The 57,003-nt window shown below is 60.1% G+C and carries 53 protein-coding genes and 7 pseudogenes (2 of these 60 only partly in view); 43 read left to right on the forward strand and 17 right to left on the reverse strand.

The genetic code is table 11. From position 1 onward, the window contains the following. The 3 genes in view from G9X68_RS16700 to G9X68_RS16710 are tightly spaced (at most 10 nt apart) and all read left to right on the forward strand, a layout consistent with a single transcriptional unit that may run on beyond the window. On the forward strand, positions 1-382 hold the 3' portion of the coding sequence (locus tag G9X68_RS16700) for a TRAP transporter small permease (protein ID WP_171603345.1). Its footprint begins 191 nt before the window's first position; 382 of the gene's 573 nt are visible here — the last part of the coding sequence; its start codon lies off the left edge, out of view; it ends in the stop codon at positions 380-382. 4 nt (positions 383-386) lie between these two features. After that, entirely contained in the window at positions 387-1,793 is a 1,407-nt protein-coding gene (locus G9X68_RS16705) for a TRAP transporter large permease (RefSeq protein WP_029874539.1), read from the forward strand. Between the two features lie 10 nt (positions 1,794-1,803). Continuing rightward, a complete protein-coding gene (locus tag G9X68_RS16710; protein WP_171603346.1) occupies positions 1,804-2,838 on the forward strand; it encodes an L-idonate 5-dehydrogenase in 1,035 nt (344 codons plus the stop codon). An 84-nt stretch (positions 2,839-2,922) separates the two neighbouring features. Here the strand turns inward: G9X68_RS16710 and G9X68_RS16715 are convergent, their stop codons facing one another. After that, positions 2,923-3,387 (reverse strand): Lrp/AsnC family transcriptional regulator, encoded by a 465-nt coding sequence (locus G9X68_RS16715; protein WP_020047400.1) that lies wholly within the window; start codon positions 3,385-3,387, stop codon positions 2,923-2,925. 127 nt (positions 3,388-3,514) lie between these two features. Here G9X68_RS16715 and alr point away from each other — a divergent pair, with 127 nt between their 5' ends. The 3 genes from alr (at position 3,515) to G9X68_RS16730 (ending at position 7,058) form a co-directional block, all read left to right on the forward strand. After that, positions 3,515-4,648, forward strand: coding sequence for an alanine racemase (alr, locus tag G9X68_RS16720; protein WP_171603347.1), 1,134 nt, complete (start codon positions 3,515-3,517; stop codon positions 4,646-4,648). Positions 4,649-4,677: 29 nt separating this feature from the next. Continuing rightward, positions 4,678-5,946 carry a D-amino acid dehydrogenase gene (locus G9X68_RS16725; protein ID WP_171603348.1) on the forward strand — a complete coding sequence of 423 codons (1,269 nt, stop codon included), beginning with the start codon at positions 4,678-4,680 and terminating at the stop codon, positions 5,944-5,946. 89 nt (positions 5,947-6,035) lie between these two features. Next, positions 6,036-7,058: a helix-turn-helix transcriptional regulator gene (locus G9X68_RS16730; RefSeq protein ID WP_171603899.1), complete on the forward strand. Its 1,023-nt coding sequence runs from the start codon at positions 6,036-6,038 to the stop codon at positions 7,056-7,058. Between the two features lie 84 nt (positions 7,059-7,142). On the opposite strand, the gene aptA is transcribed toward G9X68_RS16730, so the two are convergent. Beyond that, on the reverse strand, positions 7,143-8,477 hold the full coding sequence (gene aptA / locus G9X68_RS16735) for an omega-aminotransferase AptA (protein WP_171603349.1): 1,335 nt from the start codon (positions 8,475-8,477) through the stop codon (positions 7,143-7,145). 141 nt (positions 8,478-8,618) lie between these two features. Between aptA and G9X68_RS16740 the strand changes: the two genes are divergently transcribed. Continuing rightward, the gene (locus G9X68_RS16740) at positions 8,619-9,167 is read left to right on the forward strand and encodes a cupin domain-containing protein (protein ID WP_171376813.1); all 549 of its coding nucleotides are present in this window, start codon (positions 8,619-8,621) and stop codon (positions 9,165-9,167) included. Here G9X68_RS16740 and G9X68_RS16745 read toward each other — a convergent pair. Beyond that, positions 9,164-9,946, reverse strand: coding sequence for a pyrroline-5-carboxylate reductase (locus G9X68_RS16745; RefSeq protein ID WP_171603350.1), 783 nt, complete (start codon positions 9,944-9,946; stop codon positions 9,164-9,166). The two genes, G9X68_RS16740 and G9X68_RS16745, sit on opposite strands and share 4 nt — an antisense overlap. Positions 9,947-9,950: 4 nt before the next feature. Beyond that, positions 9,951-10,670: a GntR family transcriptional regulator gene (locus tag G9X68_RS16750; RefSeq protein ID WP_138330836.1), complete on the reverse strand. Its 720-nt coding sequence runs from the start codon at positions 10,668-10,670 to the stop codon at positions 9,951-9,953. Between the two features lie 199 nt (positions 10,671-10,869). Here G9X68_RS16750 and G9X68_RS16755 point away from each other — a divergent pair, with 199 nt between their 5' ends. From G9X68_RS16755 to G9X68_RS16805, 11 genes are all read left to right on the forward strand, one after another. Further along, positions 10,870-11,703, forward strand: a complete 834-nt coding sequence (locus tag G9X68_RS16755) for a substrate-binding periplasmic protein (protein ID WP_171603351.1) — start codon at positions 10,870-10,872, stop codon at positions 11,701-11,703. A 60-nt stretch (positions 11,704-11,763) separates the two neighbouring features. Beyond that, on the forward strand, positions 11,764-12,546 hold the full coding sequence (locus tag G9X68_RS16760; RefSeq protein WP_171603352.1) for an amino acid ABC transporter ATP-binding protein: 783 nt from the start codon (positions 11,764-11,766) through the stop codon (positions 12,544-12,546). A gap of 12 nt (positions 12,547-12,558) precedes the next feature. Next, complete coding sequence (locus G9X68_RS16765; RefSeq protein WP_171603353.1) at positions 12,559-13,221, forward strand: amino acid ABC transporter permease; 663 nt, start codon at positions 12,559-12,561, stop codon at positions 13,219-13,221. 9 nt (positions 13,222-13,230) lie between these two features. Continuing rightward, on the forward strand, positions 13,231-13,896 hold the full coding sequence (locus G9X68_RS16770) for an amino acid ABC transporter permease (RefSeq protein ID WP_171603354.1): 666 nt from the start codon (positions 13,231-13,233) through the stop codon (positions 13,894-13,896). A gap of 29 nt (positions 13,897-13,925) precedes the next feature. After that, the gene (locus G9X68_RS16775; protein ID WP_171603355.1) at positions 13,926-14,804 is read left to right on the forward strand and encodes a dihydrodipicolinate synthase family protein; all 879 of its coding nucleotides are present in this window, start codon (positions 13,926-13,928) and stop codon (positions 14,802-14,804) included. Positions 14,805-14,858: 54 nt separating this feature from the next. Then, positions 14,859-16,097, forward strand: coding sequence for an FAD-dependent oxidoreductase (locus G9X68_RS16780; protein WP_171603356.1), 1,239 nt, complete (start codon positions 14,859-14,861; stop codon positions 16,095-16,097). A gap of 35 nt (positions 16,098-16,132) precedes the next feature. Further along, the gene (locus G9X68_RS16785; protein WP_171603900.1) at positions 16,133-17,623 is read left to right on the forward strand and encodes an aldehyde dehydrogenase family protein; all 1,491 of its coding nucleotides are present in this window, start codon (positions 16,133-16,135) and stop codon (positions 17,621-17,623) included. Beyond that, on the forward strand, positions 17,620-18,654 hold the full coding sequence (locus G9X68_RS16790) for a proline racemase family protein (RefSeq protein ID WP_171603357.1): 1,035 nt from the start codon (positions 17,620-17,622) through the stop codon (positions 18,652-18,654). The genes G9X68_RS16785 and G9X68_RS16790 overlap by 4 nt, the downstream gene beginning before the upstream one ends. Before the next feature lie 8 nt (positions 18,655-18,662). Further along, positions 18,663-19,427, forward strand: coding sequence for an SDR family NAD(P)-dependent oxidoreductase (locus G9X68_RS16795; RefSeq protein ID WP_171603358.1), 765 nt, complete (start codon positions 18,663-18,665; stop codon positions 19,425-19,427). A 71-nt stretch (positions 19,428-19,498) separates the two neighbouring features. Further along, entirely contained in the window at positions 19,499-20,254 is a 756-nt protein-coding gene (locus tag G9X68_RS16800) for an SDR family NAD(P)-dependent oxidoreductase (RefSeq protein WP_171603359.1), read from the forward strand. 110 nt (positions 20,255-20,364) lie between these two features. After that, complete coding sequence (locus tag G9X68_RS16805) at positions 20,365-21,222, forward strand: hypothetical protein (RefSeq protein ID WP_171603360.1); 858 nt, start codon at positions 20,365-20,367, stop codon at positions 21,220-21,222. A 28-nt stretch (positions 21,223-21,250) separates the two neighbouring features. Here G9X68_RS16805 and G9X68_RS16810 read toward each other — a convergent pair whose 3' ends face one another. From G9X68_RS16810 to G9X68_RS16830, 5 genes are all read right to left on the reverse strand, one after another. After that, positions 21,251-22,372, reverse strand: a complete 1,122-nt coding sequence (locus G9X68_RS16810; RefSeq protein ID WP_171603361.1) for a hypothetical protein — start codon at positions 22,370-22,372, stop codon at positions 21,251-21,253. Positions 22,373-22,374: 2 nt separating this feature from the next. Beyond that, a complete protein-coding gene (locus G9X68_RS16815) occupies positions 22,375-22,944 on the reverse strand; it encodes a hypothetical protein (RefSeq protein WP_244956175.1) in 570 nt (189 codons plus the stop codon). 62 nt (positions 22,945-23,006) lie between these two features. Beyond that, entirely contained in the window at positions 23,007-23,591 is a 585-nt protein-coding gene (locus tag G9X68_RS16820; RefSeq protein ID WP_171603362.1) for a TadE/TadG family type IV pilus assembly protein, read from the reverse strand. A gap of 1 nt (position 23,592) precedes the next feature. After that, complete coding sequence (locus tag G9X68_RS16825; RefSeq protein ID WP_171603363.1) at positions 23,593-24,123, reverse strand: TadE/TadG family type IV pilus assembly protein; 531 nt, start codon at positions 24,121-24,123, stop codon at positions 23,593-23,595. Continuing rightward, on the reverse strand, positions 24,120-25,481 hold the full coding sequence (locus G9X68_RS16830; protein ID WP_171603364.1) for a TadE/TadG family type IV pilus assembly protein: 1,362 nt from the start codon (positions 25,479-25,481) through the stop codon (positions 24,120-24,122). Before G9X68_RS16830 ends, G9X68_RS16825 begins: the two co-directional genes overlap by 4 nt. A gap of 844 nt (positions 25,482-26,325) precedes the next feature. Here G9X68_RS16830 and G9X68_RS16835 point away from each other — a divergent pair. Further along, a complete protein-coding gene (locus G9X68_RS16835) occupies positions 26,326-26,565 on the forward strand; it encodes a hypothetical protein (protein WP_171603365.1) in 240 nt (79 codons plus the stop codon). Positions 26,566-27,168: 603 nt separating this feature from the next. On the opposite strand, the gene G9X68_RS16840 is transcribed toward G9X68_RS16835, so the two are convergent. Beyond that, positions 27,169-27,522, reverse strand: coding sequence for a MarR family transcriptional regulator (locus tag G9X68_RS16840; protein ID WP_171603366.1), 354 nt, complete (start codon positions 27,520-27,522; stop codon positions 27,169-27,171). Positions 27,523-27,613: 91 nt separating this feature from the next. Between G9X68_RS16840 and G9X68_RS16845 the strand changes: the two genes are divergently transcribed. From G9X68_RS16845 to virB11, 13 genes and pseudogenes are all read left to right on the forward strand, one after another. Then, complete coding sequence (locus G9X68_RS16845) at positions 27,614-28,150, forward strand: hypothetical protein (RefSeq protein ID WP_171603367.1); 537 nt, start codon at positions 27,614-27,616, stop codon at positions 28,148-28,150. A gap of 3 nt (positions 28,151-28,153) precedes the next feature. Beyond that, entirely contained in the window at positions 28,154-28,810 is a 657-nt protein-coding gene (locus G9X68_RS16850) for a lysozyme family protein (protein WP_171603368.1), read from the forward strand. Further along, entirely contained in the window at positions 28,807-29,106 is a 300-nt protein-coding gene (locus G9X68_RS16855) for a TrbC/VirB2 family protein (protein WP_171603369.1), read from the forward strand. Before G9X68_RS16850 ends, G9X68_RS16855 begins: the two co-directional genes overlap by 4 nt. Before the next feature lie 5 nt (positions 29,107-29,111). Continuing rightward, positions 29,112-29,450 (forward strand): VirB3 family type IV secretion system protein, encoded by a 339-nt coding sequence (locus tag G9X68_RS16860; protein WP_171603370.1) that lies wholly within the window; start codon positions 29,112-29,114, stop codon positions 29,448-29,450. Further along, the gene (locus G9X68_RS16865; RefSeq protein ID WP_171603371.1) at positions 29,443-31,809 is read left to right on the forward strand and encodes a VirB4 family type IV secretion/conjugal transfer ATPase; all 2,367 of its coding nucleotides are present in this window, start codon (positions 29,443-29,445) and stop codon (positions 31,807-31,809) included. The genes G9X68_RS16860 and G9X68_RS16865 overlap by 8 nt, the downstream gene beginning before the upstream one ends. Next, positions 31,809-32,507 carry a P-type DNA transfer protein VirB5 gene (virB5, locus tag G9X68_RS16870; protein WP_171603372.1) on the forward strand — a complete coding sequence of 233 codons (699 nt, stop codon included), beginning with the start codon at positions 31,809-31,811 and terminating at the stop codon, positions 32,505-32,507. The genes G9X68_RS16865 and virB5 overlap by 1 nt, the downstream gene beginning before the upstream one ends. Then, positions 32,504-32,737 (forward strand): EexN family lipoprotein, encoded by a 234-nt coding sequence (locus G9X68_RS16875; protein ID WP_171603373.1) that lies wholly within the window; start codon positions 32,504-32,506, stop codon positions 32,735-32,737. The genes virB5 and G9X68_RS16875 overlap by 4 nt, the downstream gene beginning before the upstream one ends. Before the next feature lie 3 nt (positions 32,738-32,740). Next, positions 32,741-33,661: a TrbL/VirB6 family protein gene (locus G9X68_RS16880; RefSeq protein WP_171603374.1), complete on the forward strand. Its 921-nt coding sequence runs from the start codon at positions 32,741-32,743 to the stop codon at positions 33,659-33,661. A gap of 52 nt (positions 33,662-33,713) precedes the next feature. Then, positions 33,714-33,999 (forward strand): annotated as a pseudogene (locus tag G9X68_RS16885) (hypothetical protein). Position 34,000: 1 nt separating this feature from the next. Continuing rightward, positions 34,001-34,672, forward strand: a complete 672-nt coding sequence (locus G9X68_RS16890; protein ID WP_171603375.1) for a VirB8 family type IV secretion system protein — start codon at positions 34,001-34,003, stop codon at positions 34,670-34,672. Continuing rightward, positions 34,669-35,526 (forward strand): P-type conjugative transfer protein VirB9, encoded by an 858-nt coding sequence (gene virB9 / locus G9X68_RS16895; RefSeq protein ID WP_171603376.1) that lies wholly within the window; start codon positions 34,669-34,671, stop codon positions 35,524-35,526. The genes G9X68_RS16890 and virB9 overlap by 4 nt, the downstream gene beginning before the upstream one ends. Before the next feature lie 9 nt (positions 35,527-35,535). Continuing rightward, positions 35,536-36,708: pseudogene (virB10, locus tag G9X68_RS16900) on the forward strand (type IV secretion system protein VirB10). 7 nt (positions 36,709-36,715) lie between these two features. Continuing rightward, positions 36,716-37,756 carry a P-type DNA transfer ATPase VirB11 gene (gene virB11, locus G9X68_RS16905; RefSeq protein WP_171603377.1) on the forward strand — a complete coding sequence of 347 codons (1,041 nt, stop codon included), beginning with the start codon at positions 36,716-36,718 and terminating at the stop codon, positions 37,754-37,756. Between the two features lie 53 nt (positions 37,757-37,809). Here virB11 and G9X68_RS16910 read toward each other — a convergent pair whose 3' ends face one another. After that, on the reverse strand, positions 37,810-39,555 hold the full coding sequence (locus G9X68_RS16910) for a sensor domain-containing protein (protein ID WP_244956176.1): 1,746 nt from the start codon (positions 39,553-39,555) through the stop codon (positions 37,810-37,812). A gap of 452 nt (positions 39,556-40,007) precedes the next feature. Between G9X68_RS16910 and G9X68_RS32410 the strand changes: the two are divergent. The 5 genes and pseudogenes from G9X68_RS32410 to G9X68_RS16930 all read left to right on the forward strand — a co-directional run. Next, positions 40,008-40,196 (forward strand): annotated as a pseudogene (locus G9X68_RS32410) (hypothetical protein); the annotation flags it as partial. 179 nt (positions 40,197-40,375) lie between these two features. Further along, a complete protein-coding gene (locus tag G9X68_RS16915) occupies positions 40,376-40,567 on the forward strand; it encodes a CsbD family protein (protein WP_171603902.1) in 192 nt (63 codons plus the stop codon). 70 nt (positions 40,568-40,637) lie between these two features. Next, positions 40,638-40,976 (forward strand): hypothetical protein, encoded by a 339-nt coding sequence (locus G9X68_RS16920; protein WP_171603379.1) that lies wholly within the window; start codon positions 40,638-40,640, stop codon positions 40,974-40,976. A 233-nt stretch (positions 40,977-41,209) separates the two neighbouring features. Further along, entirely contained in the window at positions 41,210-41,614 is a 405-nt protein-coding gene (locus tag G9X68_RS16925) for a host attachment family protein (protein WP_112908184.1), read from the forward strand. Between the two features lie 78 nt (positions 41,615-41,692). Beyond that, complete coding sequence (locus G9X68_RS16930; RefSeq protein ID WP_171603380.1) at positions 41,693-42,958, forward strand: cation:proton antiporter; 1,266 nt, start codon at positions 41,693-41,695, stop codon at positions 42,956-42,958. 63 nt (positions 42,959-43,021) lie between these two features. Here G9X68_RS16930 and G9X68_RS31920 read toward each other — a convergent pair. The 3 genes and pseudogenes from G9X68_RS31920 to G9X68_RS16940 form a co-directional block, all read right to left on the reverse strand. After that, positions 43,022-43,494, reverse strand: a pseudogene (locus G9X68_RS31920) (hypothetical protein). A gap of 470 nt (positions 43,495-43,964) precedes the next feature. Then, positions 43,965-44,828, reverse strand: a complete 864-nt coding sequence (locus G9X68_RS16935) for a transglutaminase family protein (RefSeq protein ID WP_171603381.1) — start codon at positions 44,826-44,828, stop codon at positions 43,965-43,967. A gap of 125 nt (positions 44,829-44,953) precedes the next feature. Continuing rightward, the gene (locus G9X68_RS16940) at positions 44,954-45,988 is read right to left on the reverse strand and encodes an AI-2E family transporter (protein ID WP_425328644.1); all 1,035 of its coding nucleotides are present in this window, start codon (positions 45,986-45,988) and stop codon (positions 44,954-44,956) included. Positions 45,989-46,067: 79 nt separating this feature from the next. On the opposite strand from G9X68_RS16940, the gene G9X68_RS16945 reads away from it, so the two are divergent. After that, positions 46,068-46,664 carry an extracellular catalytic domain type 1 short-chain-length polyhydroxyalkanoate depolymerase gene (locus G9X68_RS16945; RefSeq protein WP_171603383.1) on the forward strand — a complete coding sequence of 199 codons (597 nt, stop codon included), beginning with the start codon at positions 46,068-46,070 and terminating at the stop codon, positions 46,662-46,664. 335 nt (positions 46,665-46,999) lie between these two features. Continuing rightward, positions 47,000-47,449, forward strand: a pseudogene (locus G9X68_RS16950) (type IV toxin-antitoxin system AbiEi family antitoxin domain-containing protein); the annotation flags it as partial. A 216-nt stretch (positions 47,450-47,665) separates the two neighbouring features. Here the strand turns inward: G9X68_RS16950 and G9X68_RS16955 are convergent. Together G9X68_RS16955 and G9X68_RS32415 are read right to left on the reverse strand one after the other, a co-directional pair. Beyond that, positions 47,666-48,574, reverse strand: a complete 909-nt coding sequence (locus G9X68_RS16955) for a nucleotidyltransferase and HEPN domain-containing protein (protein WP_171603385.1) — start codon at positions 48,572-48,574, stop codon at positions 47,666-47,668. An 802-nt stretch (positions 48,575-49,376) separates the two neighbouring features. Next, positions 49,377-51,040, reverse strand: a pseudogene (locus tag G9X68_RS32415) (IS66 family transposase). A gap of 271 nt (positions 51,041-51,311) precedes the next feature. On the opposite strand from G9X68_RS32415, the gene G9X68_RS16970 reads away from it, so the two are divergent. The 3 genes from G9X68_RS16970 to G9X68_RS16980 are packed head-to-tail and all read left to right on the forward strand — an operon-like array spanning position 51,312 to position 55,073. Next, positions 51,312-52,865 (forward strand): nucleotidyl cyclase domain-containing protein, encoded by a 1,554-nt coding sequence (locus tag G9X68_RS16970; protein WP_171603387.1) that lies wholly within the window; start codon positions 51,312-51,314, stop codon positions 52,863-52,865. Next, positions 52,862-54,571, forward strand: coding sequence for a ThiF family adenylyltransferase (locus G9X68_RS16975; RefSeq protein WP_171603388.1), 1,710 nt, complete (start codon positions 52,862-52,864; stop codon positions 54,569-54,571). Before G9X68_RS16970 ends, G9X68_RS16975 begins: the two co-directional genes overlap by 4 nt. Further along, a complete protein-coding gene (locus G9X68_RS16980) occupies positions 54,552-55,073 on the forward strand; it encodes a M67 family metallopeptidase (protein WP_342355357.1) in 522 nt (173 codons plus the stop codon). Before G9X68_RS16975 ends, G9X68_RS16980 begins: the two co-directional genes overlap by 20 nt. On the opposite strand, the gene G9X68_RS16985 is transcribed toward G9X68_RS16980, so the two are convergent. Next, complete coding sequence (locus G9X68_RS16985) at positions 55,054-55,971, reverse strand: TIR domain-containing protein (protein WP_171603390.1); 918 nt, start codon at positions 55,969-55,971, stop codon at positions 55,054-55,056. The genes G9X68_RS16980 and G9X68_RS16985 overlap by 20 nt on opposite strands. 237 nt (positions 55,972-56,208) lie before the next feature. Here G9X68_RS16985 and G9X68_RS16990 point away from each other — a divergent pair. Beyond that, a pseudogene (locus G9X68_RS16990) lies at positions 56,209-57,003 on the forward strand (IS256 family transposase) (it continues 73 nt past the right edge of the window).

The raw sequence follows: 57,003 nt of genomic DNA on the forward strand, positions 1-57,003 counted from the left end.
GACCGAGGAGATTGCGATCAACTGCCTGATCGGGGTCGTCTTTCTGGGTTCCGTCATGTGCGTGCGCACCTCGCGGCATATCCAGGTCGATGTGTTCTATCACTATATGCCTGCAGGCCTGGCGCGCGTGCTCGCCACCTTCGTCGATATCGTCCGCATCGGCTTCTTCGCCTATGGCTGCCACCTGATGTGGCGCTATGTCGACATCGTGGCGGATGAGCAGATGGTCACCATCGACCTGCCGCGCAACATCGTCTTCTACGCCGTTCTCATCGCTTTCGTGCTGATGCTGATCCGCGCGGTCATCGTCTTCATCACCAACATGCGCCGCGGCTACTCCGTTCTGGAGCGCCCCGAAGAATTCCAGACCGTCGAGGGTTGATCCGATGCTGCTGCTTCTTGGTTCGTTTCTGGTGCTGATGCTGATCGGGGTGCCCGTCGCCATCTCGATGGCTGTCGCATCCGTGCTTTACATCGTCCTTTACGGCGTCGCCCCCGACATCATCGTCGCCCAGCGCATGATCGCCGGCGTCGAAAGCTTCCCGCTGCTCGCCGTGCCGTTCTTTATCCTCGCGGGCAACCTGATGAACTCAGCTGGTGTCACCGGCCGCATCTATTCCTTTGCCGTCGCTCTCGTCGGCTGGATGAAGGGCGGTCTTGCGCAGGTCAATATCATCGGTTCGGTGATCTTCTCCGGAATGTCGGGCACTGCGCTCGCCGATGCAGCGGGTATTGGCACGATCGAGATCAAGGCAATGAAGGATCACGGCTATCCGGTCGAGGCCGCGGTCGGAGTGACGGCAGCGTCTGCCACGCTCGGCCCGATCTTCCCGCCATCGCTGCCTTTCGTGATCTACGGCATGATGGCGAACGTCTCGATCGGCGCTCTTTTCATGGCAGGCATCCTGCCAGGCATTGTGATGACGCTGCTGATGATGATCACTGTCGCCGCCTTCGCCTATAAGAAGCGCTGGGGCTCGGACGCACCGTTCGATGTCAGGCAGTTGCTGTCGGCCGGGATGGAAATCGTCGTCGTCCTGGCGGTGCCGCTGGCCATCTATCTGATGATGCGTGCCGGGGTATCGATGAATGCCGCAGCCGGCATCGCCCTTGCCCTGCTTCTTGCCCTCGACTGGTATTTCCGCTTCTCCGCCGTCATGGCGCTGATGACGCCAGTGATCCTGATCGGCGGCATGACGATGGGCTGGTTCACGCCGACGGAGGCTGCCGTCGCCGCCGTCCTCTGGTCTCTGTTCCTCGGCCTGGTGCGCTACCGCACGATGACGCCCTCGACGCTCGCCAAGGCAAGTTTCGATACGATCGAGACGACGGCATCGGTTCTCTTCATCGTCACCGCGGCATCGGTCTTTGCCTGGCTGTTGACGGTGAGCCAGGCGGCACAGCTGCTGTCCGATGCTATCCTGTCGATCACCGACAATAAATGGGTTTTCCTTATCCTGGTGAACCTCTTGATGCTCTTCGTCGGCTGCTTCCTGGATACGATCGCGGCCATTACCATCCTCGTGCCGATCCTTCTGCCGATAGTCCTGAAGTTCGGGATCGATCCGGTCCAGTTCGGTCTCATCATGACGCTGAACCTGATGATCGGCCTGTTGCACCCGCCGCTCGGCATGGTGCTTTTCGTGTTGTCGCGGGTCGCGAAACTCTCCGTCGAACGGACGACCATGGCGATCCTGCCCTGGCTGGTACCGCTCTTTCTGGCGCTGATCCTGATCACCTTCGTCCCGGCCATATCGCTCTGGCTGCCGCAGCAGCTTGGACTGTTGAGATAGGATGGACACGATGCGGACAAGTGTGGCACGGCTTTACCAAAAGGGCGATCTCAGGATCGAGACCGCTGCGGTTGCGGCCCCTGGTCCCGGCGAGGTGCTGCTCAAAATGGCGGCCGCAGGAATTTGCGGCTCCGACCTGCATTATTATCAGGATGGCGGCTTCGGCCCGGTCCGGGTTCGCGAGCCGATCATACCCGGCCACGAGGCCTCAGGGACCGTGAGCCAAGCGGGCGAGGGAGTCGACCTGAAGGCCGGGACGCTGGTGGCGGTCAATCCCAGCCAGCCCTGCGGGCATTGCGAATATTGTGAGAAAAACATGCCGATCCACTGCCTGGAAATGCGCTTCATGGGCAGTGCAATGCGCCTGCCGCATGAGCAGGGCATGTTCCGGGAATGGCTGGTGGTGCCGGCCAAGCAGTGCTTTGCGGTCGGAGTTGCGACACCTGCGGCGGAAGCCGCCTGCAGCGAGCCGCTCTCCGTCTGCCTGCACGCGGCATCGCGCGCGGGAGAGATCACAGGCAAACGCGTGCTGGTCACCGGAGCCGGCCCGATCGGCGCGCTGATGGTTGCCGTCGCCTCCTATCATGGCGCCGGCGAGATCGTGGTGACCGATCTTGCGGATGCGGCGCTGGATCGGGCCAAAGCGATGGGCGCCAGCCGCACGATCAATGTTTCCAAAAATGCCCAGGCGCTTGCGGAATTCGAGGCGGGAAAGGGTTATTTCGATCTCGTCTTCGAATGCTCGGCCGCCGCCCCGGCCATCCGCGGCGCGATTGCCGCCATCAGGCCGCGCGGAACGATCGTGCAGGTCGGCGTCACAGGAGACGTCCCGATCCCTCTCAACGCCATCGTCGGCAAGGAGCTTCAACTCCACGGAACCCAGCGTTTCCACGAGGAATTTGCGACCGCCGTCGATCTGATCTCCAGCCGCAAGATCGATGTCCGGCCGATTATCAGCCACAGCCTGCCGCTCGAACAAGCCGCCGCAGCTTTCATCCTCGCCGGCGACCGCTCGGCCGCCTGTAAGGTGCAACTGACTTTTTAGAGCGCGGCGCGGCTCCCGGTCCGTCGGCGGAGGGGAGGAATAGGGACTCTCATTGGCAGGCGATTAGGCTGCCTCGTAACGCGTTTAGCGCCTGCCTCGCGTGCGCGTCGCCAGAACATTGCGGATCGAGAAGCTGGAATGAATCCTGAGGACGCCGGGCAAGGTCGACAAGATCTCTTTATGGATTCGCTCGAACTCGCCGGCATTGGCAACCTCGACGCGCAACAGATAGTCCGAACCGCCGGTCATCAGAAAACATTCCCGGATCTCGGGATGCCGGCGAACCGCCGCTTCGAGGCGGTCGAGATAATCCTCCGTTTGTCGTTCCAGGGTGATGTTGATGATCACGGCAATCATCTCATCCGCATTTCCAGTGTCGACCAGCGCCGTATAACCGCGGATCACGCCTGATTTTTCCATGATTTTGATGCGCCTGAGACAGGCCGATGGAGAGAGACCGATCTCGGCGGCGAGCTTGGCATTGCTCATGCGGGCATCGAGGCGCAGCAGTCTCAGGATATTGCGATCGATCGCGTCGAGAGCGGGCATGAGAGATCGTTCCAAGTTTTCGTTGACTATGCGAATAATGGGCAAATTGTGCAATAATCGATTGCTGAATGATAGGCAATTTCGCTCGTTATTTCATACATTCCACGAGATCGAAAAAGGGGTGGACATGGATAGCGATATTTTGGTTTCCCGCACACGAACTGCCACGACCGCGCAGGGAGCCACGGGCTATCTGACGATCGATCTTGCCGCCCTCGGCCGCAACTATCGCAAGCTGCTATCGATGCTGGCGCCGGTCCGCGCAGGCGCCGTCGTCAAGGCCGATGCCTATGGTCTCGGCGCCGAGCGGGTGGCGAGAGCGCTTTACAGTGAAGGTTGCAGGCATTTCTTCGTCGCCCAATTTGTCGAGGCCGTGAGGCTCAGGCCGGCCCTTGCACAGGACGCTCAGATTTTGGTGCTGAACGGCTTGCAGCCCGGTAACGAAATTGCCTGCGCCGAGATGGGCATCGTCCCGGTTCTCAATTCACTGGCGCAGTGGCGGCAATGGTCGGCCGCCGCGCGCATTCTGAAGCGCTGCCTGCCCGCCGTCCTGCAGTTCGACACCGGCATGTCGCGGCTCGGCTTTCCCAGGGAAGAGCGAGCAGAGCTGGCGGCGGCTCTTCGCGATGGCACCAATGTCGAAATCCTGTTCATCATGAGCCATCTGGCGTCGGCCGATGACATGGACAGCGAGCAGAACGGCGAGCAGTTTGCCGAGATGTTTCGCATCGCCGACGAATTTCCGGGCTTCGACATATCCTTTGCCAATTCCGGCGGCGTTTTCCTGGGCGACGCCTATCACGGCGTGCTTGCCCGCCCCGGCATCGCGCTTTATGGCGGCGCTCCGAACGCCGGCGAGAAGAACCCGATGGAACCGGTCGTCAGCCTCGATGTCGCCATCGTGCAGACGCGCACCGTGCCGGCGGGGGCGAAGGTCGGCTATGGCGGCGCGCATGTGACGCAACGGGAAACGCGTCTCGCCACCATTGCCGCCGGCTATGCCGATGGCCTGCCCCGGTCGCTGGGCGACCGTGGCGCCGTCTATTTCAACGGCATCCGCCTGCCGATCGTCGGCCGCGTGTCGATGGACAGCGCGACCGTCGATATCACAGCACTGCCCGAAGGCGCGCTGACCTTCGGCAGTCTCGTCGAAGTGCTTGGCCGTCATCAGACGCTCGAGGACATCGCCCGTGACGCCGGCACCATTTCTTACGAAATCCTAACCGGCCTGGGCGATCGTTACGACAGGCAATATCGCTAAGAGCCGGCGGCTCCATCATTGGGAACATCATGAAGGTCATCGTTCTAGGAGCCGGCATCGTCGGCGTCACATCCGCTTATCAGCTGGCCAAATCTGGCCATGAGGTCACGGTCGTCGACCGGCAGCCTGGTCCGGCGCTGGAGACGAGCTTTGCCAATGCCGGCGAAGTCTCCTTCGGCTATTGCTCGCCATGGGCAGCGCCCGGCATCCCCATGAAGGCCATGAAATGGCTGTTCATGAAACACGCGCCGCTAATCCTGCGCCCGAAACTCGACATGGCCATGCTTGCCTGGATGACCAGGATGCTGTCCAACTGTACCTCCGAGCGCTACGCGATCAACAAGAGCCGCATGCTGCGCCTTGCCGATTACAGCCGCATCGCGCTTGCCGAACTTCGCGCCGAGACCGGCATCGCCTATGATGAACGCATGCAGGGAACCCTGCAGCTGTTCCGCACTGAGCAGCAGCTCGAGGCTTCGGCAAAGGATGTCAAGGCGCTGGCTGCCGACGGCATTCCCTATGAGGTGCTGGACCGGGACGGCTGTATCCGCTTCGAACCGGCGCTGAAGCATGTGCGCGACAAGATTGTCGGCGGCCTGCTGACGCCGAAGGACGAGACCGGTGACTGCTTCAAGTTCACCAATGCTCTGGCCGCCAAAGCAGAGGCGCTCGGCGTCCGCTTCGCTTACGGGACGACGATCAGGGCGCTGGATATCGAGGCCGGCCGGGTGCGCGGGATCATCACCGAACGCGATCCCGATCGCGATCGTGAGCGGATGAGTGCCGAGGCGGTGGTGGTCGCGCTTGGCAGCTATTCGCCGCTGCTGCTGAAGCCACTCGGCATCCGGCTGCCGGTCTATCCCGTCAAGGGCTATTCGCTCACTATCCCGATCACCGATGCGTCACGGGCACCGGAATCGACCGTCATGGACGAAACCTACAAGATCGCCATCACCCGGCTCGGCGACCGCATCCGCGTCGGCGGCATGGCCGAAATATCGGGCTATACCAACGATCTCGGCCTGGCCCGTCGCAGCACGCTGGAACATTCGGTCACCGATCTCTTCCCCGGCGGCGATATTTCCCAGGCCTCCTTCTGGTCCGGCCTGCGCCCGATGACGCCCGATGGCACGCCGGTCATCGGCCCGACAAAGATCGCCGGCCTCTTTCTCAATACCGGCCACGGCACGCTCGGCTGGACGATGAGCACAGGTTCGGCCCGGCTCATCGGCGATCTCGTCGGCGGCCGCCAGCCGGAAATCGACGTGACGGATCTCGCCATCAGCCGCTACGGCTGAATCTGTCCTGGGGGCAACACAAATAGGAGGGATGAACATGATTGCGCAAATCCATTATCACTTGTGTACATCGTCTTTCGAGGTCACGAATGTCCGTTAATTCTCATATACATAACGATGGCAGCCTCGCCCAACAGCTGGCGGTGCAGAGCATGTTGTTTCGGGAAACGGCGCACAGCGGAACGGACCCGGATGAACTCTCGGAAATATTGTCGACACCAACCTCCCCGATCAAGGTTGCGGCCGAAGGCAATATGCCGATTGCATACCACTGCAATTTCGTCTCCGTGGGAGAAGAGGTAACGGTTGCCGATTGTACCTACGAAGGCACAATCCTGATCAGGCGGGAGGCGCCCAGCGATAGGATGATCGTTTTTCTTCCGATGGCAGGGAACGCATCCTTCGAAGGCATGCGGGAGCAAATCTATTCCGTTCCCGCGCGTGGCACGATCCTTGAGGCAGGTCGTGCCGCGGGTGCTCGCCTGTTTGGCCCCCGCCGTCATTTTGGCCTCTTCGTCGATCAGGCGAAGATCATCAGCCACCTGACGCATATGTTCGAGAGAACGATCAGCGGCGACGTCGATTTTCATCCTCACATCGATCTGACGACCGGTCCTGGGCTTGTACTCCAGCAACTTGTCTCGAGCCTCCATCGCGGCCTGAGCGGCAACGGACCGCTGCAACGGTCGCCGCTGGCCGCCGGCTCGCTCTGCGACGCGGCGATCTATCTGCTTCTGGAGACCTGCCCCAATCGTTATTCGAACGAGCTAGCCCTCCCTGCTCCGGCGCCGGCCCCACGCCATGTGAAATGGGCCATCGACTTCATGCAGGAACACATCGCCGAGCCGATTTCGCTCAACGATATCGCGATGGCAGCCAAGGTAAGCGTTCGGACTTTGCAACAGGGCTTCCGGCAGTTCAGGGATACGACCCCGATGGCCTACCTGCATGAACTTCGGATGGCCGCCGCCCATCGCGATTTGCTCGAATCCGACGCGAAGCAGGGCATCGCCGACGTGGCGCTGAGATGGGGCTTTACGCATCTGGGGCGATTTGCAGCCGAATACAGGAAGCGCTTCGGCGAGCTGCCGTCACAGACCTTGAAGCGCTGAGCTTTATCTCGGTGTGCCGGATGGTTCCGTCGACGATGGACCGGACGTCCGATCGCCGACGGGAGCGGCACGCGGGATGCAGAATTATGCCGCGCGCTTCAGCGCATCCCCGAGTGTCGAGACGATCGTGTCGATCTGGCTTTTCTCGATGATGAGCGGCGGCGAGAGGGCGATGATGTCGCCGGTTACGCGGATCAGCAGACCCTTGTTGAAGCAGTCGACGAAGACGTCGTAAGCGCGGGTTCCCGGCGCTGCGGCTCTCGGCACCAGCTCCACCGCGCCGACCAGGCCGAGATTGCGGATGTCCACCACGTTGGGCGAGCCTCGCAGCGAATGGAGAGCCTCCTGCCAGTATTCGGCGAGCACGGATGCGCGGGTCAGCAGGCCTTCCTCCTCGTAGATCTCGAGCGTCGCGAGCCCGGCCGCGCAGGCGACCGGATGGCCTGAATAGGTATAGCCATGAAAGAGTTCGATCGCATTTTCCGGTCCGACCATCAGTCCGTCATAGATCTTGCGGCTGGCAAAGACCGCGCCCATGGGAATGGCGCCGTTGGTGATGCCTTTTGCCGTGGTGATCAGGTCGGGCACGACGCCGAAATAGTCGGTTGCGAAGGGAGCGCCGAGACGCCCGAAGCCGGTGATGACCTCATCGAAGATCAGCAGGATACCGTGCTTGTCGGCGGTCGCGCGCAGTTTCTCCAGATAGCCCTTCGGTGGCAGAACCACGCCTGCTGATCCCGACATCGGCTCGACGATAACAGCCGCGATGGTTTCGGCGCCGTGCAACTGCACGAGGCGCTCGAGATCGTCCGCCAATTCGATGCCATGAGCGGGAAGACCTTTCGAAAACGCATTGCGCTCGACGTCGAGCGTGTGGCGCATATGGTCGGCCGGTATTTGCGGGTAGACCCGGCGATTGTTGACAAGGCCGCCGACGGAAATGCCGCCGAAACCGACGCCATGATAGCCCTTTTCGCGCCCGATGATCCGCGTGCGGGTGCCCTGGCCGATGGCGCGCTGGTAGGCGATGGCGATCTTCAGCGCCGTATCCACCGATTCCGAACCCGAGCCGGTGAAGAACACCCTGTCGAGCTTGGCTTCCGAACCGCCCGGCGCATTCGCGGCCAATTTCGCGGCGAAGTCGAAGGCGATCGGATGCCCCATCTGAAAGGTCGGCGCATAGTCCAGCGTTGCAAGCTGCCGCTCGACGGCCTGGGCAATCTTCTTGCGGCCATGGCCGGCGTTGCAGCACCAGAGGCCGGCCGTGCCGTCAAGCACCTGATGTCCATCGATGTCAGTGTAGTACATGCCCTCTGCTGCCGCGAGAAGCCGCGGCGTCGCCTTGAACTGCCGGTTTGCGGTGAACGGCATCCAGAAATTTTCGAGTACGGGCGCGTTCGTCTTGTTGAGCTGGTCCATCCTGGCCTCCTTGGAATGCGCCGAGAATGACAATTTCTCCTTTTCAAACAAGTCCTTTTCTTTGTCGGTGCAAGCTGTTGAAATTACACAATTTCAGCGTTATGATTTTGGATATTCTGGACAACACAAACGAACCGCACCATGTCCGTCGATATCGGCAGCCGTCTTCGCCATCTCCGCATCGCCCATAAGCTTTCCCAGCGTGAGCTTGCCAAGCGCACCGGAGTGCCCAATTCGACGATCTCGCTGATCGAATCGAACGCCTCCAATCCCTCGGTCGGGGCCTTGAAGCGAATTCTGGACGGCATCCCCATCGGCCTGGCGGAATTCTTCGCCTTCGAGCCCGAGCGTCCAAGGAAGGCCTTCTATGCGGCCGAGGAGCTGGTGGAGATCGGCAAGGGCGCCATCTCCTACAGGCAGGTTGGAGAAAACCTGTTCGGGCGAAGCCTGCAAATACTCAAGGAATGTTACCAGCCGGGCGCCGACACCGGAAAGGTTCCGCTTGTTCACGAGGGCGAAGAAGGCGGGATCGTGCTGTCGGGAAGGCTCGAGGTGACGGTCGATGACGAGCGGCGGATCCTTGGGCCGGGTGACGCCTACTATTTCGAAAGCAGGCGCCCTCACCGCTTCCGCTGCGTCGGACCGGTGCCCTGCGAAGTCATCAGCGCCTGCACGCCGCCGACGTTCTAGGTCCTGCCCTCGATCCGGGCAAGTACGCCGTCGAGTGCAGCGGTCAATGCGGCAAGGCCGCCCTTCTTCTCGAAGTCTGAGAAAACCTGCTCGTTCAGTCCGCCCTTGGTCGCGAATTCGCGGCTCAGCGCGCTGAAAGGTTCGTTGCCGGGGCTGTTCGCTTTCTGCGCAAGGCTTGCAAAGAGCGGGGCAATGTAGGCCTGTCCCTTCGCCTTTTCGAGGCCGCTTTTCTCCAGCCAGACGGCAATCTGCTCCATGATGCCGAAATAGGTCGACATCATTGCGCTCGCTGCCGCGAGAAGATCATATTCCTTCCTCGACTGGCATTGGACAGCCGTTCCGAGCGCATCAAAAAGCGCTGCGACGGCGGTATCGGGCGGATAGATGGCGGTGACGCCTTGCCGGCCTGCGACGAAGGGCAGGGGGATCGCCTGCACCAGATGCACGTCGGCGCCGATCCATTCGGACAGGGCCTGGCGCTCCGTCGCCGCAACGAGGCTGACGACCATTTGGCTATCCCTGAACGATAGCGCGCGCACGACCTCCTCGGCAACCTGCGGCCGTATTGCCAGGAACACCATGTCGCTGCGCTCGACGACGTCCTGGTTGTCCTTGGCAATTCTGACGGCGGCGAATTCGTCGGCCAGCGTCGCGGCGATGTGAGCGCTTCGTGGAGACACGTGAATCTCGGAGGCATAGGCCGGCTCAGTGAGAAGGCCGCGAACCATTGCCTCGGTAATAGCGCCGGTTCCGACGAAGCCGATACTGTCGATTTTCATTTGATTACTCCGCAGCCCGCAGCGGGCCTAACGCGACATCCGTCGTATAGTTCTCGCGCATGAAGTTGATGAAATTGTCCTGGAACTGGCGCGTATGGGCGTGGGCGAGTTCGTCGGCGAGTTCCACGTTCTTATCCCTGACCGCATTGAGCATGAGCGCGTGTTCGTCGGTCAGCAGATAGCCCTCGTGGGTTCGCTCCAGATATTCGAAATGCAGGTGGAGCATGCGCTGCCCCTGCGACAGCAGCTTCTCGTAGAACGAGGCGAGATACTGGTTTTTTCCGGCATGGGCGATTGCCATGTGGAATTCCTTGTTGGCTTCCGACATGGCGAGGTGATTGCCTGTTTTGACCGCCGCCTCGAACGACTTCAGCCGCTTGGCGATGATCTTCAGGTCAGCCTCGGTTCTGAGCGCGGCAGCAAGCCGCGTATTCATCCGCTGCGCGATGTCGAGCGCCTCCACATATTTGGGAAACGTCGCCACTTCGATCGGCGCTACGATCGTGCTCCGGTTCGAGAGTGTGACGACCAGCTCGTCGGCGCCGAGCCGGATCAGGGCTTCGCGCACCGGCGAGCGCGACATGTCGAAGCGTTCGGCGAGCGTCATCTCATCGAGAAGCTGACCGGGCGGTAGAGCGAGCGACAGGATCTCGTTACGGAGCGTCTCGTAGACGCTTTTCCAGCCGGTCCCGCGGATTCGTTTCACTTCCGATTCATCAGACACTTAAGTCCCTTTCTCTCGACGCGGGTCCCATTGGGCCAGAAAAGCCGCGTGGCGGCAATGTAATTTTTCCGCTTGACTTTGTCGACACGCTGTTGACATATCTTTCTCAGTCGACACGCAGCCGACACGAAAATAACAGAAACGGCTACAGCCGACGAGTGGAACCGCGCGCTTCGCGCACAGCAAAAGAGGAATGCCGATGCTTTCGAAGTTGATAACGTCCGCCTTGCGGGCGCTGCCCGCGCTCGCCCTGATGGGAGGTCTTTCCGCAACCGCCGCACACGCCCAGACCACTGAGGGATATTGGCAGGGCGTGCAGAAGGCGGGCACCTTGCGTTGCGGCGCGGCCGTCGCGCCGCCCTATGTCATGCGCGACCCGGCGACGGGTGAATATTCCGGCTTCTTCGCCGATCTCTGCAAGGAATTCGCCGATGTCCTGAAGGTGAAGCCCGAATTCGTCGATACGACCTGGGACAATATCGTCGCCGGCCTGCAAGCCGGCAAATGGGATCTATCGCTGGCGCTGAACCGGACGCCGACGCGCGCCATGGCCGTGCAGTTCTCGATCCCGGCGATGGAGTACCAGATCTCGCTCGCCTATAACAAAAACAATCCGAAGATTGCGGCCGGCGCCGCTTCGGTCGCCGATATCGACAAGGCTGGCGTGACGCTCGCCGTCATGTCCGGCACGGCGCAGGACAAGGCCATTTCCGCAGCGGTGAAGAACGCCACGGTCATGCGTCTTCCCGGCAATGACGAGACCCGCCTGGCGGTTACCTCGAAGCGTGCCGACATCCTGGTCGACGCCTCCGACACCAACCAGCTCTTCACCCAGTCGAACCCGGAATGGGCAGTGGCGCTCAACCCGACGCCGGCCCTCGCCAAGCAGGGCGTCGCTTTCGGTCTGCCGCACAATCTTTCGGCTGCCGACGTCGAGGTGGTCGATATCTTCCTCGAAGAGAAGGTCGCGACCGGTCACGTCGACGAGCTGATCAAGAAGGCGGTCGACGACGTGCTCAAGGGCGCAAAGTAATCTCACCGGCCGGTGCGACATTCGCGCCGGCCCTTCCAGCTTCGATCATCGGAGATTGGCATGACCACGTCCTTCAGCCTTCCCCTCGTGAAAATGCAGGCGCTCCACAAAAGCTATGGCAACGGAGCAATCCAGGTGCTGAAAGGCATCGACATCGAAATGAAGCCCGGCGAACGCGTCGTCGTCATCGGCCCCAGCGGCGGCGGCAAGAGCACGCTGCTGAGAGTGATGATGGGGCTGGAGCAGATCGACAGCGGGTCGATCAATTTCGATGGAAAGCCGTATATTTCTTCCGAAGCGGTGAGCAGGAAGACCCAGATCGACACCAATGTCCGCCGTTCGATCGGCATGGTCTTTCAGCACTATACGCTGTTTCCGCATCTGAACGTCACCCAGAACCTGATCCTCGCTCCCTGCAAGGTGCGCGGGGAAGCCAAGGCGAAGGCCGCGGCCCGCGCCCAAGCGCTGCTCGAGCGCTTCGGGCTCGGCGCCAAGGCCAATGCCTATCCGGCCCAGCTTTCCGGCGGACAGAAGCAGCGCGTCGCGATTGCCCGCGCGCTCATGCTCGACCCGAAGCTGATGCTTTTCGACGAAGTCACCTCGGCTCTGGATCCGGAGCTCGTCAGCGAAGTGGAGCAGGTCATCCTGCAGCTCGCCGCCCAGGACATGCCGATGATGATCGTCACCCACGACATGTGGTTCGCCAAAAACATCGCCTCCCGCGTGATCTTCTGCGCCGGTGGCGTGGTCGTCGAGGATGGCCCTCCCGAGCAGGTGCTCGGCGCGCCGCGCGAGGAGCGCACCAAGGAATTCATCGACCGCGTCTTCCATATCAAGCAGTAGGGAGGGGCAACCATGAACTACACGTTCGACTTCAACGCGGTCTCGCTGGCTCCGCTTCTGCAGGGGCTGTGGGTTTCGCTGGAACTGACCGCTGCGGCGAATGTCATCGGCATCGTCTTCGGCTTTGCGCTCGCACTTCTGATCATGAGCCCCTACCGGGTTCTGCGGCTGCCCTTCATGCTGTTCGTCGAATTCTTCCGCTGCACGCCCGCCATCGTCCAGATCGTCTGGATATTCTACTGCGTGCCGATGCTGTTCGACGTCTTCCTCGACCCGGTGACGATGGGCATCATGGCGCTCGGGCTCAATCTGATGGCGTTCAACGCCGAGGCCTACCGGGCGTCCATCCAGGCGGTGCCGCGCGAGCAGTTCGACGCCGGCATCGCGCTCGGTCTCAATCCGTTGCAGCGGGTGCTCTACATCGTCTTCCCGACGGCCTTCCGCGCGTCGATCCCGGTGCTGCTGACCAACGGCATCGTCATCTTCCAGCAGAGCGCGCTGGTCGCGATCGTGGCGGTCCAGGACCTGATGTACCAGGGCAAGACGCTGGCCACCGAGACCTATCGGCCGATTGAGACTTTCACCGTCGTCGCTCTCATCTATTTCGCCGTGTCCTTCCCGATAACCCAGATCGTCGGCCTGCTCGAACGCCGCCGTCAGATCCTCGTCAGCTAGGAGGCCAGAATGACGCTCGACTTCTCGATCCTGCTGCGTTTCGAAAACGCACTTCTGCTCGGCCTGTGGATGACGATCAAGCTGACGGTCATCTGCATCGTGCTCGGATGCACCCTCGGCTTTCTCGTCGGCCTGATGAGGACGTCACGCAACCTCGCGCTTCGAGCGGCCTCGGGCGCCTATGTCGAGTTCTTCCGCGGAACGCCGGTCCTTATCCAGCTCTTCTGGATCTTCTTCTGCCTGCCGCTGCTCCTCGGCGTCGAACTCTCGAACATGGTGTCCGGCGTCATCGCGCTGACTCTCTATATGGGGGCGATCACCAGCGAGACCTTTCGGGCGAGCCTCAAGTCGATCGGCCGGGAGCAACTGGACGCTTGCGTCGCCCTCGGCCTGCCGCGCAGGAGCCAGGTGATAAACGTCGTGCTGCCGCAGGCGGTGCTGCGCGCAATCCCAACGCTGCTGTCGAACTGCGTCAGCCTCTTCAAGGAAAGCGCCCTGGTCTCGGCCGTCGGCATGGCGGACCTGATGTTCGTCGGCCAGAACATCTCGAACAACACGGCCCGTCCCGTCGAAGTGCTGACGGTTGTCGCCCTCATCTACTTCGTCATCGCCTTCCCACTCACGCGGGCCGTCTCCCTCATCGAGGGGCGCATTCTCAAGAAGCTCGCAATCTAATCAGTCTTTCCCAGGACAGGAGAAATTCCATGAAACTTTCCGGCGTCATGCCCGCGCTCATCACTCCCTTCGACGCAAACAATAGGATCGACTTCAAGGCGTTCGAAAGGCTTCTGACGCATCTTCGCGAGGCAGGGGTCACCGGCTGGGTTCCAAACGGGTCGACGGGAGAGTATTTCAGCCAGTCCAGGGAAGAGCGCCGCGACGTGCTGCAGTTCGTCAAGGATTCTGCCAGGCCGGGCGAAATTCTGATCGCCGGCACCAATGCGCCCGCCACCCGCGAGGTGATCGAGCAGACGGCGATGGCCAGGGATATCGGCTATGACATGGTCCTGCTGGCGCCGCCATTTTATACCCGTCCGACACAAGCGGAGCTCATCAAGCACTACGAGGCCGTCCTCGGCGCCGTCGATGTGAGCCTCGTGCTTTATTCCTATCCGGCCAAGGATGGTTCGGACATCAGTTTCGAGCTGATGGATCATTTTGCCGATAATCCGCGCGTGATCGGGATCAAGGAAAGCTCGGGCGTGCTGCAGCGCGCGATCGACATCGCCAGCCGCTATGAAGGCAAGATCCAGCTTGTCAGCGGCTCTGACGATATCGCGCTCGACTTCATGTTCTGGGGCGCGGAAAGCTGGATCTGCGGACCGTCGAACTGCATGGCCAAGGCCTGCTGTGACCTCGACCGCACGTTCCGATCTGGCGATCTGGGTAAAGCGCGCGAGCAGATGAAAACGCTCTACCGGGCGATGAACATCCTCGAAAGCGGCAAGTTCGTGCAGAAGATCAAGTATGGCTGCGAGCTTCAGGGCTTGCCCGTGGGTGTATGCCGCGCCCCACTCGGTGAACTGACACCGGAGGAAAAGGCCGAATTCAAGGCCGCGATGCAGCCGATCCTCAATCGGTAACAGATCTGGAGCGGCCAAGCCGCGCCAGGGACCACTGAAATTGTGAGGTTTGCCGTGTCATCCATCGTGGTCGTCGGCGCCGGCATTATCGGCGTCACCATCGCCTATGAACTCCAGCGCCGCGGCCTTTCCGTGACGCTTGTCGATCGCGACGCGCCGGGCCGCGGCGCTTCCTACGGCAACATGGCAAGTATCGCCGTCACCGAGTTCATGCCGGCCTCGCGGCCCGGCATCTGGGCGCAGATGCCGAAATGGCTGCTCGATCCGGAGGGGCCGGTGCGCATCCGGCCCGGTTACATGCCGAAACTGATCCCGTGGTTCCTCAGGTTCCTCGCCGCCAGCCGTCCCTCGAAGCTGCGGGCGCTGGAGGCGGCCGGCGCCGCGCTTTGCCGACGCGTCTACGAAGACCTGGACGCGCTGCTGAAGGAGACCGGCCTGACGCACATGCTGACGGCCGAGGGGTGCCTCAGCCTCTATGCCGACGAGGCCGAATTCAAGGCCGATCGGGAGCATATGGAAATCCTGGAGCGCTTGGGCTTCAGGCACGAAATTCTCGGCGGCAACGCCATCCGCGATCTCGAGCCTTTTTTGACGACGAAGATCGGCAAGGCGGTGCTCTTTCCCGACAACCGGTCGATCACCGACCCCTACAGGCTGGTCATCACTCTGTCTGAAAGATTTCAGGCGCTTGGCGGCAAGATCGTTCAGGGTGACGTCGTCGATTTCGATCAGGGCGAGGCCGGCGTCTCCGCTCTGCGGCTGGCGGATGGGCGCAGTGTTGCGGCGGATGAGGTGGTGCTTGCGGCCGGCGCCTTCACCGCAAGGCTTTCTGCGCTGCTGCGCGAACATATCCCGCTCGAAACCGAGCGCGGCTATCACACACAGATCATGGAGCCCGGTATCTCGATGCGCCATTCGATCATCTGGCCGGCGCGCGCCTTCATGGTCACGCCGACGGCGGGCGGCATCCGCGTCGGCGGCACGGTCGAGATGGCCGGCCTCGACGCGTCCCCGGATTATCGGCGCGCGAAGATCCTGGTGAAGCGGGCTCAGGAGGCATTGCCGGATCTACAGGTCCGGCAGGCGACGGAGTGGATGGGGCATCGCCCGGCGCTGCCTGACACCGTTCCGGTCATGGGGCCTTCCGCCAAGCGCCGCAACGTCTGGTACGCAACCGGCCACGGACATCTCGGCCTTACCTATGCGGCCACGACCGGCCGTCTGATGGCCGACCTCATCACAGGCGTTCAGCCGCCCGTGGATATGAAACCCTATCGCGTCCATCGCTTCTGAGAGCGGTGCCTGGCGCAAGGAGAATGGGAGTGAACATGCGAAGCGAACTCTATATCGACGGAAAATGGGTGAAGCCGGTTAAGGGCGGCGCCTGCGAGGTGACCAACCCCGCGACGGAGGAGGTGATCCAGACGATCGGAGCCGCAACAGCCGAAGATGTCGATCTCGCCGTCAAAGCGGCTCGCCGGGCCTTCGACAAGGACGGCTGGCCGAAGCTGACGGGCGCCCAGCGTGCCAGATATCTCCGCGCGATTGCGAACGGAATCCGTGCCCGCCAGGCCGAGATCGCCCGCCTCGAAGTTCTCGACAACGGTAAGCCGTTGCCCGAGGCCGACTGGGATGTCGCCGACGCGGCGGGCTGCTTCGATTTCTATGCGGGTCTGGCCGAACAGCTCGACAACAATCCCGAGGAGGCGATCGCGCTTCCCGATCAGCGCTTCACCTCCAAGGCGGTGCGCGAGCCGATTGGCGTGGCCGGCGCGATCATTCCCTGGAACTATCCGCTGCTGATGGCGGCATGGAAGGTTGCTCCCGCGCTTGCCGCCGGCTGCACCGTGGTGCTGAAACCGGCCGAACTGACATCGCTGACGGCGCTCGAACTGGCGGCAGTCGCCGACGAAGCTGGGCTGCCTGCGGGTGTCCTCAACATCGTAACCGGCGCTGGCTCGATCGCCGGCCAGGCGATTATCGATCACAAGCAAGTGGATAAACTCGCCTTTACCGGCTCCGGCCCGGTCGGCTCGAAAATCATGGCGGCCGCCGCCCGCGATATGAAGCGCGTCAGCCTGGAGCTCGGCGGCAAGTCGCCCTTCGTCGTCTTCGAGGACGCCGATATCGACGAGGCCGTCGAGTGGATCATGTTCGGCATCTTCTGGAACCAGGGCCAGGTCTGCTCGGCGACATCAAGAGTCCTTGTGCAGGACACCATCTACGAGCGTTTGCTCGCGCGTCTGGTCGAGGAAACGAACAAGATCAAAATCGGCAATGGTCTGGACGAGGGTGTGCTGCTTGGGCCGCTGGTTTCCAAGCGTCAGCACGAGCAGGTCGTCGCGACGATCGAGGAGGCGCGGCAGGCCGGCGCGACCGTCGCCTGCGGCGGCGCCCGCCCTGAAGGGTTCGACAAGGGTTACTACCTCCAGCCGACCGTTCTGACCGACGTTCCGCTCGACAGCGCCGCCTGGGTGGAAGAGATCTTCGGACCCGTCGTCTGCATCCGGCCGTTCAAATCAGAAGCGGAGGCGGTCGAACTCGCCAATGATTCCCGCTTCGGCCTCGCCGCCGCCGTCATGTCGAAGGACGACATCAGGGCCGAGCGCGTCGCCGCCGCTTTCCGCGCCGGCATCGTCTGGATCAACTGCTCGCAGCCGACCTTCACCGAAGCCCCCTGGGGCGGCTACAAAGAATCCGGCATCGGCCGCGAACTCGGCCGCTGGGGTCTCGACAACTATCTCGAGACCAAGCAGATCACCCGCTTCGTCAGCGAGGATCCCTGGGGCTGGTACATCAAGCCGGAGGCGGCCGAATGAACTGGAACCGAAGCCTCGATCTGCTGCAGGTTCACTGCCAGGGTGAGATCGGCAAGGTCATCGTCTCAGGCGCGCCTGAGATACCGGGCGCGACGATGCTCGACAAGATGAACCACATCAACACGGTCGACGACAGCCTGCGTCGCTTCGTGACCTTCGAGCCGCGCGCCAATGTCGCCATGTCGGTGAACCTGCTCATCGCGCCGACATGCGCCGATGCGGATGCCGGCTTCATCGTCCTCCAGGCCGACCGCGCCCATCCGATGTCCGGCAGCAACTGCATCTGCGTGGTCACCGCGCTCCTCGAAAGTGGAACGGTGCCGATGTCGGAGCCGGAGACGGTGGTTCGCCTGGATACGCCGGCCGGCCTCATCGTTGCGCGCGCTATCTGCCGTGAAGGCCGCTGCCTGTCGGTAAGTCTCGACAACGTGCCGAGCTTTGCCGAGGCGCTGGACCGGGAGGTGGAGACGCCGAAATGGGGCCGCATCAAGATCGACGTCGCTTTCGGCGGCGTCTATTATGCGCTTGTCGATGTCGATCAGCTCGGCCTCGATATTACGCCTCCCAATGCCCGGCTGCTGGCGGAAGCCGGGATCGAACTCAAGTCGTTGCTTGCAGACCAGATTTCTGTCGCCCATCCCGTGCTGCACGGCGTCGATGAGATCGCTTACGTGATGTTTCGCGGACAGGAACCAGATGGGGCAGTGCGGACCTGTACGACGCTGCAGCCCGGCCGCGTCGATCGCTCGCCCTGCGGAACCGGCAGTTCGGCCAACCTTGCCACGCTCTACGCCAGGGGCGAGGTCTCCGTCGGCGACCGCAGGACGTCGAGGTCGATCATCGGCGGCGAATTCCTGGCGGAGGCGATCGGAGAGACCGAGGTGGGCGGCCGCCGCGCCGTGTTGCCGCGAATAACTGGCCGGGCCTATGTCTACGGTCGCGAACAGCTCCGCTTGTCCGACGACGATCCCTTCACGGCGGGATTTGCGCTGTCCGACACCTGGGGACCCCAGGTCGGTTTGCTGGGTTAGGAGCCGCCATGTCTCACCTTCAACCGCTGGCCGGCCAGACGGTCCTCATCACCGGGGCGTCGGGCGGTATCGGCGCAGCCATCGCCGAGCGCCTGTCTGCCGAAGGAGCCCGACCCATCATCCATTACGGGCGCGACAGGGAAGCGGCGGAAGCCCTGCTGCGCAAGATCGGCGGAGACGGCCTGATCGTCCAGGCCGACCTCTCCAGCCCGGACGGCGCCTTCTCGCTGTGGCGCGATGCGCTCGCGGCGGCGGGGCGCATCCATGCCGTGGTCAACAATGCCGGCATCCGCACCGAGATTTCGGTCGACGCCGATCCTGCCGACTGGCGGGCCGCCTGGCAGAAGGAGTTCCAGGTGAATTTCTTTGCGGCGGCCGACCTCTGCAAGGAGGCGCTCGTGCATTTCCGGCAGAATGGCGGCGGCCGGATCGTCAATATGGCAAGCCGCGCCGGCCAGCGCGGATATGCCGCCGACGCAATGCCCTACGGCGCGACCAAGGCGGCGCTGATCAATCTGACCAAGTCGATCGCAAGAAGCTTCGGGCGCGACGGCGTCGTCGCCGTCTCCATCGCGCCGGGATGGGTGCGCACCGACATGGCCGAGGACTTCGTGGCGAGGCACGGCAAGGATGCTGCGGTCGGCGATATCCCGATCGGCGAGATGGCCGAAACGGGGGAGATCGCCGAACTGGTGGCGTTCCTGCTTCGGCCTTCGCAGGCCTCGGTTAACGGGGCGACTTTCGACATAAACGGCGGCAGCTACATCAGATAGAGCAATTCGAGCAAAGGTGCGCAGCCGTTTTGCGTCCGGAATTGCATAAAGACAAAGGGAGAGGTTCCGAGATGAAAAGATTTCTGGGCAAGGTCGCCGTCGTGACGGGCGGCGGAGGCGGCATAGGATCGGCCATCTGCAAGAGACTGGCCGATGAGGGCGCTTTCGTGGTGGTGACGGATACGAATGCGCAGGCGGCAAGCGAGGTCGCCTCCGGCATAGAGGCCGTCGGCGGATCGGCAACCGCCATCGGAGCCGATATCTCCCGGAAGCTGGAATGCGTCGACCTCATCGAGAAAGCCTTTGCGATCAAGGGCCGGCTGGACGTGCTGGTCAACAATGCCGGCATCAACCGGCGCGGAAACCTGCTGTCCCTGTCGGATGAAGACTGGCGGACGAGCTTCGCGGTCAATCTGGACTCGATGTTCCATCTCTGCCGTGCGGCCTTGCCGCACATGATCAATGCCGGTGGCGGCGCGATCGTCAACACGGCCTCGCAATGGGGGCTCTACCCCGCGCCGAACCACATCGCCTACAACACGACGAAGGCGGCAGTCGCCGCCTTCACCCAGAACCTCGCCCGCGACTATGCGCCCGACAAGGTCCGGGTCAATGCCGTCTGCCCCGGTGAAATCCATACGCCGATGCTCGAAGCCGGTGTTGCGCGCACTGGGCGGACGATCGCCGATCTCGATAGGCTCGTCCCCTACGGCCGTATCGGCAGGCCGGATGAGGTGGCAGCCCTCGTTGCTTTCCTTGCATCGGATGAGGCGGCTTTCATGTGCGGCTCGCTCGTGGAAATCACCGGCGCGCAAGCCGTGGCTTGAAAGGCTCGGCATGCCGACTGTCGGATGCTTGATCCTGCTTTCGTTTTTGATTTCATCCGTTTACAAGGCGAGGAGGCTGCGAACATTCGACTGAACGGAAGGCATCGATCTTGAATCTCCTGCGGCGCGCGCTCTTGGCTTCTATCGGGTCGATGATCGCCTGGAAACCGTTATCGGCCACGGAATCCAGCCCGGATTCCGGCGAGGAAACGGCGACCCGAACCGAGGCGGAGGAAACGTCGGTGACGCCCCGGCATGCCTTATGTTTTCTCGGCAAGCAAGGTGATCTCAGCCAGTTGTCCGACGCGGCGTCGCAGGCGATCCGTGATTTCGCCACGGGCTTCAGCATCGACGAGGACTATTCCCAGGCGGAACCTGATGACCGTATGAGCCAGTCATTCGCCGTGTGCTGGGATCGGGTCGAAGCCGATGCGTGGAGCCCGGCAGACGAGGATGCCGTCGCCGATCATCAGTCGGTCCTCTATGTCCTCGGGCCGAGCATGGCGCAGGCGGAGACGGTGAAGGTTTCGATGCTGGCGCTACGCCTCATCGAGCGATTGATCGATGCGGGAGCGGTTGCGGTAAAGGGCGAAAGCGCCGGCATTGCCCATGGGCTCGAGCGATGGAGAGAGCTGATCCGGCAAGGCGCCGCCGCTGTGAAAGCCGCGGACTCTCTTGCCCAGCAGCGGATCGGCCGGCTGGCCTTCGCGAAGCGGCCGCTCTCTGCACGGGGGTATCTGGAGAGCGTCGGCTTCCATCTCGTCGGATTGCCGGATATCTATGTGCCTGAGACGGCCGGCAGCGAAAGGCAGGTCGTTGCCATCATCGATGCGGTTGCCGTGGAGATCGCCGAGCGGGGGCTCGACCTGACGTTGAAGGAACGCCACGCAAGCCTCTCCTTCGATTCCACCTACGAAGTGGACGAGTTCAAGTTCAATCCATACGGCATCGTCAGGCTCCCGGAGTGAGCCGGGGTTCGATGTCGGGTTTGGCCGCTCAATAAAGGCTGTAGTGATAATCGTAGCTGCGGAACCAGAGCCGCGGTTTTTTCGGCCCGTCGAAACTGAGCTGCAGCAGACTGCGCGGATGGGCGCTGTCGATGATCAGTTCGTCCTCGGTCTCGGGATAAGCGGCCTGGGACAGCGCGAAGCGCTGGAACACGTTGGTGAGCGCGGCTTCCGCGCTCTTCGGTTGATACTCTTCGTCGAGCAGCAGCTCGGGCTCGTCTATGTGCTCCTGATGCAGCCAGTACCAGACGCCCTCGTTGGGTGTGGCCGGTCGGGCGCCGGGGTTGCCCTTGTCTCCCCATGTGTTGGCCGGCTCGTGCAGGCTGACGCCTGCCGGATCCCAGGCGAGGGCGCCAAGGCCATCGCCTACCTCGATGAACACCGCCACGCTGCGGTCGTAGCGAGCCAGTACGGTCTCCGGCAGCAACGTGTCCAATGCGGTTGGGCCGCCGCTGCGCGTATAACCCCAACCCTTGAGCAGCATTTCGCTCACCGTGCCAAGATCCTGTGGCGCCAGGAAATAGGAGTCGTCGATCTGTATGTCCGCTTCGCCCAGCAGTTGGCGCAGCGGCGCGGGCAGTTGAACATGCAGGCGTCGTTCCAGCTGCTGGAAAGCCGCTTCCGCCGTCGTGCCGGCGGGCAGCCGAGGAGCGGCCACTTCCGCCAGTTCGGTTTTCTCGGCAAAAGCCCGCACCCGTTCGATCATTGGCCGTGAGCGGTCATAGAGCGGCGCCGAAATCGGGGCCATGTCGCGCACGGTCCATGTCTTCGAGAACGATCCCGCCCGGCCCTCGGCATCCCTCAGCGAGCCGCGCAGTTGCAGCCGCTTCAGCCCCGGAGGCAAGTCGAACACCAGTGCGGGCAGTTTTTTCAAGCCGGGAAGCGTCGCCGTGTCGTTCAGCTGGGCCACCACCTTGCCATCCAACACGACGTCAGCGCTCACCTGCTCTCCGTCACCGAGCCAAGGGTGGATGCCAGCCCTGCCTTCACGGCCTTCGGCCTTCTGCGGAGGTTGGTTCGCCGCCGCCGCAGTCATGCTGGCCCCAAACATTGCCGACAGTGCTGCCCATAGCCCTGCCAGAAAGGATCGCCGTTGCAGCCTCTCGCTCATGCTCAATCCGTCTGCAGTTCCAGTGTCTTGGCAAGCTCTTCGTAAAGGTGGGCGGATCCCGCATTGTTCTCGCCAGCATATTTGGCGCTGACCGACCGCGCGGCCTCAGTTGCGATACGAAAGGCGTCTATCCGCTTCTGCGGGTCAGGCTCGGCTCCGCCGCCGATGTCGCCATTGCTGAAACTGCCGGCTCTGTATCCCTCGGTCAGATCGACGACGCCGATCTGGGGGACCCCATCCTTCATCCGACCGAAGAAGGCAGGCCCGGGCCGGTCGCCATCCCGGCGACGCAGCATCCCTTCTCCGGACGCCTTGCCGTCGACACAGGCTCCGATCCAGAAGGTGGGGCCGCTGGTCAGGGATGTCGGCGCGACGAATTTACAATGACTGCCCGGGTCCTCGGACCAATGAAGATCGGCCGGTGCTGCCCCGCCAGTGCCATTCAAATACAAAATCATCACCAGGGCGATCGGCACGATAACAGGCGACCGCCGTATGCCGCCGAAAACTCGTTTTGCCATGATTCGTGCTCCCGTGGTGAAGGGCCCTTCCATATCGTCCACAATCACCATTGTCATGGCTTATTGGTTGACAATTCGGCGGACCTCCAGCCGATTGCGACAGACCCAGCAGCTCAATTGTAAGTGATCTTGTCGCCGACTCTCGGGCGATTGAAATAATGGCGATCGAAGCTGTAACCATTCTGCCCGGTGAAGTTTGAAAAGAACGCCGAGACCGGCGTCGTCAATGTGTACTGCACCCGGGTCAGCACCACCTGCACGCCGTCATCCTGGATCTCCGAAGGGATCTCGATTGTGCTCGCCGAGCCGGAGGTAAGTGCGGAGGTGTTGAGCGCTGCAGACCAGTTGACCGTCGCGCTGCCGCTCTTGGCGATGTCGTCCACCGCGAGAGTGATCGTCAGCCCCGTCGTGTCATAGGGCTGCAGGATGAAGCTGGCGCCGGAGAGAAGCTTGGTGACATCGGACTTCGTCCAGGAGCCCTGCTGTGAAATCATGTCGCCTGTGGAAGAGGCGATCTCATCTATCTTCCGGCTGACTGTGAGTGCATGGCCGAGATCGACGGTGCCGAACAAGAGCATCACCAGGATCGGCAATACGAGGGCGAATTCCACGCCCGAAGCTGCCGACCGGTCGCGCATGAGATGACGGGCGCGGGATCGGGCTAAGCGGAAGAACGACAGGCTCCGTTTTATGATCATGTCAGAAAGGCTCGTTGCGGAACAGAACGGAAGATCCGAGCAGGTAGCGGCCGTCCGAAAGCTTGGCGCTCGACAGGCTGAAGAAATTGACGACGGCTGTCCATGGCAGGAATGTCTGAACCAGGATGTAGTCGCTGCCCTTGCCGATATCATAGGTCTCGGTCACAGTGAGATTGCCGCTGTCGTCGATGGGGTCGGTGCTGGTGGCCGAGGAGAGGTCGGAAAGCACGATCACCTTGACCAGCAGACCGCTGGAGCAGCTGAACGAGAGAAGCATGTCGTTGCAGATCCTGGCCTTGAAATCGGCCAGCGTGATGTTGGAGGACGCAACCTCGCCGGTGCGGATCATCCGGGAGATCTTGTGCACCGAAGCGTCCAGCGCCGAGTTGACGAAGAACATCAGCGACACTTCGATAATGCCGAATATCATGATGAAGAGCGGCAGCGCCAGGATTGCAAATTCGATCGCAGCGACCCCTTTGCGATCGCCGAGCAGGCGGCGCAACGATGCGAAGTGTTTCCCTCGCCTCATTGGGTCAGCCGGACGGATGCGAGATATTGGGTGAAAAGCGCCGACAGGCCTGCGGTAATCTCGGTCGACGAGGATGCGGATATGAACAGGCTCTTGGAAGATGCGCAGTCGGAAAGCGCATAGGGGATGTAGTCGCGTCTCGTGATGCTGTTCGACACGTCGCTATCAATGGTGCCGCCGTAGGTGCTCTTCCAGCTGGCGCTTGCCATGGTCGAGCCGACAGTGGCGTTGTAACCCCAGTCCGAGGTGATCGGCAGGTATTCGGTGTAAAGAACCGCCATGGTGGCGGACTGGTTTTTGACGTAGGCGCACCAATCCGGATTAAGCGGCGCCACCTTGTTCCAGTAGGCGCCATACGTGGCCTTTCCGTTTTTCCATGTCACCTTGTCGGTCACCCATTCGCGCTGCGACTGGACGCCGTCCGTCAGCAGGAGAACCAGCTTGAGCGGCGAGCCCGAGGAGGTTCCATCCCCGCCGGTGCCGACTTTCTGCTTGAGCGTCGCAAGCGACACGTCAAAATAGGTGGCTGCCTTCGAGGTCGCGCTGGTGAGGCCGTAACTTGCGTCCGCGAGGCGATTGCGCGCCGTGTCCGTGCTCAGCGTCGGGGTCAGAACTTCCGTGAGGGTATCGCCGAGGCTATACAATCCGACCTTGATGCGTTGATGATTGCTGTCGGACGTGTCGATCATGTCGAGCACGTCTCTGACGGCGTCACCTGCTACATCGGCGCGCAGCTTTATTTTTTTCTCCGTGCTGTATTCGTAATTGTTGGTGTATGTCTTGTTGCCGATTTTGTGTGCATCGCCCGTGTGGCAGGCGAACTGGCATCCGACGCCGGAATACATCGTCGCCTGTCCGGCCGTTGTCGCCGCCAGAAGCATCGACGGGGATGTGTCGATGACAATATAGACATTGAGATAGGATGTGGCCGGCCCCTTGACGGCGCTTGCAACGCTGACGTCAACGGTGTCGATGTTGGCGATCTTCATCAGCGTCGTCGGAACCGTGCCGCTGGCCGTCGCCGTGATCTTATGGTTTGACGTATCGATGTCGATATCGCCAAGCGTATAGCTGTTTTCCACCTGTGCGTGGAACCAGTCTGCAACCTTTTGCTTGAGAGCGACGGCGTCGTTGGTATCGATCTCTTTGACCGCCGCGATCAGGGCCGTGTCCAGGTCGCTCTGCATCCTCTGGCGGACATTGTAGGTACGAATGTAGTCAAAGCTTGCGCCAACTGCGACGATCATCGGCACCAGGGTGAGGGCAACGACAATCGCGACATTGCCGCTCCTGTCCCTTCCGAGACCGCGAAAGGCGTTGAAGACCCTGCCAATTGAAAATGAAAGACTCGAGCGCAATAATATCACCGTCAATAAGTCATACTAATGTGCAAGAAGTATCCGAAGTGCTTAAGCCTTTGTTAATTCCTGCGTTTTCCGATGGAATACCGACTGCCGACGCAATGTTTCGTGCGCAAATTGTATATGTCTGCGAATTATGGATAGCCGCGCGATGTGTATCAACTGTCTCACGCTGCTGGACTCGCTCCACGCCGTCGGCGTTCGGCGGACGGGGCTGACCAACCGCGGCGATCAGCACACCGAGCTAATGGTGGAATTGGATTTCCCTCATATCCCGGTCGTACTTGCCGCCGGCTGCGGCGAGCTTCCAGCATATACTGACCCAAGCATCCTCCGGTTGCCGAAGCCATTCACCCGGTTGCCACCTCCTCTCGACAATGAGCAACTCCGCCTTTAGGAAGAGGTCGGTTTCTGCACTAATCAATTCTGAACGGCGGGTCGGCTCCCTGTGGCGCGCTGGCTCGATCAGGCGTTTGGTCTATCAGTCCTGCGGATGATCGATGGGAGGCTTCTTCAAAAAAAGAGGCAAGAAAATTTCCAGCCGGCGACCTCCAAAATCTCCGCTCTTGGACCGGAACTTGAGTCACTTCTGCAAGGTAGCAACCTTCAAACGGGTTGCGGGACAAGCCGACTGACATCGAAATTCTCGTCGTAGAGGACAGATGCCGCCCTTGCTGAGAACGAGGTTGGACTTGCCGAAGATGTCCCTTCGCGGGCGAGTCCTCTGTACGACACGTTGCCGGCATGTCTGACCCTCCACTGATCGGGCGACGTGCAGCCCACGTTGCCCGTTGAAGGATTTCAGCACACTCCTAGATCTCACCGTTGAGAGGAGTTCGACATGGGTGGACGGCAGGTCGAGCCGGTGGTCGCGGTGGTTTCCGAGGCTGTCCGGCGGTGGTTCGAGTTCTACGAGGTCCCAGTCGACGAAAGAGCGTCCGACACGCTCTCCAGCGCGGCGATCAGTCTCTATGGTGACGGTTGCCAGACAGTCGATGATATCGCCACCATGCTAATTGGGACATATGTCGGTCTCTGGGCTACTCGGATCAACGCCCCTACGTCGGACGCTGTCCATTAGCTAAGCAATGCAGCTGGGCACCACTACACCACTTTAAGCGCCTGCCGCACGGCATCTTCAAACTGATGATGACTATTCGTCGTAGCGCTCTCTGCGCTGCTGGCAATGATGGCATGGAGGTCCCGCGGCATGATGTCTGCAGCCCGAACCATGCAATCGCACGTAATGTTCCCACCTTGTCGCACTGCTAAGCACGGCGCTCGAGCCAGAGCGGTCTAGGCATCTCATTGTTGTGGGGCGATGGTCGCGACTTTTCCCGCGGAGAGCAAATGCTCTCCTGTCGCTGCGGTTACCGCCGTCGTGTCCAGCGGGTTAGAAGGCCGCATACACATTTCTCTTGGAAGCCCAGCGCGTCACGGGGATGCTTCTTTGAAGAGTTTCCTCCGCGTAGGCGGACGCGACAGGGATGGTGAACATAGCGATATTGCGGTTTCTTGTTGTCGCCGGCGAATGAGCATCAAGCGCCAATGCGCCCGAACGATCACCTTCACCCTGCATATCATGACCCTGGCCCTGCGATGTCGACCAGTTCTCGCGGCTGCAGGGGTTGCGGTGATTTCTGAGCAACTGACAAGCAACCAAAATCATCACTTAAAACCGCTGTCATCCGGCAGCAAAAGAACTCAGTTTCTCCAGAAGCGCTTCTGAAATCTCGAACTGACGGGCCGTTCCACGTCCCATCGAATTCTTGACGATCGTCTCGTCCAGCATCCCCCGTTTGACCAGAAGATCGACCGTTTCCTTGACGCCACTGCGAGTTAATGCGGTAATTTCCATGATGCTGGAAAGGGTTAACTTCTGATGCGCCTGGTTCATGCTGTAGAGGATCGTCATCATGCCGACCTGCTTCAGTCTCGCCTGAGGCGTCTCGTCTTCGAGGGGATGATCGAGGATCTCATGCAGGATGAGACCTGAGAAGGCCAGGTTACGCCATTGGGTTGTGAGTGCTCTTGTCATGCTCTTTTACTGTGTTATATAAATCAGTATAGAAGCGGTTAGAGGCAAGCCACCTCTACCGCGATCAGATGTCCTCTGGAGGGTCGTACTCATGAAAAACCTTCTGCTCAACTCGGTCGTCGCGACCTGCTGCATATTGCCACCCTACCTTACTTCACCTGGCCAGGCGCAAGCAAATGAATGGGGCTGCGAGGTTATCCTGTGCCTTTCAAACCCAGGAGGTGCGACGCAGTTCGCGGCTTGCCGGCCGCCGATCCAGAAGCTGTGGCGAGAGCTTGCCGAGGGGCATCCGTTCCCGACATGCAGCGGCGTCGGCTTTAGCAGTTCCCGCCCGGGCTATGAGCCGTATTACTGCGAAACGGGTTACCGGCTGGAAAGCGACTATGGTCCGCGTGGGCAGGAAACTACCTGCGTGTCGACGTCCCTCCAGCCGGTGAGCGACGCATATTGCCCCAATGTTGGAGACTACAATTTCAACAAGGATTCGGTGCGGTCACCACGCTGGCAGCGGGAGGATGGGCGCCGCCAGTGCATGGGCTATTCGACGGCTCGCCCGAACGTGCGCCCGCAGCCCCACTATGTCGACGTCACTATCGACGGCGCGGCAACGCAGCGGGTCTGGTACTGAACGATGGCCGTCACCTTCGTGGATCTCGCGCAGAACTGCGCACCCGTGGTGGAGGTCAGAATGCTTGCCGCCGTCATCAGTCTCGAGAGCCGTTTCAAGCCCTTCGACATTCGTATCAACAGTGGCCCGCCGCTTGAGCGTCAACCCGCGTCGAAAGCGGAAGCCATTGAGCTCGCGACTTCGCTTGCCGCTGATCATCAGGACATCCAGATCGGCCTAGGCGGTATCGGCATGGAAGAATTGCGCAAGCTGAAGCTTTCGATTTCGGATGCGTTCGATCCCTGCCTGAACCTCAAGGCCACGGCCACTCTGCTCAACAGCTATTATCGCCTCGCACTGTATGCCGGCGCCGGTCCGAAGCAGGCCGAGAAGGTCATGCTCCAATCCTATTATGGCCGGAACGATCCGTCGGTCGGCAAGATGGTCAAATATGACGAGCAGGTCCGCGATGAAATGGTCCGCTTGTCTTCCAACCTAGCCTCTGTCGCCATCCAGCGCGAAGAAATTCCTCTTGCTGAACCGGCAGGCAACCGGGAGGCGCCAGCAATCACAAAATCCATTCCGCAGCCCGATGAAGCCGCATCGTGGGACGTCTTCAACGCCCGGCGGCAGAGCCAGGTTCTCGTATTTCAGAGTGAACGATCGGAGCAAAGCCAATGATCTCAACAGCAAGCCTTCGCCCTTTTGCGGCTCCCGCGTTGATGGCAGTCGCCATTGTCGCCTGCCTGGTAGAACCGGCTTTTGCCCAGGCAGCCGGTGTCGAAACCGTCTTGCAGAACATCGTCGACATGCTGACCGGCAACATCGCCCGGCTGCTTGCCGTCATCGCCGTCATCATCATCTGCATCGCCTGGATGTTCGGCTACATGGATCTGCGTCGCGCCGGCTTCTGGATCATCGGCATCGGCGGGATTTTCGGGGCGACGGAACTCGTCAATACGATCGTCGGAAGCTGATGAACATGCCGACAGCTGCCGCCATCGAGGAAGACACCCTGTTCCTTGCCTGCACCCGCCCGGCGATGATTGCCGGCGTGACGATGGAGGCGATGGGCGTCAACGTCATGCTGACGACGATACTTTACATCACTGCGGGATCGATCGCCTACGCACTGGTCGGCGTCGTCTTTCATTTCATATTCCGGACACTCGTCAAGCACGACCACAACATGTTCCGGATCCTGATCTCGTGGATCGACACTCGCGGCCGGTCACGCAACACCGCCTATTGGGGCGGCGCCAGCTTGTCGCCGCTGACGCTCATCCGGCACTATGATGAAAGGGATCTGAGCCTTGCCTAGCATCGCAACGCTTCGCTCACGCGAACTCGGCCCCGAAACCTTCATTCCGCACGTCCGCCATGTCGACGAGACAACGATCGCGCTGAAGTCCAGGGCGCTGATGGTGATGCTCGCACTCGATGGCGTATCCTTCGAAACCGCCGATGTCCTGGACCTGAACAGCCTGCACCGCGACCTCAATACGCTCTACCGCAACATCGCCGACGAGCGGTTGGCGCTGTGGACACATGTCATTCGCCGTCGCGACAACGCCTATCCGGACGGAGAGTTCGCCAATCCATTCTCACTGGCGCTGAACGCAAAGTACCGCGAACGCATGATCGATGAGGATCTGTTTCGAAACGATCTTTACCTCTCGCTGGTCTGGCATCCGGGCCGGGATCCCGCCGAAAGAGCCGCCAATCTTGTTTCGCGCCTGCGCAGGGCAGGCCGCGCCGGCGTCGAAGTCGACGAGGATGGCTTGAAGCACCTGAAGGACAAGGTATCCGACGTCACCGCGGGCCTGAAGCGCTTCGAGCCTCGAGTGCTCTCCCTTTACGAGCAGGACGACATCCTCTTTTCCGAACCAAGCGAGGTGCTGCATCAGATCGTTGGCGGCCGGCGGGAGCGCGTCCCGTTGACGGAGGGCAGGATATCTTCGGCGATCTATTCGGATCGGGTGATCGTCGGGCGGGAAACCATCGAGATCCGCCATGAGGCCGACAGCCGCTATGCCGGCATCTTCGGGTTCAAGGAGTATCCGGCGACGACCCGCGACGGCATGCTCGACGGCATCCTGACGGCCCCCTTCGAGCTCATCCTGACGCAGTCTTTCGCCTTTGTCTCGAAAGCCGACGCGCGCACGATCATGGGGCGCAAACAGAACCAGATGGTGAGCGCCGGCGACAAGGCGGCCTCGCAGATCGAAGAGCTCGGCGAAGCCATGGACGATCTGGAGTCGAACCGCTTCGTACTTGGCGAGCACCATCTGGCGCTGTCGGTGCTTGCGCCTTCGGTGAAGGAGCTTAGCGACCACATGGCGAAAGCACGGGCATACCTCACCAATGGCGGTGCGGTGGTCGCCCGCGAGGATCTCGGGCTCGAGGCGGCCTGGTGGGGGCAGTTGCCGGGCAACTTCCGCTATCGGGCACGATCAGGCGCCATCACCTCGCGAAATTTTGCAGCTCTCTCTCCCTATCATTCCTACCCGACAGGCAGGAAGGACGGGAACGAATGGGGACCGGCCGTTGCGATGCTGAAGACTGCCTCCGGCTCGCCCTTCTATTTCAGCTTCCATCATAGCGACCTTGGCAACACGTTCGTCTGCGGGCCGTCGGGCACCGGCAAGACAGTGCTGTTGAACTTCATGCTCTCCCAGCTCGAAAAACATGATCCCCACATGGTCTTCTTCGACAAGGATCGCGGCGCCGACCTGTTCGTCCGGGCCGCGGGCGGCACTTACCTGCCGCTTCGAAACGGTGTTGCCACCGGCTGCGCGCCGCTAAAGGCACTCGAGCTCACGGCGGAAAACAAAGTGTTCCTCACAGGCTGGGTTGGCAGGCTGGTGGGAGCGGCGACGCGGGAACTGACCGTCACCGAGCTGCGTGACATCGCCTCGGCCGTCGACGGTCTGGCGGACCTTCCTGTCGAGCGCCGCTCCATTGGCGCCTTGCGCACCTTCCTCAACAACACCGATCCCGAGGGCATCGCCGCCCGGCTGAGGCGGTGGGAAAGGGGAGGTCCGCTCGGCTGGGTGTTCGACAACGACACCGACGACATCGGCATCGGTGCGAAGTTCATCGGCTACGACATGACCGACTTCCTCGACAACGAGGAAATTCGCGCTCCGCTGATGGCCTACCTGTTCTTCCGCATCGAGCAGCTGATCGACGGGCGGCGCATCATCATCGTCATCGACGAGTTCTGGAAGGCCCTGCAGGACGAAGGCTTCCGCGATCTCGCCCAGAACAAGCTGAAGACGATCCGCAAACAGAACGGGCTGATGTTGTTTGCGACCCAAAGCCCGCGCGATGCGATCGTCTCGCCGATCGCCCATACGATCATCGAGCAGTGCCCGACGCAGATCTTCCTACCCAATCCGCGCGGCGACCACGCCGATTATGTCGACGGGTTCAAATTGACGGAGCGCGAGTTCGAGCTTCTCTCCCGCGAGCTTTCGGTCGAGAGCCGACGCTTTATCGTCAAGCAGGGTCACAACAGTGTTGTCGCCGAACTGAACCTCAGGGGTTTCGATGACGAGCTCGACATCCTGTCTGGCCGCACCGCCAGCGTTGAACTCGCCGAGGCGATCCGGGCGGAGATCGGCGACAGGCTCGAAGACTGGTTACCGGTGTTTCAGCAAAGAAGGAGAACGGATTGATGCAAAGGGTCAGAATAGGATTTTCTCTGGTGATGATGGCTGGACTGTTGCCGGTTGCAACGGCATTCGCACAGGGCATTCCGGTCATCGATCAGACCGCGATCGCCAAGCAGATCGAAAGCATCACCCAGCTGAAATCGCAGCTCGACACGCTCAATCAACAGCTTCAGCAGGCACAACAGCTTTACGCATCGCTGAACAAGGTCACCAACATGGCCGATGTCGCCGGTCTGCTGAACGACCCTTCGATCCGCAAGGCGTTGCCGCAGGACTTCAACGCCATCGAAGGGCTGCTCAAAGGCTCCGGCACCGGCGTCTTCGGCACCTCCGCCTCGAAATTCCTTGAGAATAATTCCACCTATCGCACCGATGCCAATGACTTCTATGCCCAGGAACTGGCGCGCGCCCAGAACCAGAATGCCGGCCAGATGAGCCTCGGCCAGCAGATCTACGATGCCGCCACCAAGCGCATCGACGGCATCGATCAGCTGCGCCAGCAGATCTCCAGTGCTGCGGATGCCAAGGATATCGCCGATCTTCAGGCACGCCTGCAAGCTGAAACCGCCTTCCTGCAAACGGACGTGCTGCGCATGCAGGCCCTGCAGATGGTCCAGCAGGCTGAGGTTCAGGTCGACGACCAGCGCAAGGCCGAGGATTGGCGCAAGCGCCTCGATGCCATGGGAGAGGCTCTCAAATGAAACATATCCTGCTTGGCATCGTCATGCCCACCCTTTCTGGCTGCTTCGGCGAGGAAGACAGGATCTACACTGTCGACGGGCTGATGGCTGATGAGGTCCTGCTGGCCAAGATCATAAGCGAATGCTGCAACAACCCGGGCGCCTTGCGTCAGACGCCCAATTGTCAAAACGCCGCGGTGGCGGACTGGAAGTTGCGGCTTGAACGCATGAACAGGGCGCTTGGAGGCTGAGTGATGTACCAGGTCTTCAGCTTCGTCGACGGCCAGTTCAAGGCGCCGCTGGAAAATTTCATCTCGTCGGGCACCTCGAACATTGCCAGCTGGATCGGCGGCCCGCTCACCGCGGCGCTGACGCTCTATGTCGTGCTCTATGGTTACCTTGTCCTGCGGGGCTCGGTTCAGGAGCCCATTCTTGAATTCGCATTTCGGGCGATGAAACTTGCCATCATCGTCATGCTGGTGCGCAACGCCAGCGACTATCAGACCTACGTCACCAACATCTTCTTCGAGACGCTGCCGCGCGAGATCTCGCAGGCGCTGAACTCGGGGACGGCGCCCAGCGCTTCCACATTCGACAGCCTCCTCGACAAGGGCCAGAAATGTGCCCAGGACATCTGGGCGCGCGCCACCTGGCCCGCCGACATCGTCAACGGCATCGGCGGAATGATGGCCATCGGCGCGAGCTTCACCGTGGCGGCGATCGGTTATATCGTCTCGCTCTATGCCCGGCTGGCGCTCGCCATCGTGCTGGCGATCGGCCCGATCTTCGTCGCGCTGGCGATGTTCCAGTCCACCCGTCGATTTACCGAATCCTGGATCGGTCAGCTCGCCAATTTCGTCATTCTGCAGGTCCTGGTCGTTGCGATCGGTTCACTGCTGATCAGCTGTATCGACACGACCTTCACGGCAGTCGAAAGCTATACCGACGTCATGATGCGTCCGGTCGCCCTTTGCGCCATCTGCCTTGCTGCCCTTTACGTCTTCTATCAACTGCCCGGCATTGCCTCAGCGCTTGCGGCGGGCGGGGCATCGCTGACCTACGGCTATGGTGCGGCCCGAGACGCGCACGAAGGCATGCTCGCCTGGGCGGCCTCGCATGGTGCCAGAGCGATTGGCCGCGGCGCCCGTTCCGCCGGCCGTCGTCTCAGATCTTGAAGAACCGGATGACGACTTCTCCACGACAAACGTTTCAGAGGTTTGCGTTCAAATGATCCGCATCATCGTCACGCTTTTCATTGCCATGGAGCTCACTGGCTGCGCATCGAAGTCCCATCCTTTGCCCAGATGCGATGGTTATTCGCGCCGGCCGCTCAACCGCTACATGTGGCAATGGGAGGACACCAAGCCCACGAAGCAGGACGACTCCGACGCTCTTCCCGGCGACGGCGACCGGCCAGGTGTCTTCCTATGGTGAAGAGCCGCTGACGGAGAAACCTGTCGCCTTCGCGCATTTCGATGCCGCGGGTTCCTATCGGCCGTGCCAGGAGGGGTGAGATGGTGAGTACGGACAGTCTGAAGAGCTATTTCGACAAGGCGCGCCGCTTCGACCAGGATCGGCTGGTCCAGGTGGAGCGGTCGGCGCGCATCGCCTGGTCCGTCGCGATCGCCGCAAGCGTGCTCGCCGCCGCCTCGATCGTCGCCGTTGCCGGCCTCACGCCCTTGAAGACGGTCGAGCCTTTCGTGGTTCGGGTTGACAATTCGACCGGCATCGTCGACGTCGTCTCGGCGCTGACGTCGACTGCCGGCAGCTACGACGAGGCGGTGACCAAGTATTTCGCCGCCAAGTATGTGCGTGCACGGGAAGCCTATGTCTGGAGCGAGGCCGAGGAGAATTTTCGGACGGTCGCCTTGCTGTCGACCCAGCCGGAGCAGACGCGCTTTGCGGCGATCTACCGAGGCGGCAATCCGGACTCTCCGCAGAATATCTATGGCCGCGGCGCGACGGCACGCGTCAACATCGTCTCGATCTCGCTGATCAACGCCAATGTCGCTTCAGTGCGCTATACCAGGACGGTCACGCGTGGCGACGACGTCCGGACCACCCACTGGGTGGCGACGCTCACCTTCTCCTATGTCAACGCGCCGATGTCTTCGACCGACCGGCTGACCAATCCGCTTGGTTTTGCCGTCAGCGACTATCGCGCCGATCCGGAGGCCATCAATTGAAGCAGAGTTTCCTCCTCACCCTGACGGTGACCGCAGGCCTCACCACGACCGCCTTGGCTCTCGATATCCCGCGTGGCGCATCACAGGATAGCCGCGTCCGTTTCATCGACTACCAGCCCTACAACATCACCAAGATCGTCGGCACATTGCGGTCCTCGGTGCAGATAGAGTTTGCCGCCGACGAGGAAATCGCCCACGTGGCGCTCGGCAACAGCGTTGCGTGGGAAGTGGCGCCGGCCGGCAATATCCTGTTTTTAAAACCCCGGGAAAACCAGCCGGTGACCAACATCTCGGTCGTGACGACCCGGCGGGACGGCTCGACGCGCAGCTACCAGATGGAGCTGACGGTGCGCGACGGCACCGTCGAAGCCGGGCAGAACACCTACTTCTATGTGAAGTATCGCTATCCCGCCGACGAGGCCGAACGCCGGAGGCTCGATGCCGCTGCTCGAGCGCAAGCAACTCAAGCCGGCGAGGCTGACAAGGTTCTTGCTCTCCACGAGGCCTACGGGCCACGCAACTGGCGCTATTCGGCGCAAGGCTCCGCGGCACTTGAACCGCAGGCCGTCTACGACAATGGCAAGGTCACCACCTTCGCTTTTGCCGGCAACCAGGAAATGCCGGCGATCTACATGGAAAATTCCGACGGCAGCGAGAGCCTCGTGCCGAAGTCCGTCGACAACAATCTGGTGCTGGTGCACGCGATCAGCCGCAAGTTCATCCTGCGCAGGGGAGGCGACGTCCTCTGCGTCTTCAACGAGGCCTATGATCGTATCGGCATCAATCCCGACACGAACACGACCTCACCCTCTGTCGAGCGCGTCGTCAAGACGCGGGATGGCCCAGAAGAATAGGAGGACGTCATGGCCGAGGAAGACAGCATCCACATTCCTGGTGAGCGCGCCGAAACGACCACTGGTCGGGGCCTCGAGAACAACCCGACCCTGAAACGTGGTGCGGTGGCGCTGGCAATCGTCGCCTTCGTCGGCTTTGCGCTCTGGTCGATGCGCGGCTAGGAGAAGACCGCCGACGGAACCCAGCCCGAGCGCGTCGTCATCCGGCAGACATCGGATTTCGAGCCGGCGAAGGAGCCGATCCAACCAGTCGCCGCGCCACCGGAAACCCTCCTGCCGACGCCAGGAATGCCCGAGCAGGCGGGCGAGGATGAGAAGCTTCTCGACGCTGCCCGCCGCGCACCGGTCATCGCCTATGGTGGAGAAAAGTCCCCCCAGCCTCATCCTCGAGACCAGGGTGCCAGCACCGATGCCGCTTCGAACTACGTTCCGCTTGGGAACAATCAGGGCGGTCTCGGTGGCCAGGCGGAAAACGAGGACCAGCGCTTCAATCGCATGCTGACACCGACGCAGCTGCAGGGCTCGCGCGCCGGCACGCTTGGCAATCGGGATTTCATTGTTGCCATGGGCACCTCGATTCCATGCGCCCTGGAGACGGCACTCTCCTCCGATCAACCCGGATTTACGAGCTGTGTGATCAACCGCGACGTCCTGTCGGACAACGGCCGGGTCGTGTTGATGGAGAAGGGCACGCAGGTCGTCGGCGAATATCGTGGCGGCCTTCGCCGTGGCCAGAAACGCCTGTTTGTCCTCTGGAACCGGGCAAAAACGCCGAAGGGGGTGATCATCACCCTGGCATCGCCGGCGACAGATGCTCTCGGGCGTGCCGGTGTCGATGGCTACGTCGATACCCATTGGTGGGAGCGTTTCGGCAGCGCGATCCTGTTGTCCATCGTCGGCGACGCGACCTCCTACGCCAACAGCCAGCTGCAGGATAGCGATGTCGAGGCAGACAACACGACGAGCGCCGGCAAGCAGGCCGCGACCATCGCCGTCGAGCAGTCGATCAATATTCCGCCGACACTGTTGAAGCATCAAGGAGAGCTGGTCTCGATCTTCGTGGCACGTGATCTCGACTTCTCGAGCGTGTATCGGCTTCGCGTGACGGAACCGCGCAACCGCATCTACGATCGGGCGGTTCTTGGCGACTTCCGTCAAGCCTCGACCCCGGTCACGAAATAGCCGGGCCATGACAGAGGGAGCCGACTCCGGCGTCGTGCGCGAGTTGCTGGTACCGTTGTCGCCTTTTCTCCGCGACAAGACCCTCTACGAGATCATCGTCAATTGGCCGACCCAGGTGGTCACCGAGGGCACGGCCGGGTGGCAAACCCATGATCTGCCGGAGCTGTCATTCGAAAAGCTGATGCGTCTGGCGCGGGCCGTTGCCAGCTATTCCAACCAGTCGATCGACGAAACCCGGCCCATTCTCTCGGCAACGCTGCCGGGCGACGAGCGGATTCAAATCGTCATACCGCCCGCCACGACAAAGGGAACCGTCAGCATCACGATCAGAAAGCCGTCCTCGGTGTCGCTGAGCCTGAACGATCTTGATCAAGGGGGCTTGTTCGCCGACGTGGCAAGGCAAGAGGCTGACATCTCCTCGGTCGACCGTAGGCTCCTGGAGTTCTATCGCACAGGGTCCTACCAGGCCTTTCTTCGAGAGGCCGTCTACGCACGCAAGAACATCATCATCTCGGGGGCGACAGGATCCGGCAAGACGACGCTTTCGAAAGCCTTGATTCGTCATATCCCGTCGAGCGAACGCATCATCTCGATCGAGGACACGCCGGAGCTCGTCATCCCGCAACCGAACCATGTCCGACTTTTCTATTCCAAGGGCGGCCAAGGGCTGGCAAAGGTCGGGGCGAAGGATCTGCTCGAATCCTGCCTGCGCATGCGACCGGATCGCATTCTTCTGCAGGAGCTGCGCGACGGCACCGCGTTCTACTACATTCGCAACGTGAACTCAGGCCATCCTGGCTCGATCACGACCGTGCACGCCGACTCGGCCAGGCTCGTATTCGAACAGCTGACACTGATGGTGAAGGAGTCCGAAGGCGGGCGGGACCTGGAGCGACACGACATAGGTGAGATGTTGAAGATCGCGATCGACGTCATCGTCCAATGCAAACGCATCGATGGTCGGTTTCGGGTGACTGAAATCTACTATCGAGCCGCTGCGGGAACCAAGACCGTCGATGCTGCTCGCAGCGATCGTCAAAGCTGCTGACGCCGTGGTTCCCACACGCCAGGACTGACGAGGTGCCTACTTTAGGGCGTGGCCTAGTCCGAATGAACGCCGGTGCCTTGCCGACCCACCGGCGCCGCGGATGCTGCCTTCTGCTCGATGAGACTCAAGACCGCGCTGAACGGCATAGGTCGCCCGTAGAGGTAGCCTTGACCACATGGGCAACCCAAGGCCACCAGAGCCTCCTCCTGTTCGCGGGTTTCAATGCCTTCCGCGACCGTCTCCAGTCCCATGTCCCGGCTCAGGCTAATCAGTGCCCGTGTGATCGCAGCATCGTTCGGTCTGCTGCGGATCTGCTGGATGAATCCGCGATCGATCTTCAGCGTCGTCAGCGGATAGCGCTGCAACGAACTGAGGGAAGCATATCCCGTTCCAAAGTCGTCGAAGGCGATGCCAACGCCAAGTTCCCGCAGGGCCGTCATCGCCTCCAGCGAGCGGTCGTCGTCCGCAAGTGCAATCGTTTCGGTGACTTCGAGCTCCAGTCCCTCTGGTGCAAGGGAATGCCTTTGAAGTGCACTGGCCACTTTTTGGATGAGATTGGGTGCGCGCAGCTGCCCCGGGAAGAGATTGACGCCGATCCTGATTTTGTACCCTGACGCCTGCAGTTCGCTGGCGCGCTTTGCGGCTTCGTCAAGCGTCCACCAGCCAATATCCAAAGCCAGCGCGCTCTGATCGAGAGCAGGAAGAAAGGCTGCGGGCGTCAGCAGGCCCCGAATGGGATGATGCCAGCGGATCAAGGCTTCGAGCCCGATGATCTTTCCGTCGGAGAGCTTTACCTGGGGCTGATAGAAGAGCTCCAGTTCACCTTGACGCATCGCGGCAAGCAGTTCGTCCCGCAGTTCGCGACGCGCCGACGTCTCGCTCCGCATGGTGGCGTCATACATCCGGATCGATTGTCCCCCTGCGGCTTTCGCTCGATACAGCGCGTAGTCGGCACTGGCAATCAGCTCTTCGGCTTCCACCCCGTGGGTCGGTGAAAGAGCAAAGCCAATGCTAGTGCCGAGTTCCAGAACATGTCCGCCCAGTTCAAACGGCTTTGCAAATGCCTGGAGGATTGCATCGGCTTGTGCATAAACGGCGCGGGGGTCGCTTACACCCTGCAACAGCACCGCAAATTCGTCGCCGCCGATGCGGGCTATATTGGCATCGGGGCGCAGCATGTTTGGGAGCCTGACACCGATGGCCTGCAAAAGACAATCGCCGACGAGATGTCCGTGCGTGTCGTTGACTTCCTTGAAGCCATCCAGGTCCAAGAGAATGATGGCGGCAGCGTGTCCTGCAGCGAGCGTATCGGCAAGCAGCGCGGAAAAGCGATGACGATTGAGCAGTCCAGTCAGGGTATCCTGGCTCGCCAGTCGCAACAGGCGCCCCTCCCGCTCCCGTCGCTCCGAAATATCGGTGATGACGGCACCCGCACAGAACCCGCGTTTGCCGCGCCAGGTTGATAGGGTGATCTCGATCGGAAACTCCGTGCCATCCTTCTTGACCGCCGACACCTCGACTGGCCTGCCGCCGAGATTTGGCTTTTGCCCCGCAGACACCTTTTGCAGCCCTGCCATATGCGCGCCCCGCATCCGCTCGGGGATGATGATGGTGATAGGCTTTCCGATCATCTCTCCCTTGCTGTAACCGAACAGCGCGCACGCGGACGGATTGACGAACTCGATATCCCCGTGGCTGTCGATCGAGATCAGCGACAATTTCGTCGCCTCGGCAAATTTCGCCACCGTGAACGGTATGCGCCGCTTCGACCTGCTCAATGAAGATGACCTAGTTGCCATGAGTGCCTCGTGCATCGTACCGGGCCTGGTTTCCAAATCGTCACCGTTGGAACTCCGCTCAGCCAAGCACAATCAAGATGGATTGTATGCGTGAACATTGATTTAAGTTGCGCGCATGCCGCTCGCAGAAAGTGTAGAAAAGCGCGACCCGAGAGTGGCACGTAGTACCTCGCTCGAGATTGTTCCGCTCGATGAATATTGGCCGATGTAAAACGCCATCAGCGCGTTGTCCTCAGAGTCAGCCAGGGCCGCGACGACCATGTTACCTGCAAAACCGAGACATCGCCGCGATTTACATCGAGGCGATGTCGATGACGTTCACCCGTCCACTTTGGCTTCGTCCCTCGCAATGGTTTCGTGAAACTATCTCAGGCCCCTCTCATTGCTACCCAACCTTGTGGTCCGTCGGGGGATCTGGGTAGCTCTAGCCGATAGAAAGCACCCTCTGCGGAAAGGTCTGTTTTGAAACAGGCGCGATGTCGAGCTGGCTGTGGCACGAACTCAAGCGGATCGATCTCCCTGTCGCCAGCGATGACCTTTCCTCACCACCGCTGAACGTCGTCTGCGTCGATGCCCGGCATGCTAAAGCCGCATTGTCGGTGCGGATGAACAAGAGCGATGAAAACGATGCTCGCGGTCTCCCGTGTCCTGCGCTGGAGCGATCCCCGTCAAGCTGATCGCTGGGGGTATCAGGTGATGTCTCGCCTGCTGACTTCCCCTTGCACGGCTTCAAATGAGCAATCGTTGCGGAGGGGCGTTCACGCGTGGAACGAATAGCGGTTCCATGGCTTTTCATTTCAGCAAAACGAAGGAGATGATTATGGGAAGCAGTGCAGACAAGATCAAGGGCACGACGAACGAAGTCGCCGGCAAGACGCGGCAGGCCGTGGGCAAAGCCGTTGATAATCACGAGGAACAGGCAAAGGGTGCCCTACAAGAAGCCAAGGGCAAGGCCCAGGTTGCCAAGGGAAACGTCAAGGATGCCGTGAAAAAGGTCGTCGATAAGGCATAGCGACATTCGAGCACTCAAGTTCACTTAAGCCCGCGCTGGTCGCGGGCTTTTTTTCACGAAAGAAACGACCATGAAATGTGTAGCACTCGCCGTTGCGGCCGTCCTTGTCGGTCTTCTCGCAGAAAACGCATCTGCCCAGGCTGCTGAGGATCCGGCAGTCAACGCCTGCAAGAACACAGGCCTTCTCGCCCTTCGGGAGCGTTCGCCGGAGATCACCGATCTTGTCATGGACATGGAAAGCCTCGCCATCAGCAAGTCTGATACTAAAGTCGAGGATGTGGCCGTGAAGACCGTCATTCTTGGAGAGGCCTACATCGCCCGGAAGGAAAAGACCGGAAAGCCGGACAGGTTCGTATGCTTGCTCGGCGACAAGGGCAAGGTCCTGCTGACGTTCTTCACCGCCCAGTAGCGCGTCAGCGAGCCCACCAATATGGCGGGAAGCTAGAACGATCGGAAAGGGTGCGTGTCCTCGTTTTGCGGCATATGGTGCGGGCGATGTGGCGACGTGCTTGGCCGGGAGAACCAATTCACGTCGAAAAGCCACAATCGCCGTCTCTAGTACTTCTTCGCGGAAAACGCGACGTTCTCGTCGTTCGCGAAATTCCTCGTGAAGCGGCTCGAGCCAACTTCATGGGAAATCCAATGATACTTCCGCAAGGTACAGTCGTCGCCGTGACCGACGGTGAGAAACTAGACCTCTATCGCAACACCGGGACTGGCTCCGAACTCAGTCTAACCGCGCTGCCTGACATTTCCATAGACGACGAAGCCAAAGGCTCGGGCGGTCGCCACGGAAGCACTTCGGCGAACCCGGATGAAAGCCAGATGGCGGAAGACGGATTTTCCGCTGGTGTCGCCCAATACCTCAACAAGCAGGTGTTGGAGGGCGGGATTGTCAATCTCGTGGTCATTTCGGCGCCGCGTTCACTGGGCGAACTGCGAAAGCATTATCACAAGTTCCTTTCCGCCAAACTGCTTCTGGAAATCCCCAAGGATCTGACGGGCCACTCTGCCCAGGATGTCGAAAAAGCTGTGCAGTCAGCTTGAAACCGTTTGTCCTCGGCACATTCGCGATACGATCCCGGGACCTCAGCAAGAATTGAATCATCGGCAAGGGCAGAGTGAATGGATTTGTATATCGTCACTCTGACCATCCTCGGTGTTGTCGTCCTTCTTACGGCCTGGTTGCCCCTGATAATGAGAAGGCTCCCATTGTCGCTTCCAATCGCATGCCTGGCCATTGGTGCACTGCTTGCATGGTCGCCGTTCCCACTTCTCCCGCGCTTCAATCCACTGGAAAACCGTGAATTTACTGAGCGGATGACCGAGATTGTCGTCATCGTCGCTTTGATGGGTGCGGGGTTGAAACTCGACCGTCCGATCGGATGGAAACGGTGGATGACGACGTGGCGGCTTCTCGGCGTAGCCATGCCGCTGACGATCGGCACTCTGGCATTCCTCGGGTCATGGATACTGGGTCTCGGAGTGGCGTCTGCTGTTTTGCTCGGGGCTTGCCTTGCCCCGACCGATCCGGTGCTCGCCAGTGACGTGCAGGTCGGGCCACCACAAACGGGTGAGGAGGACGAGGTCCGCTTTGCTTTGACATCCGAAGCCGGCCTGAACGACGGCCTGAGTTTCCCGTTCGTCCACCTTGCCATCGCCCTGGCGCTTGCCGCGAAAGAGGGGACGGTTCTTTTGCAGCATTGGGCATTTCTGGATGTGTTCTGGAGACTGGCTGCGGGCGTCGTCGTGGGATGGGCGCTGGGAAAGGCCTTCGGTTTTTTATCGTTCAGGATGAGAGGAAGCAGCCTCGCGAAGACGCAGGATGGCTTCGTTGCACTGGGGATGACCTTCACCACGTACGGGCTGACGCAACTGGTTGGTGGCTACGGCTTTGTCGCCGTCTTCCTTGCGGCCGTCGCATTCAGGGCGAGTGAACGGGACCATGATTTTCATGAGCAACTGCATGATTTCGCCGAGCAAATAGAACGATTGCTAATGATGGTTCTACTGGTCTGCCTCGGTTCGATCGCGGCAAGCGGTCAGCTACTCGGGGGAATTGATTGGCGGGTCGCGGTCGTCGCCTTCCTGGCGATCGTATGTGTCCGTCCGATCATCGGCTGGCTGAGTCTGATCGGCTCCGGACATCCGCCAGGCGAAAGCCTGATCATCGCTGTGTTTGGCATCAGGGGCCTGGGATCGATCTACTACCTGGCATACGCAACGGGCCAAGCCGAGTTCGAGCGTGTCGAGACCGTCTGGGCAACGGTCCTCCTTATCGTTCTCACGTCAATCGTTGTCCACGGTGTCGCAGTCACCCCGGCGATGAGATGGATCGACGGCCGAAGGTCCCGCGCCCGCCGAAAGCACACGGCGCACGCTGTCGATTAAACGGTCAGCGAAGAGCGGAAACCGCAGAGCGGTGAACGCTCCACAACCGGGCACGCGCCACGGTCAGTTCCGACGCAGGTCAATTCGGCTTGTGACCACCGATCTGCCTGTTGTGGGATCGGTCTCGATGGTCGTCAGCCGCATTCCCGACGCTCCGACTTTTTCGATCGTCATCTGGGCGCGTCGATCGCCGTTTACGTTTCTTGCCCAGTTTATACCGAGGTTGATAGCGTCACCCTCGCGCTTGCCCCCAAGGCGGGCAGTGCCAGTGCCGGCGCCGACATAGGATCCAGTATAGGAATCACCTGTCGCCTTGAGATCGGCGCTAATGACTCGGGAAAAAACGACGAGGCTAGTGCAACGCCCATCAAGTGCAAGCGAACTTGCAGTCGTGTTCGACCTGAAGCTGCAGGTGACATTGATCGTGGGTGCATTGATGCGCACCTTACTGTACCTTTACCGCTCCAACTGCCGGCAAGGGGCTGCAGGAAGGCGGACTCATCAGCATGAACGATGCCCACACTGACGCATACCATCGAGGCGATCGCGATGGATCTTGTAATGGCTTTGTTCATATTCATAACTTTCAGATCACTGAACCCAAAGTAGCGGTATTCGGCAGATCGAGGAGGAGGGGCGGTGAAACAACCTTCCGGCGATAATTTGGTTCCGATTCCGATAAAATAAGGAACACTTAGTAAGGGATCGTGTTTAACGTTCGCCTCCTTGGCGAGCCGCCGGCCTGATGGTCCTCGCTTGGATCGACGGCAGGCAACATCATCTGATGGCCACCTTGTTGAGCTGTTTTTCTCCCATGGAAATGAACCGATGATCCTCGCGTTGCAGCGCCGAGATGATCGCCACCGGCGAACTGCTGGCGGCCTCTATCGATCGGCTTTACCTCGAGGTCGAGCCCGCCGTTCCGATGGTGATGGAAGACAATCTCGTTGAGGTCGTGCACCGGAATGGCTAGACGACTCAAATCCTACTGGGGCCTTTGCGAAGCTCACGCGGATACCTCGACCTCCACGTCCATCGATATGAATGCATCGGACGCACCGACGAAGCTGCCGGCGACGGGAACGGATTGCGCGATATCGCGGGTGACGGCGACAGGGATGAGATTGGCCCCGCCCATGCTGCGGTTGGTCGGATCGAACGTGATCCATCCGGCGCCAGGAACGAATACCTCGACCCAGGCATGGGTCGAGCCCTGATCCTGCGAACCGAGCAATATTTGATCGGGATTGAACAGGTATCCCGACACGATACGCGCTCCAAAACCCAGTGATCGAACGGCTTCGGCAAACAGCACTGCAAAGTCGCGGCACGATCCCCGACCACGATCCAACGTCTGGGTTGGCGTCTGTGTGCCTTCCGCCTCACGGCTTTGATAGGAGATCGATGAAGACACCCCAGCGCTTACGTCCTTCAGAAGCGAGAGCGTGTCTGTCGAATTGCTTGCGACAAATCCTTGTGCCCACCGCTGAAGTTGCTGGGACGGGTCGGCATACTGCCGAGCCGTCAGCGCGCCGAGATCCGTCCATTCCTCGTCCGAATAGCGGAATGGAAAGGTGAGCGCGGAGGCAGCAATAGCAAAGACCGGCCATGCTGCGGCGGTAAGGTCGACCAGCGCGACGCTGTCGACGGTCAGGACATTGGTCATGTCGCTGAAAACCGCGGTGGCAACCGCGTTGCCGAATACATCGATCGCCCAACTGACCTCGGCCTGTGGTGTTATCGAGACCTCATGCGACAGCAGCCGGAGATCGGGGCTCTCGCGGGGCCTCAACATCAGCCGGTGAGGCCTGAGATTGACCGCATATCGGTAGTGATAAATCGTGCGATGGTGGATACGGATTTTCGACATGAGTGCTCTCGAGTCGGGGCATCGGCATTAGCCGAGCCACCACATCTATCACACAGGCTCGCGAGCTCTCCCACCACCTGCGCGTTGTCACTCCCGTCCCAAAGTGCCGGGAACCTGTGGAACTGTCATTCTATATCTTTGGACTTTGCTATTTCAGCGCTCTGCTGTTCGGCGAAAAGCGACCATGCCGCGATAAACAAGGCGGCAATCAGGGGGCCAATGACGAAACCATTGATGCCGAACAAGGAGATACCGCCCACCGTCGAGATCAACACCACATAGTCGGGCAGCCGCGTCCCCTGACCCACCAGTGGCGGACGCAGCAGGTTATCGATTAGCCCTATAACAAATACGCCGATGAGGACCAGGATCGATGCTTTCAACCAGGCGCCCGTGAGGACTAGCCAGATGGCGGCTGGAACCCATACAAGTGCTGCTCCAATTGCGGGCAGCATTGACGTGAACGCCATGGTCACGCCCCACAACAGGGCGGCCTCGACTCCCAGAGCCCAGAATGCCACGCCGCCGATCGTTCCTTGGATCATAGCAATGATGATATTCCCCTTGACCGTTGCCCGAACGACAGCGGAAAACTTGTCGCGAAACTGTCGGGTATAGTCGTCGTTGAGAGGGATTGCATCTCGGATCGTCCGGCCGAGGTCAGCGCCATCCCGGAAGAGGAAGAAAAGCAGATAAAGCATGATCCCGAAGCTAATGAAGAATTGCAGCGTGTTTTGGCCAAAACTCAGCAGGCTGCCGGCGACCGACCGGCTTGCCTGTACTGCGCCTGAGGAGATGTTAGCGCGAAGTTCCGCAAAGCCGCCAAGTTTCAATGAGTTCAGCCAGTTGTCGACGAAGCCGGGCAAGGCATTCTGAATCCGGACCAGATAGTCATTGAGGTCGATTTCGTTGCTGCTTATCCGTTGGTAAAGACTGGTGCCTTCCTGGATAAGAGAAATGAGGATAATCAATGCCGGCACGATGACGAGACCGATGCACATCAACACCGTCAGCAGGGCAGCGATGCCTCGGCGGCCTCCCAGCAAATGCGCCAGTCGCATGTTCACTGGAAAGAAGATGATAGCAAGGATCACTGCCCAGAAAACCGCTGCGTAATAGGGGATAAGCAGCCAGATGAACGCGATCGTCACCAGCGCTATGAACGCACCTCTCCGCGGTCTCGGGCGACGGCGCTTGGTCGAAACCAGTTGAAGCAGTTTTGCGAATTCAATCAAGCAGATGGTCGAACACATATGCGAGCGACATCGCATCGACCGTTCGAGGATCTTCGTCGCGGGACTGTCCGCCGGCGGGGCGATGACGGGCGCACTTGTTGCGAACTATCCCTCATTGTTTGCAGGCGCCGCGATCATCGCCGGCATGCCATTCGGATCTGCCCGCGACGCGATGTCCGCCATGCGCGTAATGAAGTCAGGTGCGAAGCCGCCGCCAGGCGGATGGGGAAGAGCCATCGCTGAGATTTCGCCAGAAGCCAAGTCATGGCCCGCGATAACCATCTGGCAGGGCACGGAAGACCGGGTGGTCAGGCCCGTCAATGCACTCGCGTGTGTTGCCCAGTGGCTCGAAGTCCAAGGCATTGCAGAAAATAGCGGCCGTTTGGAGAATAAACCCTGGGGCATGTTGCAGTCGTGGAAGGTCACAGGCGAGCTGAAGGTGGCCCTCTATTCGGTCAGCAACATGGGCCACGGGCTTCCGATCAAGAAGCGCAAGAGCGTCACGGCGCTACGATCTGGAGACCCCTACGTGATCCCGGTAGAAATCTCAGCTCCAGCAGAGATGATGCGATTGTGGGGTTTGTCGAGGCTTCGAACATAATCAGCTCGCAGCAAGTTCGGCGGTAGCTGGCAAATTCCGCCCAGCGAAGGGTGCTACGAATACACCGTCCCGCGGGAAGCGAAACGCCAGACTTGCATTCGAGCAGCTGACACTGCTGGCGACCGGCGCCCTCCTGCAACCCCTCGTTATAGACCTGTCCGCCATGGGGCTCGGGCAATCACGCTGACATGACGCGGGATCGATTCCTGTCTCCCTGCTTTGAGCCTCGACCAGGACAGCCTATTCGATCGGGCACCTTTCCTCGCTATGAAGAATGATACAAATCCTCGGATAATAGGTCCTGTGTTCCGAGCTTTCGTATAGTGCCACCATCCATGTCCCCACGCCAGATTGCCCATACCGTGCTGACCGCGCGCGGAATTTCGCGCCTGGCAGAGCTGCGCGAGGCGGGCGTAACAGCCGCAACCATGAGCCGCATGGAACGCGACGGCGAGGTAATTCGGCTCGCGCGAGGGCTTTATCAACTTTCCGATGCGCCCCTCGACGTTCACCACAGTCTCGCAGAGGCCGCCAAACGGGTTCCCAAAGGCGTGGTTTGCCTCGTGTCGGCCCTGGCTTTCCATGGTCTGACCGATCAGCTCCCGATGCAGGTTTGGCTCGCCGTGGGTCAGAAGGACTGGTCCCCGAAACCCGAACGCACGCCCATTCGGCTGGTACGTTTCACCGATCGTCTGCTGACGGAGGGTGTTGAAACACACGCTGTCGAGGGGGTGACCGTGAAAGCCTTCGGCGTCGCAAAGACGATCACCGATTGCTTCCGATACCCATAATCCGGGTGATCTGAGGAATGTAATTGGTGATTTAGCCGAATTCCTCATGCCGCGCGCCGCGGCAGCAGCGAGCTTGGGCCAATGAGTGGCTTGATTTCCACTGTGGCGTTGTGGACGGTGTTTCTCGTTATGCCGGGGAAGGTTGAGTTGATGCTATCTGACGGGCAGGAGTGGTGGGTTAGAGTTGCGTGAGCCGTGCCGTCCGGCTCCCTAGTGGCTGCCGGGTTTGAGCTTTTCCAAATGCTCGGAGCAAACCGTGCTGACCAATTCGAGCAGCATGGTTGTTCGCTCGCCGAGCCAGTTGAGCGCCTCCTCGCTGATCTCATAATGCTTTGAATAGCGCGCCTTCACATATGCTTCGTTCAACGTGTTGAACCAGGCCCGTTCCCGGTGCTGATCACGCGGAAACGCCTCGGCCAGCCGGCGGTCCTGCTCCTCGGCGAGCGAGCGAAGGAACTTGATGTTGTGCGATGGTGGGCCGTAATTGGTGAGTGTGAGCAGAATGCAGGAATAGGCTTGCTCGAGGGATTGATGAAAGAGAAACCCCGCTCTTTTCCAGTAGCCCCTCGCACGTGCATGCTCGGCCAGATCGAAAAATTCCTTTGCAGCCTCGATCCGCTCTTCAAAATGGTCCTTCGCGACGCGAAGCCGATCCTCCATCGAAAGTGGCTCGGGCTCCGCCAGCGGCTCGTCGTCCAGTTCGTAGAGAACGATGCCTTCCTTGCGAATGTCGGAAAAGAAATACTGCCCTTCCTTGAGGTACGAATTCACCTCGCGCCGGGAATGGACGATAAAACTCACCGGGGTTTCGATGGAGGCTTCGTGGATCAGCCGGTCGGCGGCCTTGTTCCAGTATTCGGCGAACTCGCAGAGCTTGCGATTGTTGACGATGATCAAGAGATCGAAGTCGGAGCGATACCCCTTCATGGTGAAGGGCTCATCGACCCAGCCGCCCTTGGCATAGGAGCCGAACAGGATGATCTTCAAGATCCTACCGCGCTTCTTGAAGTCGGCAGTGCCTTCTCTCAGCGCATCTTCGAATTCCTCGTGGAGGATTTCGAGAACTCGGCCGAGTTCTCGCTGCTTGCGAAGCGGCATATGTTCAAGCGACGATTTCATAAGCAATCGATAGGCGAAAGATCTCGTACCGTCTACTCGCAGTTTTGAGAGGGAATCTGTAGGACTTAATCACATCTTGGATCACGTTCTTTCGAGGATCGCGTTAATCGGATTCGACCGTGAATGCCGTTTCCCGGCAGGTCGTCGCATTTAGTAGGAAAGGGAAGGAATGAACCGCCACCCGACGCGTTTGATTGGGGGGTAACGCTGGAAAGAGCGATGGCCTTGCGCCTCCAAACGTTCAGTTGCAAGCGTGTTTTACGGCTCTCACAGAGAGTCACTGACTCAAGCATCGAGCCATCGCCGCACGAGATCCACGCCAGCAGTCGTTTACGTCGGAAACGACTGGAATGCAGGGGTATCAGAGGGAGACGTCTTCCTCATAGACTGCGACGAGAAGACATCGCCGGGAGCAACGAACGCCCGACCCCAGGGCGTCGGTCCCAAGCTCAAACCGGCGTAGCGATCAGTCGATCTGTCCCGGCCGCGAAGCCCGGAAATTCCGATAATCCGCCCATCTAAGGCGACCGACATCACAGATTTGCCGGCAAAAAGTAATGACTATCGATAACCAGTACTTATCGATGGTGAGATGCGCTGTGGGAAAGTGCAAAGAGTGGCGGAATAAAAGGCCAGGTTGGCTTCCGATTAAGGAAGTGTTTACCATAATTTCAATGGTTTGCCTATTATTTGGTCTCTATCGGCAGCGAAGGCCGCTGGGTAAGCGGGGCTGATTTGGTGGCCATGCCAACGCAATCACAGATCTGACGCAGAAGAAGGGTGCTCGAAGGGCCGAGAGCGTTCAGGCGCGTGCTGCAACCATCGAGGCGAGGGGTTCAACAGCATGATCTTCGTCATTGATCCCCAGCCGATCGCCGAGATAGTGCCAACAGGCCGAGCTTTTGGCAGGTCTTCATCAGGCCGAGCATGCTGTCACGCGCCTGCCGACCGTTGCGACTGACCGTGCCGCCGGAAATCTTTCGCTTGATGACAAGTCCGCGCAGATCTCTTTCCGAGGCATTGGTATGGAGCGGGGTTTCAGGCCGCTCCAGAACCCGCAGCAGTTCGGCCTTGCGGCGACCCAGCCGAAACAGCAGTTTGTCGAGGTCGCCATAACCGGTTCGCAGCGAAAAGATCCGATCGAACCGGGCCCGAAGGCCCCGGGCTGCACGGGGATCAGGTCTTTGCCGATAGGCTTTCAGGGCTTTGTAAAAGTGCCAGACAAGCTCGCGCAGGGTTTCGACGTGTTTCACTTGGCCGGGCGTCGCCGGCATCAGCTTGTGCAGCAACCGCTCGGCGTGGATCCAGCACAGCGCATGGGTGCCGACGCGGAATTGTCCGGCATCGTCGGACACGATCACCGCACTGCCGACCAGACCATGATGGCGGATGGCGCCCCAGATGCCGGCCTCAACGGGCGGATTATGTCCTTGTCGAAGATCTCGATACCATTGGCGGCCAGATACTCGAGAAACGGAACCTGATTGGCAAAGCGCCGCGGTTCACATGTCTTCAAATGCGCCAGCAGGGCGGGGTCCACCTGACGGTTTTCCAGAAAGGTGAAGGCGGCATCGTTGAGAACATAATCCTGATAGTTGCCGCGCAGCAGGGCCAGAAAGTTCAGCCGCGACTTCGACGGCGTTGTGCGGAAGGCGGTGAAATGTTCGCCTCCGATCTGTGTCGTATGGAAATTGCGGTTGGCATGACGGGCGCCAGTGTCGTCGACCGTGACAAAGGGAGCCGAGACCAGGCCGGCATGCAGCACGGCGGCATCTTCGGCATGAAAGCCCTCCAGCCGCTCTGTCAAAAACCGGATGACCTGGCGTTTGGAAATCTCGACACCGACATCGTTGAGCAAGGTCGTCAATCGCTGCGTTGTGACCTGCCCATGGCTATGAAGCATCAGGCAGAAGCGACGCAGACTGGCGCCGTAGCCGCCCTTTATCCCTGCTGGCAGCGGCGCAATGATCGTGCGTCCTTCCGGTGTCACCCAGTATTCGCGGCGATAGCGCACCACTTCGGCCCGCACGACCAGATCCCGGACCGCGCAATCCTTGTAGCCTTAAACCGCGATCCAGGTGGGGCACTGGCAGGCAGTACCTCTTCGCGCGTGGCGCTCCCCGCGTCGCCCTTCGGCCCGCGACGCCGCGCAGGCTTTCGGCTGCCGGCAACCGCCTTGTCGCTGGTTGCCTGTTCCATGCCCGATGGCCTGAAGGGTGGGCGGGGCGGCAGGTTTTTAAGCCGCGCAATCTCGTCACGCAGAAGCTGGTTGTCGACCTTCAGCCGCGTGTTCTCTACCCTGAGTAGGTCGTTTTCTTCTCGAAGCTTTCGGTTGTCAGCCTCGAGCGCCTCAATCCGGATTTCTGCCCGATCGGCCCGCGCCACAAGTCCCGTCACCAATTCCCACAGCGCCTTCAGCGACAGCGTATCAGCATGCTCGACCATGGGGAGGCGGCGCTTCGTCATAAAGGAGGTGAATCATGATTCACAAAAAATCGGAATCCCCCGTGCCACCAGATCTGCTCCAGTTACGGCCGCCTTGATGGTCACATCTCGATCGCGGTAGCCGAAAAGGATATGACTCAGTTTCCCCTAGAAAACACGGCAAGCTGTGTCCACATTTGCATCCCCCCGGTGGAAAACGGGCTTGCAGCCGAAGCGACAATAGCGGGAATTTTTCTCACGTGATACCGATGGTAGCTGCAGAGAACGACATCCGCCAATTGTTGAGGACGCCATGGCAAGGACCTGGAATCGCGAACGCGCAAAGAAACGAATAACGACCCGCCTGGCAGAAGTCGAGATCGATGATGTCGAGATCCGCAGCTACGTCAGGAACACCAATCTTGACAATCTCCCCGCCCATGTTGCCTACCGGGTAGACGGTGTTCATCTCTATGCTGATATCCTCAATCTGAAGGATATGCTCAATGTCACCGACGTCGAGGGAGAGACATGCCATCGGCGCACGCTACGGTTTCTCAATTTGCACTATCGAGCGGTCCATAGATTGCTTCAACGGGTCGATGCGCTCTTCGTTGATTTCCACAACCAGAGGCTCCATGCCGTCGTTACCAAGCCCTATGACTCTGAAACTGACCGCTTGAATCGGGCGGTTGCAATTGCGCAGCTGATTATTGATGTGCTGAAGGATACCGGTGAAGACGCGGACCATCCGTCTGCCAAGGTCCGGGTGGGCATTGATACTGGCGTCGCACTAGCGGTTAGCAATGGGCGACGCGGCCATCGCGAACCTCTTTTCCTAGGCGAACCCGCTAACCACGCCGCTAAGCGGGCAGGCGGGGGCCGAGCAACGGGTATTTTTTTGACTAACAAGGCGCGTCTGGCACTAGGCCTAAAAGAGGTCGAGAGCCCGGACATCGTGCCCTTGGCGACCTCTGAAGTTGAGAGCGCGGAGCAGGACGCCGATCTCGACGTCTCAGCCAGCGACATTGTTGCCGAATGGAAAGAGGATTTGGCCGGTAATCCGATCGGGACCTTTTCTTTCAGCGGCCACACGCCGCCGTTCAGCACGCTAGATATTGAAGCCTTGTCGGTGCGCAACTCACGCCGACAGGACGCTGTCGCGGTCTACGCGGATATCGATAATTTCACTCGTTATGTTGGGGCCAACATAGGCAACGACACGACCGCAAAGCATCTTGTTCGCGTGTTGCATGTCCTTCGTAGCGAGCTTGATTCCACGCTTCACAAGGACTTTGCTGGCCGGAAGGTTCGCTTCATTGGTGATTGTATCCATGGTCTGCTCGTCGAGGGGACAGCCCAAACTACGGATGTCGACGCAACGATCAGCAATATGACTCTTTGTGCCGGCGCACTACGAAGCAGCTTTGGCCTTGCGGTCGATCTTCTTGCGGATGCCGGGACGAATGCTTCGAGCCTCGGTCTCGCGATCGGGTTCGAGTTCGGGCCGATGACAGTGACGCGTCTCGGGGTAAAGGGAGGCCTTGTGCGTTGCTCGGTCAGTCGCGGCGTTATCGAAGCCGAGAAGCAGCAGGCGCGGTGTAGCGGGTCTGAAACTGCGATTGGTCCTCTGGCCTACAGCAAAGCGAATGACGCGGTCCGTTCCTTGTTTGGCGACAATCGAAAAAAGTCCGGCCTGAACTATGACGACATGGTTGAAGAGCTGAAAAAGAACGGCGATCAAACAGCCAAGGCCGCCGCCGCATTCGCAGGCGCGGGCCTTCTCAAACCAGCTTCAGCTGCGGCCAATCCGTTCACCTTTCAGAACCGGCCCAGTGGTCCGGCGAAGAAGGACGGCTTTTCTTGATCTGGTATATCGAGAATGCGCAACGGTTCCGTTCGGAACGCATGCGGATCGACGCGCTTATCGGCGGAGTCGACTGGCTACGTCCATTGGATTGGCGGATCGATGCATCCGCCCGCATCAATTGGGATGCCGATCTGTTGATCGGAGACGAAGTCTTCCCGATCTCCCTTCGCTATCCTAATCATTTCCCTCATTCTCCGCCTCTTGTTCTTCCGCGTGGCGACGTTTCGACATGGTGGTCCAGCCATCAGTGGGGAGCGGGCGGTGAACTCTGCCTGGAAATCGGACCTGACAACTGGCAGCCAGATGTTAGCGGCGCCGAAATGCTCGAGAGTGCTCAGCGGCTCCTGACGATGGAGCGGGAATTTGAAGACACGCAGAAAATTCCATCACGCCACGAGACCACCCTGGGTCAGCGACAGCGCATGGTGTTTTCTCGCTTCCTAGCGACCCCCGAATTTCGCACGTTTGCCGCGTCCGCGCCGAAAGACATTCTATACGGCAAGGCCAATCTGGCACTGCATGACGAGAGCTTAGTCTATCACGCTTCCTACTTTGCGATCGCAGACAACAACACTTGGCGCGATATCTCCGCACCGAAGTTTCTCGATCAGGAATGCTACAATGTCGACTGCATTCTCATTCGGCGACCAACAGGGGATCAGCTGCCGCAGACCTCACCAGTAGAATTTCGTACTTATCTTGATCATCTCGGCGTTGGTCAGGTTCCTGCGCGCCCTTTGATCCTGCTCCTGCGTGACGATGGCATTAGCGCCTATAGGATCTACGCGGATTCTGTCGTGACCGTAGGTGTCATTGCGCCCGACGATATCGTCCTGCGCACGTCTCTCGACCGCGCGGCCCTTGCTTCTCGGACAGTAGCTGTCGCCGGATGTGGGTCGGTTGGTAGCAAGATTGCTGTGAGCCTTGCGCGTTCCGGCGTCGGTAGATTCCTCCTATTGGACGATGATCTGCTCTTGCCCGAGAATCTGATCCGAAACGAATTGGACTGGCGCGATATCGCCACACACAAGGTGGATGCTGTCGGCCGCCGTATTCAGTTGGTCAATCCAGAAGCCGTGGTGGAAGTCCGCCGACATAGGCTGGGCGGTCATGAAGCCAGTGGTAGCTTGGAAACTCTGATCGAGAGCGTTTCCAAAGCTGACCTCATTGTTGACGCCGCAAGCAACTCCGAAGCCTTCAACTACCTTTGCGCTGCAGCCTCAGCTGGTGAGACGCCGATGGTTTGGGCCGAAGTGCACGGCGGAGGCATCGGCGGGATGATTGCCCGCCATCGCCCGAGAATCGAGCCTTCGCCCGCAATGATGCGCTTGGGGATCGAAAATTGGTGCGGTGAAAAGGGGTTATCAACCCAGAGGGCCGAACGACGGTATGAAGATCGCGACGCCGATGTTACATGGATCGCCGAGGACGCAGATGTCTCGGTAATTGCTGCTCATGCAGCGCGCTTCGCCCTTGATATCTTGGCCGAGCGTTCTCCGTCGATCTTTCCACATTCGGTCTATTTCATCGGCCTGGCCGAAGGCTGGTTCTACTCGGAACCGTTCCACACCGAACCGGTTATCTTGCCATTGCTTGCCACCACGGAACCGCCTTCGATGTTAGATGACGTCACAAAGGCCGAAGAGATGAAGGTCGTTATGTCGATCATGAAAAGGTCATTTGGTGAAGCTGATCCTACCTGAGCCAGTTGCCTCGAAAATTCTGAGCGCGTTGGCCGTGGCCGGCCGGCAGGAAATAGGTGGCCTTCTAGTCGCCGAACATGTCGGAGACGTCACGTTTCGGATCATAGATGCGTCAATCCAGACAGTGAACGCAACCGCGACCCACTTTGAGAGAGATCCATCGCTTCATGCCCGGTTTCTCGAGGAGTTCTTCGAGAAAACGTCAGGGGATTTTACGCGCTTCAACTACATTGGTGAATGGCATTCGCACCCGAGCTTTGCACCCGTTCCCAGCCGGGACGACATTCAGAGCATGTGGTCGATCATTTCTGATCCAGCATCGAGTGTGAATTTTGCCGTACTGCTAATCGTCCGCCGAGGTAATTCCCGAACACTTATACTTTCCGCGACCGCGTTTTCGGTCGGATCGGCACCCGCCTCCGTTGAGGTTGAACTTGGAGCGGGAGGCATCCCGGTCATTTCATCGCGCCTTGGCCGCTTGATTAAGCGCCTGGGATTTTGACGCCCATCTGGCGAATGATCTTCCGTATTTCCGTGCAGACAGGGCCCATTCTGGCCTCGAGATCGCGCTCGTCACCGAGTGCGTAAGATGCCGGCGTTAATCCATAAAGATCAGAGGGAAGGACCAAACCCTTGAGCTTGGGATAAACAAGAATGCTGCGCCGGCGGCTCAACCGCCCCATGAATAGGCCGAGTTCAAAGAGCACGTTATCGCGGATTGCAGCTTTACGATCGCCTCTAGGGGTTTCGACAATGTCTTCGAACAAGGCAACGGCAACACCGAAATCGCTCTCGGCAACGGCTGTCTCTAAAGCTTCTAGCGGGTACCCGCCAGCCCAGAAGGTACCATCGGGCCACACGGTTGCAAGAACGTCGTGCTGAAGCCCTGACTGGATCGCTCGCGCTACGTCCAGCCCCTCGACCGAGGACATGATGAACATCCTAGGCTTCTTATTTGGCGTTGGCATAAGCCTATTTCGATCAAATAGCCGACGGGATAGCTCTTGGGCAACCGCGCGCCAAACTAGCGGTGGGAACGAGTCGGCGAGGCTCATGAAACTCGCTCCCGACATCTTGACCGCAACGACGGTATCTGTGGCGACAACAGACGCTGAGCGGAGCTGCGACGGTTCTATTGCCGCCATCTCGCCGACGTGATCGCCGGCGCGCAAGGTTCGGACCTCTTGACCTTTAACAACAACGGACACGTTTCCCGATACGAGGAAGAAGACGTCATTGTCCTCACCACCCTGATGAATGAGAAGGTCGCCGGGTTTGAACTCAAGAAGTTCACCGCCGGTCGCGATAGCCTCGGCGACCTCTGGATCGCCGCTATCGAACTGCCTCTTCAAGCTTGCAATCAGCGCGCTTCTGTTTTGTCCTTCAAATCGTTCCTTCACGTACAAAATTCCTTGCCATCCAACCTTGCCTACTTACCAACAGTGTTGCCAGGATATTGCAATCTCTGGCGGCACGAATGCCCATTCTTTTTTGTAGAGAATGAGGCTTGCGTGTTGTCAACGGATGATGTCCCGAGAGGTGGTGTAGGTCGATAGCGGTGGTCATCGGCTTTTTCCAGTAGGGTTGGGTTGTTCAAGCACAACCTTTTGGAAAGACCACCGATGACCAACGATATGATGGACCTGCGCTCTTTTGTTGAGAAGAGCGCTGATGCGGATTTGCTGCGCGAGATGATTGGCTTTGCGACCGAGAAGCTGATGGAGCTGGAGGTCGGCGCCAAGACCGGTGCGGCCTACGGCGAGAAGAACGACTTTCGACTTGAAGAGCGTAACGGCTATCGCGATCGCGATTGGGAGACCCCGCGCCGGTACCTTTGAACTGCGAATTGAGCCGCGCCGCATGGCCGAGAAGGCGCTGACCGTGGTGATCCAGGAAGCCTATATCCAAGGTGTTTCGACCCGCTCGGTGGACGATCTGGTCAAGGCGATGGGCATGAGCGGCATCTCCAAAAGCCAGGTCTCCAGGCTTTGCGGGGAAATCGACGACAAGGTGAAGGCCTTTCTCTCCCGGCCCATCGAAGGCGACTGGCCATATCTTTGGATCGATGCCACCTACCTCAAGGTCCGGCGCGGCGGACGCATCGTCGCCGTCGCGGTGATCATCGCCATCGGCGTCAACACGGATGGCCGGCGGGAAGTGCTCGGCATGGAAATCGGCACCTCTGAGGCTGAGCCGATCTGGACGGAATTCCTGCGCAAGCTGACCCGACGCGGCCTGAGCGGCGTCAAACTCGCCGTTTCCGATGCCCACGAAGGCATCAAAGCCGCCGTTTCCAAGGTCCTTTCCGCTACCTGGCAAAGATGCAGGGTTCACTTCATGCGCAATGCGCTGGCTCATGCCGGCAAGAGCGGGCGACGCGTGGTCTCAGCCTTCATTGCAACGGCTTTTGCCCAGGACACCCCGGAAGCTGC

The sequence above is a fragment of the Rhizobium changzhiense genome, from assembly GCF_013087625.1.
GTDB classification, from domain to species: Bacteria; Pseudomonadota; Alphaproteobacteria; order Rhizobiales; family Rhizobiaceae; genus Rhizobium; species Rhizobium sophorae.

Coding starts and splice junctions, on each gene's coding strand:
- G9X68_RS16705 (WP_029874539.1), top strand. CDS start 387: ATGCTGCTGCTTCTTGGTTCGTTTCTGGTGCTGATGCTGATCGGGGTG.
- G9X68_RS16710 (WP_171603346.1), top strand. CDS start 1,804: ATGCGGACAAGTGTGGCACGGCTTTACCAAAAGGGCGATCTCAGGATC.
- G9X68_RS16715 (WP_020047400.1), bottom strand. CDS start 3,387: ATGCCCGCTCTCGACGCGATCGATCGCAATATCCTGAGACTGCTGCGC.
- alr (WP_171603347.1), top strand. CDS start 3,515: ATGGATAGCGATATTTTGGTTTCCCGCACACGAACTGCCACGACCGCG.
- G9X68_RS16725 (WP_171603348.1), top strand. CDS start 4,678: ATGAAGGTCATCGTTCTAGGAGCCGGCATCGTCGGCGTCACATCCGCT.
- G9X68_RS16730 (WP_171603899.1), top strand. CDS start 6,036: ATGTCCGTTAATTCTCATATACATAACGATGGCAGCCTCGCCCAACAG.
- aptA (WP_171603349.1), bottom strand. CDS start 8,477: ATGGACCAGCTCAACAAGACGAACGCGCCCGTACTCGAAAATTTCTGG.
- G9X68_RS16740 (WP_171376813.1), top strand. CDS start 8,619: ATGTCCGTCGATATCGGCAGCCGTCTTCGCCATCTCCGCATCGCCCAT.
- G9X68_RS16745 (WP_171603350.1), bottom strand. CDS start 9,946: ATGAAAATCGACAGTATCGGCTTCGTCGGAACCGGCGCTATTACCGAG.
- G9X68_RS16755 (WP_171603351.1), top strand. CDS start 10,870: ATGCTTTCGAAGTTGATAACGTCCGCCTTGCGGGCGCTGCCCGCGCTC.
- G9X68_RS16760 (WP_171603352.1), top strand. CDS start 11,764: ATGACCACGTCCTTCAGCCTTCCCCTCGTGAAAATGCAGGCGCTCCAC.
- G9X68_RS16765 (WP_171603353.1), top strand. CDS start 12,559: ATGAACTACACGTTCGACTTCAACGCGGTCTCGCTGGCTCCGCTTCTG.
- G9X68_RS16770 (WP_171603354.1), top strand. CDS start 13,231: ATGACGCTCGACTTCTCGATCCTGCTGCGTTTCGAAAACGCACTTCTG.
- G9X68_RS16775 (WP_171603355.1), top strand. CDS start 13,926: ATGAAACTTTCCGGCGTCATGCCCGCGCTCATCACTCCCTTCGACGCA.
- G9X68_RS16785 (WP_171603900.1), top strand. CDS start 16,133: ATGCGAAGCGAACTCTATATCGACGGAAAATGGGTGAAGCCGGTTAAG.
- G9X68_RS16790 (WP_171603357.1), top strand. CDS start 17,620: ATGAACTGGAACCGAAGCCTCGATCTGCTGCAGGTTCACTGCCAGGGT.
- G9X68_RS16795 (WP_171603358.1), top strand. CDS start 18,663: ATGTCTCACCTTCAACCGCTGGCCGGCCAGACGGTCCTCATCACCGGG.
- G9X68_RS16800 (WP_171603359.1), top strand. CDS start 19,499: ATGAAAAGATTTCTGGGCAAGGTCGCCGTCGTGACGGGCGGCGGAGGC.
- G9X68_RS16810 (WP_171603361.1), bottom strand. CDS start 22,372: ATGAGCGAGAGGCTGCAACGGCGATCCTTTCTGGCAGGGCTATGGGCA.
- G9X68_RS16815 (WP_244956175.1), bottom strand. CDS start 22,944: ATGGTGATTGTGGACGATATGGAAGGGCCCTTCACCACGGGAGCACGA.
- G9X68_RS16820 (WP_171603362.1), bottom strand. CDS start 23,591: ATGATCATAAAACGGAGCCTGTCGTTCTTCCGCTTAGCCCGATCCCGC.
- G9X68_RS16825 (WP_171603363.1), bottom strand. CDS start 24,123: ATGAGGCGAGGGAAACACTTCGCATCGTTGCGCCGCCTGCTCGGCGAT.
- G9X68_RS16835 (WP_171603365.1), top strand. CDS start 26,326: ATGGGTGGACGGCAGGTCGAGCCGGTGGTCGCGGTGGTTTCCGAGGCT.
- G9X68_RS16840 (WP_171603366.1), bottom strand. CDS start 27,522: ATGACAAGAGCACTCACAACCCAATGGCGTAACCTGGCCTTCTCAGGT.
- G9X68_RS16845 (WP_171603367.1), top strand. CDS start 27,614: ATGAAAAACCTTCTGCTCAACTCGGTCGTCGCGACCTGCTGCATATTG.
- G9X68_RS16850 (WP_171603368.1), top strand. CDS start 28,154: ATGGCCGTCACCTTCGTGGATCTCGCGCAGAACTGCGCACCCGTGGTG.
- G9X68_RS16855 (WP_171603369.1), top strand. CDS start 28,807: ATGATCTCAACAGCAAGCCTTCGCCCTTTTGCGGCTCCCGCGTTGATG.
- G9X68_RS16860 (WP_171603370.1), top strand. CDS start 29,112: ATGCCGACAGCTGCCGCCATCGAGGAAGACACCCTGTTCCTTGCCTGC.
- virB5 (WP_171603372.1), top strand. CDS start 31,809: ATGCAAAGGGTCAGAATAGGATTTTCTCTGGTGATGATGGCTGGACTG.
- G9X68_RS16875 (WP_171603373.1), top strand. CDS start 32,504: ATGAAACATATCCTGCTTGGCATCGTCATGCCCACCCTTTCTGGCTGC.
- G9X68_RS16880 (WP_171603374.1), top strand. CDS start 32,741: ATGTACCAGGTCTTCAGCTTCGTCGACGGCCAGTTCAAGGCGCCGCTG.
- G9X68_RS16890 (WP_171603375.1), top strand. CDS start 34,001: ATGGTGAGTACGGACAGTCTGAAGAGCTATTTCGACAAGGCGCGCCGC.
- virB11 (WP_171603377.1), top strand. CDS start 36,716: ATGACAGAGGGAGCCGACTCCGGCGTCGTGCGCGAGTTGCTGGTACCG.
- G9X68_RS16910 (WP_244956176.1), bottom strand. CDS start 39,555: ATGGCAACTAGGTCATCTTCATTGAGCAGGTCGAAGCGGCGCATACCG.
- G9X68_RS16915 (WP_171603902.1), top strand. CDS start 40,376: ATGGGAAGCAGTGCAGACAAGATCAAGGGCACGACGAACGAAGTCGCC.
- G9X68_RS16920 (WP_171603379.1), top strand. CDS start 40,638: ATGAAATGTGTAGCACTCGCCGTTGCGGCCGTCCTTGTCGGTCTTCTC.
- G9X68_RS16925 (WP_112908184.1), top strand. CDS start 41,210: ATGATACTTCCGCAAGGTACAGTCGTCGCCGTGACCGACGGTGAGAAA.
- G9X68_RS16930 (WP_171603380.1), top strand. CDS start 41,693: ATGGATTTGTATATCGTCACTCTGACCATCCTCGGTGTTGTCGTCCTT.
- G9X68_RS16935 (WP_171603381.1), bottom strand. CDS start 44,828: ATGTCGAAAATCCGTATCCACCATCGCACGATTTATCACTACCGATAT.
- G9X68_RS16945 (WP_171603383.1), top strand. CDS start 46,068: ATGGTCGAACACATATGCGAGCGACATCGCATCGACCGTTCGAGGATC.
- G9X68_RS16955 (WP_171603385.1), bottom strand. CDS start 48,574: ATGAAATCGTCGCTTGAACATATGCCGCTTCGCAAGCAGCGAGAACTC.
- G9X68_RS16970 (WP_171603387.1), top strand. CDS start 51,312: ATGGCAAGGACCTGGAATCGCGAACGCGCAAAGAAACGAATAACGACC.